The 57,671-nt window shown below is 65.5% G+C and carries 53 protein-coding genes and 2 riboswitches (2 of these 55 running past the window's edge); of the genes, 37 read left to right on the top strand and 16 right to left on the bottom strand.

The window, feature by feature from the left end:
- The 11 genes from OM977_RS17355 to OM977_RS17305 all read left to right on the top strand — a co-directional run.
- On the top strand, positions 1-106 hold the 3' portion of the coding sequence (locus OM977_RS17355) for a hypothetical protein (RefSeq protein ID WP_264355129.1). It extends 434 nt beyond the left edge of the window; the window shows 106 of its 540 coding nt (coding positions 435-540); its start codon lies beyond the left edge, outside the window; the stop codon is at positions 104-106.
- A 158-nt stretch (positions 107-264) separates the two neighbouring features.
- Positions 265-792 carry an RNA polymerase sigma factor gene (locus OM977_RS17350; RefSeq protein WP_264355128.1) on the top strand — a complete coding sequence of 176 codons (528 nt, stop codon included), beginning with the start codon at positions 265-267 and terminating at the stop codon, positions 790-792.
- A gap of 221 nt (positions 793-1,013) precedes the next feature.
- Positions 1,014-1,901, top strand: coding sequence for a CU044_5270 family protein (locus OM977_RS17345; RefSeq protein WP_264355127.1), 888 nt, complete (start codon positions 1,014-1,016; stop codon positions 1,899-1,901).
- An 84-nt stretch (positions 1,902-1,985) separates the two neighbouring features.
- Positions 1,986-3,062 (top strand): LacI family DNA-binding transcriptional regulator, encoded by a 1,077-nt coding sequence (locus OM977_RS17340; protein WP_264355126.1) that lies wholly within the window; start codon positions 1,986-1,988, stop codon positions 3,060-3,062.
- A gap of 290 nt (positions 3,063-3,352) precedes the next feature.
- Positions 3,353-4,795, top strand: coding sequence for an argininosuccinate lyase (argH, locus tag OM977_RS17335; protein WP_264355125.1), 1,443 nt, complete (start codon positions 3,353-3,355; stop codon positions 4,793-4,795).
- Between the two features lie 65 nt (positions 4,796-4,860).
- A complete protein-coding gene (locus OM977_RS17330; RefSeq protein ID WP_264355124.1) occupies positions 4,861-5,781 on the top strand; it encodes an amino acid ABC transporter permease in 921 nt (306 codons plus the stop codon).
- Positions 5,778-6,545, top strand: coding sequence for an amino acid ABC transporter ATP-binding protein (locus OM977_RS17325; protein WP_270103044.1), 768 nt, complete (start codon positions 5,778-5,780; stop codon positions 6,543-6,545). The genes OM977_RS17330 and OM977_RS17325 overlap by 4 nt, the downstream gene beginning before the upstream one ends.
- Positions 6,546-6,607: 62 nt before the next feature.
- A complete protein-coding gene (locus tag OM977_RS17320) occupies positions 6,608-7,483 on the top strand; it encodes an ABC transporter substrate-binding protein (protein WP_264355123.1) in 876 nt (291 codons plus the stop codon).
- An 11-nt stretch (positions 7,484-7,494) separates the two neighbouring features.
- Positions 7,495-8,337 carry a polysaccharide deacetylase family protein gene (locus tag OM977_RS17315; protein WP_264355122.1) on the top strand — a complete coding sequence of 281 codons (843 nt, stop codon included), beginning with the start codon at positions 7,495-7,497 and terminating at the stop codon, positions 8,335-8,337.
- Entirely contained in the window at positions 8,334-9,227 is an 894-nt protein-coding gene (locus tag OM977_RS17310) for a polysaccharide deacetylase family protein (protein ID WP_264355121.1), read from the top strand. The genes OM977_RS17315 and OM977_RS17310 overlap by 4 nt, the downstream gene beginning before the upstream one ends.
- 27 nt (positions 9,228-9,254) lie before the next feature.
- Entirely contained in the window at positions 9,255-10,661 is a 1,407-nt protein-coding gene (locus OM977_RS17305) for an MmgE/PrpD family protein (RefSeq protein ID WP_264355120.1), read from the top strand.
- Positions 10,662-10,665: 4 nt separating this feature from the next.
- Here OM977_RS17305 and OM977_RS17300 read toward each other — a convergent pair whose 3' ends face one another.
- On the bottom strand, positions 10,666-12,168 hold the full coding sequence (locus tag OM977_RS17300; protein WP_264355119.1) for an MFS transporter: 1,503 nt from the start codon (positions 12,166-12,168) through the stop codon (positions 10,666-10,668).
- Between the two features lie 694 nt (positions 12,169-12,862).
- Between OM977_RS17300 and OM977_RS17295 the strand changes: the two genes are divergently transcribed.
- The 3 genes from OM977_RS17295 to OM977_RS17285 all read left to right on the top strand — a co-directional run bounded on the left by OM977_RS17295 (position 12,863) and on the right by OM977_RS17285 (position 15,574).
- A complete protein-coding gene (locus tag OM977_RS17295) occupies positions 12,863-14,740 on the top strand; it encodes a GGDEF domain-containing protein (RefSeq protein ID WP_264355118.1) in 1,878 nt (625 codons plus the stop codon).
- Between the two features lie 135 nt (positions 14,741-14,875).
- On the top strand, positions 14,876-15,016 hold the full coding sequence (locus tag OM977_RS17290; protein WP_264355117.1) for a hypothetical protein: 141 nt from the start codon (positions 14,876-14,878) through the stop codon (positions 15,014-15,016).
- Positions 15,017-15,253: 237 nt separating this feature from the next.
- A complete protein-coding gene (locus OM977_RS17285; protein WP_264355116.1) occupies positions 15,254-15,574 on the top strand; it encodes a GYD domain-containing protein in 321 nt (106 codons plus the stop codon).
- A 42-nt stretch (positions 15,575-15,616) separates the two neighbouring features.
- Here the strand turns inward: OM977_RS17285 and OM977_RS17280 are convergent, their stop codons facing one another.
- Positions 15,617-16,417 (bottom strand): IclR family transcriptional regulator, encoded by an 801-nt coding sequence (locus OM977_RS17280; RefSeq protein ID WP_264355115.1) that lies wholly within the window; start codon positions 16,415-16,417, stop codon positions 15,617-15,619.
- 121 nt (positions 16,418-16,538) lie between these two features.
- Here OM977_RS17280 and OM977_RS17275 point away from each other — a divergent pair, with 121 nt between their 5' ends.
- The 8 genes from OM977_RS17275 (at position 16,539) to OM977_RS17240 (ending at position 23,753) form a co-directional block, all read left to right on the top strand.
- The gene (locus OM977_RS17275; RefSeq protein WP_264355114.1) at positions 16,539-17,042 is read left to right on the top strand and encodes a tripartite tricarboxylate transporter TctB family protein; all 504 of its coding nucleotides are present in this window, start codon (positions 16,539-16,541) and stop codon (positions 17,040-17,042) included.
- A 2-nt stretch (positions 17,043-17,044) separates the two neighbouring features.
- Positions 17,045-18,547, top strand: a complete 1,503-nt coding sequence (locus OM977_RS17270; RefSeq protein WP_264355113.1) for a tripartite tricarboxylate transporter permease — start codon at positions 17,045-17,047, stop codon at positions 18,545-18,547.
- A 55-nt stretch (positions 18,548-18,602) separates the two neighbouring features.
- Positions 18,603-19,604 carry a tripartite tricarboxylate transporter substrate binding protein gene (locus tag OM977_RS17265; protein ID WP_264355112.1) on the top strand — a complete coding sequence of 334 codons (1,002 nt, stop codon included), beginning with the start codon at positions 18,603-18,605 and terminating at the stop codon, positions 19,602-19,604.
- 35 nt (positions 19,605-19,639) lie between these two features.
- Positions 19,640-20,269 (top strand): methyltransferase, encoded by a 630-nt coding sequence (locus OM977_RS17260; RefSeq protein ID WP_264355111.1) that lies wholly within the window; start codon positions 19,640-19,642, stop codon positions 20,267-20,269.
- Positions 20,270-20,286: 17 nt separating this feature from the next.
- Positions 20,287-21,078 carry an NAD(P)-dependent oxidoreductase gene (locus OM977_RS17255; RefSeq protein WP_264355110.1) on the top strand — a complete coding sequence of 264 codons (792 nt, stop codon included), beginning with the start codon at positions 20,287-20,289 and terminating at the stop codon, positions 21,076-21,078.
- 81 nt (positions 21,079-21,159) lie between these two features.
- Positions 21,160-22,497 carry a TRAP transporter large permease subunit gene (locus OM977_RS17250; RefSeq protein ID WP_264355109.1) on the top strand — a complete coding sequence of 446 codons (1,338 nt, stop codon included), beginning with the start codon at positions 21,160-21,162 and terminating at the stop codon, positions 22,495-22,497.
- A gap of 12 nt (positions 22,498-22,509) precedes the next feature.
- A complete protein-coding gene (locus tag OM977_RS17245; protein WP_264355108.1) occupies positions 22,510-22,767 on the top strand; it encodes a hypothetical protein in 258 nt (85 codons plus the stop codon).
- A complete protein-coding gene (locus OM977_RS17240) occupies positions 22,764-23,753 on the top strand; it encodes a cyclase family protein (protein WP_264355107.1) in 990 nt (329 codons plus the stop codon). The genes OM977_RS17245 and OM977_RS17240 overlap by 4 nt, the downstream gene beginning before the upstream one ends.
- Before the next feature lie 246 nt (positions 23,754-23,999).
- Here the strand turns inward: OM977_RS17240 and OM977_RS17235 are convergent, their stop codons facing one another.
- Entirely contained in the window at positions 24,000-24,488 is a 489-nt protein-coding gene (locus OM977_RS17235) for a hypothetical protein (protein ID WP_264355106.1), read from the bottom strand.
- Positions 24,489-24,556: 68 nt separating this feature from the next.
- Complete coding sequence (locus tag OM977_RS17230; RefSeq protein WP_264355105.1) at positions 24,557-25,477, bottom strand: NmrA family NAD(P)-binding protein; 921 nt, start codon at positions 25,475-25,477, stop codon at positions 24,557-24,559.
- Positions 25,478-25,813: 336 nt separating this feature from the next.
- On the opposite strand from OM977_RS17230, the gene OM977_RS17225 reads away from it, so the two are divergent.
- Positions 25,814-26,599 (top strand): alpha/beta fold hydrolase, encoded by a 786-nt coding sequence (locus OM977_RS17225; protein WP_264355104.1) that lies wholly within the window; start codon positions 25,814-25,816, stop codon positions 26,597-26,599.
- Positions 26,600-26,628: 29 nt separating this feature from the next.
- On the opposite strand, the gene OM977_RS17220 is transcribed toward OM977_RS17225, so the two are convergent.
- From OM977_RS17220 to OM977_RS17190, 7 genes are all read right to left on the bottom strand, one after another.
- A complete protein-coding gene (locus OM977_RS17220) occupies positions 26,629-28,038 on the bottom strand; it encodes an aldehyde dehydrogenase family protein (protein ID WP_264355103.1) in 1,410 nt (469 codons plus the stop codon).
- A 198-nt stretch (positions 28,039-28,236) separates the two neighbouring features.
- Positions 28,237-29,040 (bottom strand): HpcH/HpaI aldolase family protein, encoded by an 804-nt coding sequence (locus tag OM977_RS17215; protein WP_264355102.1) that lies wholly within the window; start codon positions 29,038-29,040, stop codon positions 28,237-28,239.
- The gene (gene hpaH / locus OM977_RS17210; protein WP_264355101.1) at positions 29,025-29,810 is read right to left on the bottom strand and encodes a 2-oxo-hept-4-ene-1,7-dioate hydratase; all 786 of its coding nucleotides are present in this window, start codon (positions 29,808-29,810) and stop codon (positions 29,025-29,027) included. The genes OM977_RS17215 and hpaH overlap by 16 nt, the downstream gene beginning before the upstream one ends.
- 2 nt (positions 29,811-29,812) lie before the next feature.
- Positions 29,813-30,907: a 3,4-dihydroxyphenylacetate 2,3-dioxygenase gene (hpaD, locus tag OM977_RS17205; RefSeq protein WP_264355100.1), complete on the bottom strand. Its 1,095-nt coding sequence runs from the start codon at positions 30,905-30,907 to the stop codon at positions 29,813-29,815.
- A gap of 49 nt (positions 30,908-30,956) precedes the next feature.
- The gene (gene hpaE, locus OM977_RS17200; protein ID WP_264355099.1) at positions 30,957-32,471 is read right to left on the bottom strand and encodes a 5-carboxymethyl-2-hydroxymuconate semialdehyde dehydrogenase; all 1,515 of its coding nucleotides are present in this window, start codon (positions 32,469-32,471) and stop codon (positions 30,957-30,959) included.
- A 46-nt stretch (positions 32,472-32,517) separates the two neighbouring features.
- Entirely contained in the window at positions 32,518-33,180 is a 663-nt protein-coding gene (locus OM977_RS17195; protein WP_264355098.1) for a GntR family transcriptional regulator, read from the bottom strand.
- On the bottom strand, positions 33,173-34,639 hold the full coding sequence (locus OM977_RS17190) for a fumarylacetoacetate hydrolase family protein (RefSeq protein WP_264357462.1): 1,467 nt from the start codon (positions 34,637-34,639) through the stop codon (positions 33,173-33,175). The genes OM977_RS17195 and OM977_RS17190 overlap by 8 nt, the downstream gene beginning before the upstream one ends.
- A 229-nt stretch (positions 34,640-34,868) precedes the next feature.
- Between OM977_RS17190 and OM977_RS17185 the strand changes: the two genes are divergently transcribed.
- Entirely contained in the window at positions 34,869-36,836 is a 1,968-nt protein-coding gene (locus tag OM977_RS17185) for an FAD-binding monooxygenase (RefSeq protein ID WP_264355097.1), read from the top strand.
- On the opposite strand, the gene OM977_RS17180 is transcribed toward OM977_RS17185, so the two are convergent.
- Positions 36,826-37,683, bottom strand: coding sequence for a prephenate dehydratase (locus tag OM977_RS17180; protein WP_264355096.1), 858 nt, complete (start codon positions 37,681-37,683; stop codon positions 36,826-36,828). The two genes, OM977_RS17185 and OM977_RS17180, sit on opposite strands and share 11 nt — an antisense overlap.
- Positions 37,684-37,904: 221 nt before the next feature.
- Between OM977_RS17180 and OM977_RS17175 the strand changes: the two genes are divergently transcribed.
- Entirely contained in the window at positions 37,905-39,383 is a 1,479-nt protein-coding gene (locus OM977_RS17175; protein ID WP_264355095.1) for an APC family permease, read from the top strand.
- Positions 39,384-39,522: 139 nt separating this feature from the next.
- Here OM977_RS17175 and OM977_RS17170 read toward each other — a convergent pair whose 3' ends face one another.
- The 3 genes from OM977_RS17170 to OM977_RS17160 all read right to left on the bottom strand — a co-directional run bounded on the left by OM977_RS17170 (position 39,523) and on the right by OM977_RS17160 (position 42,368).
- Positions 39,523-40,482 (bottom strand): helix-turn-helix domain-containing protein, encoded by a 960-nt coding sequence (locus OM977_RS17170; protein ID WP_264355094.1) that lies wholly within the window; start codon positions 40,480-40,482, stop codon positions 39,523-39,525.
- Positions 40,483-40,613: 131 nt separating this feature from the next.
- Positions 40,614-41,711 carry an alanine racemase gene (locus OM977_RS17165; RefSeq protein WP_264355093.1) on the bottom strand — a complete coding sequence of 366 codons (1,098 nt, stop codon included), beginning with the start codon at positions 41,709-41,711 and terminating at the stop codon, positions 40,614-40,616.
- A gap of 66 nt (positions 41,712-41,777) precedes the next feature.
- Positions 41,778-42,368: a TetR/AcrR family transcriptional regulator gene (locus tag OM977_RS17160; RefSeq protein WP_264355092.1), complete on the bottom strand. Its 591-nt coding sequence runs from the start codon at positions 42,366-42,368 to the stop codon at positions 41,778-41,780.
- A gap of 123 nt (positions 42,369-42,491) precedes the next feature.
- On the opposite strand from OM977_RS17160, the gene OM977_RS17155 reads away from it, so the two are divergent.
- The 3 genes from OM977_RS17155 to OM977_RS17145 are packed head-to-tail and all read left to right on the top strand — an operon-like array spanning position 42,492 to position 45,333.
- Positions 42,492-44,465 carry a primary-amine oxidase gene (locus OM977_RS17155; RefSeq protein ID WP_264355091.1) on the top strand — a complete coding sequence of 658 codons (1,974 nt, stop codon included), beginning with the start codon at positions 42,492-42,494 and terminating at the stop codon, positions 44,463-44,465.
- Between the two features lie 9 nt (positions 44,466-44,474).
- Positions 44,475-44,912: a hypothetical protein gene (locus OM977_RS17150; RefSeq protein ID WP_264355090.1), complete on the top strand. Its 438-nt coding sequence runs from the start codon at positions 44,475-44,477 to the stop codon at positions 44,910-44,912.
- A 49-nt stretch (positions 44,913-44,961) separates the two neighbouring features.
- Positions 44,962-45,333: a VOC family protein gene (locus tag OM977_RS17145; protein WP_264355089.1), complete on the top strand. Its 372-nt coding sequence runs from the start codon at positions 44,962-44,964 to the stop codon at positions 45,331-45,333.
- 18 nt (positions 45,334-45,351) lie between these two features.
- On the opposite strand, the gene OM977_RS17140 is transcribed toward OM977_RS17145, so the two are convergent.
- Positions 45,352-45,924, bottom strand: coding sequence for an MOSC domain-containing protein (locus OM977_RS17140; RefSeq protein ID WP_264355088.1), 573 nt, complete (start codon positions 45,922-45,924; stop codon positions 45,352-45,354).
- A 113-nt stretch (positions 45,925-46,037) separates the two neighbouring features.
- A riboswitch (glycine riboswitch) is annotated at positions 46,038-46,135 on the top strand.
- 1 nt (position 46,136) lies between these two features.
- Positions 46,137-46,243: riboswitch (glycine riboswitch) on the top strand.
- Positions 46,244-46,294: 51 nt separating this feature from the next.
- Between OM977_RS17140 and gcvP the strand changes: the two genes are divergently transcribed.
- The 9 genes from gcvP to purU form a co-directional block, all read left to right on the top strand.
- Positions 46,295-49,162, top strand: a complete 2,868-nt coding sequence (gene gcvP, locus OM977_RS17135) for an aminomethyl-transferring glycine dehydrogenase (RefSeq protein WP_264355087.1) — start codon at positions 46,295-46,297, stop codon at positions 49,160-49,162.
- 10 nt (positions 49,163-49,172) lie between these two features.
- Positions 49,173-50,309 carry a glycine cleavage system aminomethyltransferase GcvT gene (gene gcvT / locus OM977_RS17130; protein ID WP_264355086.1) on the top strand — a complete coding sequence of 379 codons (1,137 nt, stop codon included), beginning with the start codon at positions 49,173-49,175 and terminating at the stop codon, positions 50,307-50,309.
- A 237-nt stretch (positions 50,310-50,546) separates the two neighbouring features.
- Positions 50,547-50,930 carry a glycine cleavage system protein GcvH gene (gene gcvH / locus OM977_RS17125; RefSeq protein ID WP_264355085.1) on the top strand — a complete coding sequence of 128 codons (384 nt, stop codon included), beginning with the start codon at positions 50,547-50,549 and terminating at the stop codon, positions 50,928-50,930.
- A complete protein-coding gene (glyA, locus tag OM977_RS17120; RefSeq protein WP_270103042.1) occupies positions 50,927-52,264 on the top strand; it encodes a serine hydroxymethyltransferase in 1,338 nt (445 codons plus the stop codon). The genes gcvH and glyA overlap by 4 nt, the downstream gene beginning before the upstream one ends.
- 115 nt (positions 52,265-52,379) lie before the next feature.
- Entirely contained in the window at positions 52,380-53,777 is a 1,398-nt protein-coding gene (locus OM977_RS17115; protein WP_264355084.1) for an L-serine ammonia-lyase, read from the top strand.
- A gap of 14 nt (positions 53,778-53,791) precedes the next feature.
- Positions 53,792-54,799: a lipoyl synthase gene (gene lipA, locus OM977_RS17110; protein WP_264355083.1), complete on the top strand. Its 1,008-nt coding sequence runs from the start codon at positions 53,792-53,794 to the stop codon at positions 54,797-54,799.
- Positions 54,800-54,831: 32 nt separating this feature from the next.
- Positions 54,832-55,683 (top strand): methylenetetrahydrofolate reductase, encoded by an 852-nt coding sequence (locus OM977_RS17105; RefSeq protein WP_264355082.1) that lies wholly within the window; start codon positions 54,832-54,834, stop codon positions 55,681-55,683.
- Positions 55,673-57,139: a D-serine/D-alanine/glycine transporter gene (gene cycA, locus OM977_RS17100; RefSeq protein ID WP_264355081.1), complete on the top strand. Its 1,467-nt coding sequence runs from the start codon at positions 55,673-55,675 to the stop codon at positions 57,137-57,139. The genes OM977_RS17105 and cycA overlap by 11 nt, the downstream gene beginning before the upstream one ends.
- On the top strand, positions 57,136-57,671 hold the 5' portion of the coding sequence (gene purU, locus OM977_RS17095; protein ID WP_264355080.1) for a formyltetrahydrofolate deformylase. Its footprint extends 370 nt past the window's final position; 536 of the gene's 906 nt are visible here — the first part of the coding sequence; the start codon lies at positions 57,136-57,138; its stop codon lies off the right edge, out of view. The genes cycA and purU overlap by 4 nt, the downstream gene beginning before the upstream one ends.

The following is a 57,671-nucleotide window of genomic DNA, read 5'->3' as shown; positions in this document are numbered from 1 at the left end:
GAAGACCAAGCTGGACCCGGCTGTGGCAGATGCAACTCTGACTCAGGCCGAGGCCGACGGCGTCACGAAGGCCGTCGAACAGGGGGTGATCGGCGGCGGCCGTTAGCCCCGCTGCGACGTCATCGTCAAATGTGGTCCGAAGAATTCCCCGGGAAAGCCCCGGGGGATTTTTTGTCGGCGTGTTGGAAGCGAACGATCAGTTGGCACCAGATCCAATTTGAGGCGCTTGGTTACACTTTGTGGGCTGCCGGACATTAACAGGGCATGAGCTTACAAACCGTCGGGACGGAACGAGGGGACTTGGACAGGGAGAAACGCTTCTTGGCCACCCATGCCGCCGGCCACGACCGCATCTACCGCTATTTCCGCCGTCGAACGGAAAACGCCGCTACCGCTGAAGATCTGTGTGCCGAAGTCTTCAGGATCACGTGGGAGAAGACAGCGCACAACGAGAGCCTTTCGGTCATGGTTCTCTTCGGGATAGCGAAGAACGTGCTCCGGAACCATGACCGGTCAGCTGTCCGGTCCGCCAGTCTCCTGGGTGCTCTTCGCCTCGAGCGTAACCACGATAGCTCCGACGATGAATCCCCGATCCGAGATGCATTGAGTCAACTCGGCCCCGAGGACCGCGAAGTACTGCTCCTGACCTACTGGGACGGCTTTAGCTCCAATGAGGTTTCGGACCTGCTCAACACGAGCGCCACGGCAGTCAGGATGCGGCTGCACCGGGCACGCAAAGCACTTAGCCGTCTCCTACGTACAGATGCACAGCCAGAGGGAGCAGAACGATGACCAAAAGTAACGTGCCAGGTAGCATCGAATACCAGCTTGCATCTGCCGATCCCGGGCACTCCGTCAGTGAATCTGAATTGGCCAGGAGCCGGGCCAGATCGCTTTCATTCCTTAATTCAGACGCTGAGTCCGGGATCGGTTCCGTTTCCCATCTCAGCGCAATCACCCGGCCGGGCACCTCATTCAGGACCAGCCCCATCCGCATACGGCGCAGGATCGTGATGGCCTCGGCGGCTGCAGCGTTCCTCGTGGGCGTCATCGTGGCGGCCGATGTCATCCTGCCCGACCGTCCGGGAGCAACTGCCGAAGCCGCAGAGGTCCTGAACAAAGCAGCCGGGGCAGCCATCCGGACCTCCGACCCGGTGGTGGGGCCCGACCAGTATCTGAAGATCGACACGGCGTCCGTCTACGGCTCAAGCGCAGTAGGCGCCGATGGAAGCCAGTTGTCCTGGCTGGAGAAAACCGGTGGCCAGGTCTACGTGCCCGCGGACAGGGAAGGGGAGTGGGTCTGGAACCGCGAAGACCGCGTCCCCCTTGAGTCCTCCAGTGAAGCCGCCAAGGCCGCCGCCGCCCAGATACGGAAACTGCAGGCAGCATCACGACCGCCGGAAGGCCAGCCCCCGCTGGTGGGCATTCTGCGCGCCCCAAGGGGCGCTTTCTACGGGAACGAGCAAACAGTCATTAGGGGCACGCCCCTCAAGGAAGCCAGCAGTCTGCCAGGAGATCCGCGGGCTCTGCTGGACATCATCTACGAGCGGACGAAGGATTCCGGGAAGTCCCCCGAAATTGAAGCATTCGTGACGATCGCGGATGGCCTGCGGAGCGGTGTCATCACGGCCGATATGCGTGCTGCCCTGTACAAGGCCGCCGCTCTCATCACCGGCGTCACAGTTGTGGACAAGCAGGCAACAGTCGACGAACGGACGGGCATCGCCATCGGCATCCCGTCGCCGGATGGAGGATCCCGGCAGGAGATCATCATTGATCCCACGTCGGGGCTGGTGATTGGGGAACGGGCGGTCCTGCAGCGGGATTACCCGGATGCCCCTGCCGGAACTGTGGTGTCGTGGACGTCCGTGCGGACGTCGGTGGTGGACTCCGCGCCCTAAGCCGGCCGCGCGGAATTCGGGAAACCGGTGTCTCGGGTGGACTCATTGGTTATGGAGTATTGCCAAATGTTGTAGGTTTTGCTTATGGAGCCAAATTATACAAATCCCCGCCTGGCCGATGTGGCGAGGCTCGCGGGTGTCTCGCGGGCCACAGCTGCCCGCGCCCTGGGGGGATATGGCTCCGTCCGCCAGGACCTTGCGGCGATGGTGGAGGCGGCAGCGGAGACGTTGGGTTACCGTGGCAATGCGTTGGCCCGCAGTGTGAGTTCCGGGCGGTCCCACACCATTGGTGTGGTCATTAGCGACATTGAGAATCCACACTTCGCGCGTGCCGTCCGGGGGATTACGGATGCGGCCAAGAAGTCTGGCTTTGACGTGATCCTGGCTAACACCGACGAGAATCTGGAGGCCGAGCGAGATGCAGTGGAGGTCTTCCTGGCCAAGCGCGTTGACGGGCTGGTTGTAGCCTCGACGTCCCGAAGCGATTCTTCCCATCTGCTGGATGTTGTGAAGATGAAGAGGCCTTTGGTGCTTTTTGACCGGAGACCTGACAACATCCAGACGGACTGGGTGGGCACGGACTGCTACGCGGACGCAAAGAGCGTAGTGGAATACGTTGCCAGCCGTGGACATCGGAAGCTCGCCTTCATCTCGGCCACCACAAAGACGCCACTGGAGCTGGAACGTGGCTATCCGCTGCCAATTTCCACTATTGCAGACCGGGTTCGGGCCATCCGCGATGCCTCCGCCGAAACTGGGGTCGAGTACGAGTTCATAACCGGGGCCATGTCCCCGCAGCAGACGCGGGACGTGGTGTCGGAGCTGGTGAAGCGTCCAGACCGGCCCAGTGTCCTCATCATGTCCTACAGCAGGCTGGCCCTGCCTGCGTTCCAGGCCATCCGGGAGGCCGGACTGAGGATCCCTGAAGATGTATCGCTGGTTTGCCTTGACGACGCCGACTGGATGACTGTCAGCACGCCGGGTGTGTCGGTAGTCGCCATCCCCGCTTACGACTTGGGAGCGAGGGCGGCGGGTGTCCTGTTGGACCGCATCGCCGGCACCGGGCCCGAAGGCACGGACCACCTGCTGCCGACCGAGTTCATCGAACGATCCTCAGTGGCGGACCTCCGACCGGCCCAACCGCTGGCAGATTCGGCCTAATAGCCCACGGTCCCGCCGATTGGTGGCCTCCAACGCGCTGGCCCACATGGCGCCCGTCGACGCGTCATTTTCAGGTGAGGCGCGGGCAAGTCGTTGACGCACATCCCACTCTGACGTAACGTCGTCGCCAGTCAGATACCGGTATCTCTTTCGCTTTATAAATGAACTGATACCAGTCTCCCGGAAACAAACAATTTACATCGTAATCATTGACTCACGTTTACTCAGGGAATACTTTGGTTACATGCAGGTGACTCCGGTCACTTCTTTCACACCTTGAGGAGCAAACCATGACAGCGCAAACCAAACTGTGGGGCGGCCGGTTTGCCGGCGCATCCAGCCCGGAGCTTTCCCGATTCTCCCGGTCGGACCCCCGGTACTTTGCGATGGCACCCTACGACCTTCACGGTTCCCGCGCCCACGTCCGGGAGCTGAACAGGTCCGGTCTGATCTCGGACGCGGAACTCACGGAGTTCATCAACGTCCTGGACGACCTCAGCCGCGACTTCGCGGCAGGGGGGATTGAACCCAAGGAGCAGGACGAGGATGTCCACACGTTCCTGGAGCGCGTTCTCATTGAACGCATGGGCCCGGACGGTGGCAAAATCCGCGCAGGACGGTCCCGGAACGACCAGGCCGCCAACGATCTCCGCCTCTACATGAGGGACAAGGTCCGCACTCTCAGTGCCTTGGTGGTGGAACTGGCCCAGGCCCTCGCGGGACAGGCGGAGCAACACCTGCACACGCCGGTGCCGGGTTTCACCCATCTGCAGTCCGCCCAGCCAGTGGTTTTCGGCCACCAGCTCCTGGCTCACGCCCAGCCCCTGTTGCGGGACCTCCACCGGTTCCAGGACTGGGATAAGAGGGCCGCCGTTTCACCGCTCGGCGCTGCGGCGCTTGCGGGCTCAACGTTTGCTCTGAACCCGGAGGTGGCAGCGCGGGACCAAGGCTACGAAACCAGCGCCGAAAATTCTATCGACGCCGTTGGCAGCCGCGACGCCGCCATTGAGTTTCTATTTGTCTGCTCCCTGACCCTGATCGACATTTCACGCCTGTGTGAAGAGATCATCTCCTGGGCGTCCCAGCAGTTCCGGTGGATCCGAATGGATGATGCATACTGCACCGGAAGCTCCATCATGCCGCAGAAGAAAAATCCGGACATCGCGGAGCTAGCCCGTGGCAAGGCAGGCCGCGTCCTGGGGGACCTCGTGGGTCTCATGGCAGCGGTAAAGTCCCTGCCGCTCGCCTACAACCGGGACCTGGCCGAAGACAAGAACGCTGTCATCGACGCCGTCGAAACGCTGGAGGTAGCACTACCCGCGCTCAGCGGGCTGGTGCGCACGTTCACAGTCAACGTCGCGGAAGTCACCCGGCAGTCCACCGCAGGTTTCACCCTGGCCACCGAAGTGGCTGACTGGCTTGCCCGGCAGGGCATTCCCTTCAGTGAGGCGCACGACATTTCCGGCGCGCTGGTGCAGTACTGCGAATCGCATGGTCTGGACTACGGAGACCTCACGGACGACCAGCTGGCCTCAGTGGATTCGCGCCTGACTCCCGCTGTCCGCGAAGTCCTGACTATCGAGGCGGCGCTGGAGGCCCACAGCGGGTTTGGCGGGACGGCGCCGGCGCGCGTCGAAGAGCAGTTGACGCGTCTCCGCGTCCGGCTGGACCAGGTGCTGAGCTGGTCCGGGCACTACCAGGGCCTGCGGGTGCAAGCCGCCGCGGCCTCCTAGGAGCCGGCCGTGACATTGAGCGGCTGGGTCCGGCCGCACCAATATCTCCCAGATCAGGAAACCCAATGAATACTCAAACTGAGTCAGGCAAAATGCAGGACGCGTCAACGCTGGACCTCAAGATCGTGCCGCGCCGGCACGTTGCGCGCTGGATCAGCGCCGGACTTGTGGTGGTCTTCCTGGTCTGGCTGGGAGTGTCCTTCTCCCGCGCCCAGCTCGATTGGCCTACCGTCACCGAGTACCTGACTGTACCCGTCCTCATCCAAGGCATCGGCGTCGCCATTGTCCTGACGGTCGTGGCCATGGTGATCGGGCTGGTCCTTGGTGTGGTTACAGCGGTCATGCGGCTATCCAAGAATCCGGTGACCTCCGGGGTGGCGTGGCTCTACATATGGGTGTTCCGCGGAACCCCGGTGTACCTGCAGCTGCTGATGTGGTTCAACCTGGCGCTGATCTTTCCGGTCGTAGGGATTCCCGGTGTCTTCCAAGGCCGCATGATCGACATCCTCTCGCCGTTCGTCGCGGCCTCCATCGGCCTTGGCCTGAACCAGGGCGCCTACACCTCTGAGGTGGTCCGCGGCGGAATCCTGTCCGTGGACGAAGGGCAGACGGAGGCGGCGCAGGCGGTGGGGATGACCCGGCTGCAGGCCATGCGGCGGATCGTGCTGCCGCAAGCGATGCGGGTGATCATCCCTCCGGTGGGGAACGAAGTAATTGGCATGCTGAAAACAACGTCCCTCGCTTCGGCCATCGGAGTCAGCGAGATCCTCTCCGAAGCCCAGCACATCTACTACGTCAACAACCGCATCATGGAGCTGCTCATCGTCTGTGCGATCTGGTATCTCGGGGCGGTGTCGATCCTTAGCATCGGCCAGTACTACCTGGAACGGTCCTTCGCCAAGGGCTCCTCGAGCCGGCAGCTCCCGCTGACGCCGATCCAGCGCATCTCGCGGATTTTCGGCACTTACAGAAAGGCAACCCCGTGAACGCTACAGCATTGGTCCGTGCCGAGAATGTCCACAAAAGCTTTGGGCTGAATGAGGTCCTGAAGGGGATCAACCTTGAGGTCAACAGGGGCGAGGTCGTTTGCCTGCTCGGCGCGTCCGGCTCCGGGAAAAGCACCTTCCTGCGCTGCATCAACCACCTGGAAACCCTGTCCAACGGACGAATCTGGGTCGGTGACAAAGTCGTAGGGTACCGGCAGGACGGCAACCGTCTGTTTGAGCTGTCCGACAAGGAAGCGGCCCGGCAGCGGCGTTCCATCGGCATGGTGTTCCAGCGGTTCAATCTGTTTCCCCACATGACCGTCCTTGAGAACATCATTGAAGGTCCCGTGCTCGTGAAAAAGGAGAAACCCGCCGAAGCCAAGCGGCTAGCCTCCGAAATGCTTGCCCGCGTGGGTCTGGAAGGACGCGAGGACTCCTATCCCCGCCAGCTCTCCGGCGGCCAGCAACAGCGCGTGGCCATTGCCAGGGCTCTCGCCATGCAGCCGGAACTCATCCTCTTCGACGAGCCCACCTCCGCCCTTGACCCCGAGCTCGTCGGCGAAGTCCTCGATGTCATGAAGGACTTGGCCCGGTCTGGCCTCACCATGATCGTTGTCACCCATGAAATCGGGTTCGCCAAGGAAGTCGCGGACCGTGTGGCGTTCATGCACGACGGCGAGATCGTCGAAATCGGCACGCCCCAGGACGTCCTTGGGAATCCCCGCCACGAGCGGACCCAGGCCTTCCTCTCCCGCGTCTTCTAGTTCTAGTCCCCAAGCCCGGCCATCCCTCCCCTCACCCCTCTCAACGAATCCTGGAGCATCCCATGAAGCACCTCAACACCACCGCGCGCATCGGCGCAATCGCCGCCGTCGTCACGCTTGGCCTCACCGGCTGCGTCGGCGGAACCGGCACCGCGACGCCCTCCTCAAGTACGGACACCGCGGGCCTGCCCCAGGCCATCAAGGACGCCGGATCCATCCGGATCGGGCTGTCTCCCGACTTTCCGCCCATGGAATACCGCGACGGCGACAAACTCGCCGGCCTGGACATTGAACTGCAGCAGAAGCTGGGCGAGGTGCTGGGGGTGAAAATCGAAGTGGTCGAATCGCCCTTCGACCAGCTGATCAACTCAGTGCAGACCGGCCGCGTAGACCTGGTCATGTCCGGCATCTCGGACACCCTGGAGCGGCAGAAGACGGTTGATTTTGTGGACTACTTCAAGTCCCAGGGCCGGCTTTACACATCCGGGGCCAGGGCCGGCGAGTTCACCAAGCAGTCTGATGCCTGCGGAAAGAGCCTGGCAGTGAGCGGCAAGACAGACTACTTCGAGCAGGTCAAGGCGCTCAGCAAGACGGTCTGCACCGATCAAGGCCTGCCCGAGATCAGCATCCTGGCCACCGACTCGGGAGCCGCCGCGCGCCTGCAGATCGACCAGGGCCGGGCAGACCTGGCGGCCCAGGGCGCGGAAAACCTCGCCTACTTCGCGAAAACGGAACCCGGAAAGTACCAGCCCGTCCTTGACGCCCTTCCGGCCAAGCCTTTTGGTGTCCTGATGAAGAAGGGCGACACCCAGCTCGCGAACGCCGTCAAGGACGCCTTCGACAAAATCATTGCCAGCGGTGACTACCAGAAAATCCTCGACGGCCACGGACTGGGCTACGGCAGCACCAAGCCGGAGATCAACGGCGTCAAGTCTTGACCACTGAATCAATGACGGAAGCCAGGGCGACGGCGTGGCCGGAAGGTAAGCAAAGCGCCGTCGCCCTGGCTTTTGACCTTGACGGTCCCACCGGCGATGCGATGCTCACAGGATCCATCTGGGACCGTCCTGAGTACTTTGCCCAAGGCGCGTACGGACCATGGCGGGCCTTGGACCGGATCCTGGCGCTGCTGGACCGCCGCCAGGTCCGCGCCACCTTCTTCACGCCCGCCTGGGTGGTGGAGACCTGGCCCGACAAGTGCCGGACCATCGTCGACCGCGGCCACGAGGTGGGCCACCACGGCTACAAGCACGAGAAGTACTGGGATCTCTCCGCAGACCAGCAAGGGGACGTCATCGACACGAGCCAACGTATTTTCCGCAACACGCTGGGGGCCGCCGCCGTGGGCTTCCGTACACCGTCCGGGGACTGGCGGCCGGAAACCCCGGCGTTGCTGGCCGAACGGGGCTTCGAATACTCCAGCTCCATGCGCGGGGATGACCGCCCCTACTTCCACCCCGGCGGAAGGCTCGTGGAAATCCCTGCGCGCTCCGACATGGACGACTACGCCTCGCTGGCCTACACCACCAATCCGGACTGGCCCTCCGGCGGTGACCGGATCGCCAGCTACGAGCTGACGCTGGACAACTGGGTGCGCGAATTTGACGGCTACCACCGCGAAGGGCTGTGCCTGACCACCATCTTCCATCCCAAGGTGATAGGAAAACCGGGCCGTGCGGTCCTTCTGGACCGTTGGATCGACCACATGCAGGAAGATGGCGCCGTCTGGTTCGCAACGTGCCAGGAGGTCAGCACGTGGTGGCGGACCAACAACAGGAAAGAAGAGCAGTGAGCCGCGACAATGGAGCCCCCCGCTGGCCCCACGGAAAGCAATGCGCCTTCGTGCTGACCGTCGGATTTGAGGCGGAACTGGCCATCCTGGCCGAAGCACCCGACGCCGGCGACCGCGCCAAGAGTCTTTCGGTGGGTCAGTACGGCGGCACGAGGGGAGTGGACAGGCTGCTCGCCGAACTGGGCCGCACGGGTACCCGTGCCAGCTGGTTCGTTCCGGCCAGCAACCTTGCCCGGTACCCGAGGCAGATGGAAGCGGTTGCCGCGCAGGGCCATGAGCTCGCCAACATGGGGTGGGCCCTGGAAAACCTGTCCGTCCTGAGCCTGGATCAACAGCTGGAAACAGTCGGGAAATCGCAGGACGCGTTCGAAGCCATGCTGGGCGTGACGCCCACCGGGTTCCGGGCAGGCCGGGGTTCGTACGCCCGTGGACTGCCCGCCGGCCTGGCGGACGCCGGGTTCACCTGGTCATCCTCATGGCACGGAGACGACCTCCCGCACTTCCACGCAGGACAAGGATGCCGGCTCGTAGAGCTGAGCCGCCATCACGAACTGGACGACTACCCATACTTCGTCTTCAATCTGGATCCCCCCATCCCCAAGGGCAGCCCGCGGATCGCCTCCACCCGGGAGGTGCTGCGGAACTGGATCCTGGAGTTCGAGGCGTACCGGGAAGAGGGCCTCTGTTTCGTCCTCACCGTCCACCCGGAAATCATCGCCACGCCTGGCCGCATAGGTCTCCTGCGGGCATTCATGGACCATGTCTCTGGCCAAGAGGACGTTTGGCAGGCCACCGGTGGGGAAGTGGCGGAATGGTGGAGCAGGCGGAACACGCCGAACCACCCGGATCACCCCGCCGAAGTTTTCCACCGGCTGACCGCCCCGTCCTGAAAAACACCGAAAGCAAGATAGGCACCTATGGAAACCATCCAGGCGACAGCCTCGCAATCGTTCGCCAGCTTCTTCGCCAAGCTCACCCTGACCGATGTCTCCGCGGCCGCCCAACACCGCGTCAAGCTCCACATCCTCGACACCCTGGGAGCGGGCATCGCCGGATCAGCCTCAATCGAGGCGGACGTCAGCAGGGCAGCGCTCGGCCCCGCCCATGGTGAAGCACCCGCGGGCGGTGGTGCACCGCTGTGGGGGACGCCGAAATCCGTCCCGCCCTTGCAGGCCGCCTTCGTCAACGGCGTCGCGGCCCACGCCTTCGAGCTCGACGATTCAGGCGGTTGCGATCACTCCGGTGCGGTAGCCCTGCCAGCCGCTCTGGCCGCCTGCGCCCTTGCAACGGCGCCCGTGTCCGGCGAACGCCTCATGCTCGCGGTCATCGCAGGCTACGAGCTGGGACGCCGGGTGCAGACCGCCCTCGGCGGGTATGACCGCGTCAACAACGCCGGCTGGCACTCCACCGGCGTCTGCGGAACTTTTGCTGCGGCGATGGCCGCAGGAACCATCCTGGAACTGGACCAGCAGCAACTTACCTCCGCGATCGGCCTGGCCGGATCGTTCACGGGCGGAACCTGGGCCTTCATGAGCGACGGGTCGATGTCCAAGCGCCTGCACGTCGGCCGTGCAGCCGAGGCCGGACTTAACTCGGCCGTGCTGGCCCGCGCGGGCTTTACCGGTCCAAGCGACATCTTTTCCGCACCCTGGGGCAGTTTCCTGTCCCTCTATGGCGGAAATGTGGCCGACGAGGCAGCGCTGTTTGCAGGACTGGGTGACACCTGGCTGGTGGAGCGCGCTTCCATCAAGCCCTACGCATCCTGCCGGAGCACACATTCGGCCATCGACGCAGTGCTTCACCTCAAGCAGGAGCAGGGGCTCGACCCCGGGAGCACAGAGCGCATCACGGTCCACACGAGCTCCCTCATTCTGGACATGTGTGGCGGCCGCGACACCTCATCGCTGGTGGCCGCACAGCTAAGCATGCCTTTTGCCCTGGCCACGGCCATGCTGCGGAACGGCGTAGGCCTCAAGGACGTCGCGCTCCAGGGCAGGACGGAACCGGCCATATTGTCGCTGATGGAGCGCATCCATATAGAGGTTGACGCTTCGCAGCACGGAGGCTCTGCAGAGCCGCACCTGGAAATCCTCGCCAACGGCAAGATTTACCGCCGCCAAGCAGTGGCGGCGCGGGGTGCGGTGACCAACCGGCTCTCCGACGGCGAAACCCTGGCCAAGTTCTCCGAACTCGCAGGTACCCGGCTGGGCACAGACAGGGCCGAACTCCTTGCTCACAAGATCATGACGCTGGAAGCCTGCCCCGACATCCGGCAAATCCACAGCCTCGTCCTGACCAGCGAGGAGCCACTGCCGATACGTTGAGCCGTCAGGACGAGGAGGCGGTGTTCGCCGAGCCCGCCTCCTGTGCAGCCGTCTGCGCGTACGACGCCGAGACCCGCCGATAGACCGGGGTCAGGAAGGCCAGCAGTGCGGCCGCGATCATGATGACCCCCGCGATCAGGAACACCAGGGCGATGCCGCGGGAGGTCCCCTCGCCCAGCAGCGGCGCCAGTTGCGCGGAGCCCTCGGGGGACCGCGCGTAGGGGATGATCCAGAACTGGGCAACAGGCGAGATGAGGAACGCGGTAATCGGCGCTGCCGCGGACTCGAACGCCATGGCGAAGCCGAACACCCGGCCCTGCCGATGCAGCGGCACCACCTGTTGGATGACCGTCTGCTCGGCGGCCTCCACGAAAGGCACTAGGACCAGGTAGAGCCAGATGCCGGCGATGTACAGCCAGGCCCATTCCCGCAGCGTGAACACTGCCCCGAGGACCCCCATCACGATCACCGCAAGGAGCATTGTGCGCAGCGGGTTGGACCCGAGTCCGAACTTGCCAATCAGCGCACCGCCCACGACGAACCCGGTGGCGCCGAGTGCGAAGTAGGTCCCCCACAGCTCCACGGGGAACATCTCCAGGCCGTAGGGATCCATCAGCGCCATGTAGACGCCACCGATGAAGTTGTTGAATGTAGAGAACAGGATCAGCGCGAAGAGTCCGGAAATGGCCAGTACGGCGGCTAGGGAGCCGCGCAGGTCGAATCCGCCGTGCGCGTCGGTGGCGGCTGCGCGCACCTCCTCGGGCATGCGCAGCGTGAGCAGGTGCGCGAATGCCAGTGCCGTGAGCACCAATGCGACGACGATCGTCCAGCCCATGCCCAGCAGCCCGACTGACAGCCCGGAGAGCACCGAGGTGACGATGAACATCAGACCCTGCACCATGCCCACCAGCCCGTTGGCGTTGGCCCGCCGATCCGGCTCAATGAGGATGGTGACTGTGGTGGAGAGGGCGATGTTGCGCATGTTCTCCACTACGGCGCCGATCAGGATGATCAAGGTGAAGACCCAGAACCACGGCTGTGTCAGGTCCAGCAGCGAGGCGGCGGGTGTCAGCAGGAACATGACCCCGGACAGCACGAACATCACCAGGGTGAAGCCGGCGGCGAAGCGCATCACCGCCAGCTTGCGGTAGCGGTCCACGAAAGTGCCGAAGCTGATGCTGGAAAGGGCGATCAACAGCATGTAGGCGCCGCCGACTACCCCGGTGGCGATCACGTTGCGCGTCCCCAGGTACACCCAGAACGTCAGGGCGAACCACAGGTAGCTGGTGGTGATGTTGGCGAGGGCGGTGTTCACCAGGATTCCGGCGAAGGTGCGGGACCGCTGTGCCGGACTGCGCAAGGACGTGTCGACGGCGCCGGGATCGGCCAGGTGCGGGGCGTCGCTGTCCTTGACCGGCGCGAAAGCAACGGACACGTCCTCGGGGAGGCCCGCACCGCCGTCGGGAGCCAAAGCGGCTCCGGGTGGGGCCGGTTCCTGCTCGGTCATGCGTCCCAGTGTACTGACAACCAACGGGCGCGGACACCGTCATTGCAGTGTCCGCGGCGCCGGCGTCGGCTGTGGTCGCTGACCCCTACTACAGCGTGGGAAGGGGTAGCGGCCCCTCGTACGTGTACTACACCACCTTTGCCGGTCAGTCGACGCCTGTGTATCAGAACAGCATGCCGAGCTTCCCGTCGAACCGTCAGTTTGCGGGGTTGCGGAACTCCTGGGGGTCAAACCGCTTTATCGTGACTGAATATCACGGCGTCGCAGGAGGGGTTGCGTACTGCGCCCGCCCCGGCCAGATCATTTGGCATGACAGCGGGACATCGAAATCCTGGGTGGCCTCCCATCCCTACCTTCACTCCTGCACCCCGGGCCAGAGCTTCCGCGTTTCCTAGCAGCTCGGCCGTTACGCAATAAAAGTGAGTCCGCACCATCAACACAGGGTGCGGACTCATTTTTGCTCTTCCGAGGGTCGCAGGGACGCAAGGTTTCGGCATGTTTTCCGCATGAAAGCCCCGGCCGGGCCCTGTGCGGCTATGTTTGGGGGTATCCGTCGCCGGAGCTGGCGGGCTGGCTGGGGGCTATTGGGGGCGCTATGGATTATCACCGGATTTTTGCGGGCACGCATACGGGTGATGCAGGTGGGCTGGCCACGGGCGGGGCACGTGCAGCGAGGAGGCGGAGTTTCCGGTCGGTGGGTTTGCCGTTCCTGGTCCGGTGGGTACTCGCGGTGTCCTCGGCGGTACTGCTCGCCGGCCTCGTGGAGTTCGGCGTGGCGCAGCAGCAGATCGTTGATCGCGGGCTCCAGGACTCCTTGCGGAACTATGGGGCCCTGTCGGAGCAACTCGAAGAAGCCCTGGCGGCGAATTCTGACCCGGCGATTCGGGATGCGGCGATTGCTGCCGAACTGGACCACATCAAACACGGTTACGGCACTGTGTATGCGGGTTTGTTCGCCGCGGACGGTCGACTGTTTGCGGAGGCGGGGAAGGAACCCGGCCGGACCAGGGCCGATCCGGAGCGGCTCGCCGAGGTGGCGTCCACCGGCACGGCGGCTGTCGAGACCGAAGAACTCGCGGACCACGACGCATCCGTCGATGCATACGAGTTCTTCATTCCGGTGTCGGCACCGGGCGCGACGCTGATCCTGAACATCGACCAGCACCCTGACATCATCTCGGAGCTGGTCGCCGACCAGCGGCAGCGTGGCCTGCTGGGACTGCTCGTTGCGGTACTCTGTGCCATCCCGCTGTCCTACATGCTGGGTGGCCGGACGCTGCATCTCCGTCAGCTGCGGGCGCAGCGGGAGGCTGACGAGGACGCGCTGACCGGGCTGGCCAGCCGGCGCCCTTTCCGGCCGGCTTTGGAATCGGCCCTGACGCGCGGGGCAGCCACGCCCGTGACGCTGGCTCTGCTCGATCTGGACAACTTCAAGCGGATCAACGACCGTCTCGGCCACAGTTACGGCGACCGCGTCCTCACTGGTTTCGCGGACTCCTTTGCGGAACTGCGCGCCTCGGACACTGCGTTCCGGCTGGGCGGGGATGAGTTCGCCGTCATACTGCCCGGTCTCGATGAGTACGGGGCAGCCGAGGCCCTGGAGCGGGTCCGGACCGCCTTGCTCGGCAGGTTCACCGGCGTGACCTTCAGCGCTGGCATCGCTTCGAGCACCGTGGCGGATCCTGCGGCGCTGCAGGAACTCTGGGAGCGCGCCGACGCTGCCCTCTATGAGGCCAAGCGGCGGGGACGCCGCCAAAGCGTCACCTTCGGGTCCATGGCGGCGGGACACACCGTCAGTGCCGAGAAGATCGAGGCCCTGACGGCGCTTGTTGCCGACAACAGCCCCATCACGGTGGCGTTCCAGCCGATCTGGGACCTGCGCCGCGGTGTCGTGCTGGCCCACGAGGCGCTGCTGCGGTTGCCGACAGATTCCCCAATCTCGGGACCCCAAGAGGCTTTCGAGCTCGCCGAACGCCTCGGTCTGGCAGCAGCGCTGGACGCCCGGGCACGGCGGGAGGTCCTCACAGCAGTGAAGGCCCGGCGGTGGGACGGTCTGCTATTCATGAACATCCATCCGGACGCTCTGACCCACCTTGACATCGACGCTCTCACCGCCGAGCTGGCCGCCGCCGGTCTGGAACCCGAAGACGTCGTTCTGGAGGTGACCGAACAGGCTGGCCTGGACCACGCCGAACCGATCCGCACTCTCACCCGGGCACACGAGCGGGGCTTCCGGCTGGCCCTTGACGACATGGGCAGGAGCAACGCCGGGCTGCGCGCGCTGACCCTTGTCCGGTTCGACATCATCAAGATCGACGGGGAGGTCATCGCCCGGCTCGGCAAAGACCCCCTCATCGGCGGCCACCGTGGCTGCGGCCATGACCTTTGTCGGGCAGAGCGGGGGGTGGGTTGTCGCCGAAGGCATCGAGGAACACCAGATGCTCTCAACCCTGCTGCAGCCCGGACACAGCGGCACCGCACGGCAGCCCGTACTGGCCGGACAGGGCTATCTGCTGGGCCGGCCGGCGCCGCAGCCGGTCGGACTCAACACCCACCTCCCCGTCCTGGATGAGCACCCGTCCCGAAGCGGGGCAGACGACCTGGACGCCGAGAGTGCCATCCACGGGACTCCCTGACCCGAGAGACTCGCGGATGATGACCCCGCGGCACTCTCTCGACCAGCGAAAGCCCCGAGTTCATCGGCCGCGTGATCAACGCGCTGTTCCACGATCTGGACCTGATGGCGCGGACCGGACAGGTGCTTGTCGCAGCCGCGGTCGCGAAGGAATTCGGTGTACTGGACATAGACGGAAGCTCGCCGCCGGCGCTGACACTGGAGAACATCTAGGACGCTCGATTGTTTGCACGCCTCATGAGCCACTCCCCGCCAACTCTGCCGGAGGGCGACCCGAAACCGGGACCGCCGACCATTGTCAGTTTCGCCGACCGTTGTCAGTTTCCGGGGAGAGGCCTACACTCAGCCCACAACCCCTCTCGGGGAAATCTCCGGAACCCTTCACTCATCCGATGTACTGGGCGTGCGGATAGGTTCGCGTTCTGGGCCAGAGCAGAGCAGGAGCCAGCCATGACCAAGTATTTTTTCCAGGCGAACTATGTGGGCGAGGGGATGAAGGGCCTCCTGCAGGAGGGTGGGTCCAAGCGCCGGGACGCAGTCGTCAAGGCCTTGGAGTCCGTCGGGGGATCACTGGAATGCATCTACTACGCGTTCGGCGAGACGGACGTCCTGGGAGTCTTTGACATCCCCGATCAGCCCAGCGCTGTCGCCCTTTCCCTGATGATCAATTCCAGCGGCGCCGTAGATCTGCGCCTCACACCGCTCATGACGCCGGAAGATATCGACGCCGCGGTGGGCAAGGCACCTTCCTACCGGGCGCCCGGCCAGTAACGGGGCCCACCAACACCGCCAGGCGGCGGGGCGCGGGCCCTTCTAGTAAACAGACCCCTCCAGCAGTTCCGAGAGCCGGGCGGCGGCCCGCCGGAGTTCGGGAACTCCGGCTTTCAGGCCGGCCTCGGTGGCCGTCTCGACGGGACTGGTCAGGGCAAGGGATTCGCTGGGACGGCCGACCCTGTTCGGCACGGCGACGGCGACCGAGAGGACCCCAGTGGCCCGCTCATCTGCTGAATAGGCGTAGTCGACTCCCGGCTCGGGCAGGCGCGCGCGCAGCCCGTCGGCCGTAAACGTACCTTCTTCGTGCCCGGCCGCAACCGCTGCCGCCGCTACCTGCTGGAGTTCTGCCTCCGAAACCGTTGCCAGCAGGATTTTCCCGGCCGCCCCGACTGTGAGGGGAAGGCGCTTTCCCAGAGGCAGGTCGTAGCGGAGGGGCGATTCGCCGTCGACGCGCGCCACCAGGATTCTTTCAAAGCCAAGCCGTGTGTACAGGGACGCGGTGAGTCCCGTCTGGGAAGCCACCTGTTGCAGGATGGGGCGCGCGGCAACGACGAGGGGATCGTTCTCCAAGTAGCTCCGCGCTGCCGGCAGGACCGCGGGCCCGATCCGGTAGGACTTGTCCGTCTGGCTGACCATGCCGAAATCCTGAAGGACCCGCAAGATCCGGAGTGTGGTCGGCAGGCTCATGCCACACGTCCTGGCCAGATCACTGAGGCGCTGAGGCCGGTCCGCGCGCTGCAGTTCGGCAAAGACCTCCATTGCCCTGGACAACGAGCGCATGTTCCCGGTCTTTGGGCCATCCTCGGCAGAGCTGGCTGAGTGCGTGGAAGTCACCGTCATTTTTCCATTCTATGTAAGTTCCTTGCGCTTGACAGGCTTTGTGTCTCCTGTCACTATTTCTTCAGACGCAATGTTCTTTCATTCTATGAAATGAACATCCACGGAACGTAAGAAGGAAACGATGACAACGGAGTCACTACTGACTAAACCCGAGCGCGCTGCCCGCGTCGCTCCGTCTGTACTGGTGGGCATTGGCGCGTTCGTTGCGGTGGGCGTTTACGTCCTTGTGAGTTCGACCGGACTTGGACTATGGACGTCGCTGGGCCCCGGGCCCGGACTTTTTCCCTTCGCCATGGGCTGCGTGCTCGCCTCGATGTCCATCGTCTGGCTGCTCCAGGAAATGCGGCACCCCAGCGAGACCACCGAAGGCGCCGACCGCGGTCTGGTCCTCGCCGTGGTCGTCAGCCTCGCCATTCTCGCCGCGGTCATGGACCTCCTCGGCTTTCAGCTGAGCATGTTCCTGTTCCTCATGTACCACCTGAAAGTGCGCGGCCGAAGGACCTGGATTTCCTCGCTGATCACCGCGCTCGCCGGAAGCATCGGCGCCTTCTACGCCTTCAACTACGGCCTGAACGTGGCGCTGCCCGTCTCGGCTCTCCCTCCGCTGAACCTGATCGGACTCTAGACGTGGACACACTCAACGAACTGCTGGGCGGCTTTGCCGCCGCCATGACGTGGCAAAACCTGATCTTTGCCTTTTGCGGCTGCCTGCTGGGAACAATCATCGGCGTACTGCCAGGCATTGGACCTGTCGCAGGCGTGGCTCTGCTCATCCCACTTACGCTCAACCTCGATGCCACGGGCTCCATCATCATGCTCTGTGCCATCTTTTACGGCACCCAATACGGCGGCACGATCACGAGCGTCCTGCTCAACACGCCGGGGGAAGCGGCCTCGGCCATCACCACCATCGACGGCTACGCCATGACCAAGATGGGCAAGGCCGGGGCCGCGCTGACCATTGCCGCCGTCGGATCCTTCGTTGGCGGAACCATTGCGACCCTCGGACTGGTTGCGGCCGCCAAACCACTTGGCGAACTGGGCCTGCTTATCGGACCTCCAGAATTCTTCGCCCTGATGGTCGTCGGCATCTCCCTGCTTGTGGCCCTCGCCGGCAAGTCAATGGTCAAAGCCCTGATCTCCGGGGCCCTCGGGCTGCTGATCTCCATGGTTGGCATCGACCCGGTCGCCGGAGCCCCGCGCTTCACCTTCGGAATGGACCGACTCCTGGACGGCGTCAGTTTCGTGGCCGTCATCGTCGGCGTCTTCGGGCTTTCGGAAATCCTTTCCTACCGCAAAGACTCGCACACCCCCGTTGTGCACGCACCGGGTCTCCGGTCCCTCCTTCCGTCGCGGATGGACTTGCGCCGCAGCGCCCCCGCCATGGCCCGCGGCACCGGCATCGGCTTCGGCCTGGGCCTGATCCCGGGAATGACCGGCTCCGTCGCCTCCCTGCTCTCCTACGGTGCGGAAAAGAAGTTCTCCCGCCACCGCCACGAACTCGGCAAGGGTGCCGTTGAAGGTGTCGCCGGCCCCGAAACAGCCAACAACGCTCACGCCAACGCCGCACTGATCCCGTTGTTCACCTTGGGCATCCCCGCCTCCCCGACCATCGCCGTGCTGATGGGAGCCTTCCTCCAGCAGGGGCTGACCCCCGGACCGGCCCTCTTTACCGACCACTCCGACATCGCCTGGGCAATCATCGCAAGCCTGTTCATCGGCAACCTGTTGTTGCTGCTCCTGAACGTTCCGCTGGTCGGTCTCTGGACGTCCATCCTCCGCGTACCGTCATCGATTCTGACCGCACTGATCCTGCTCTTTATGGTTATCGGCGCCTACACGATCAATTTCAGCGTCTTCGACGTTTTCGTGATGATCGGCTTCGGGCTCCTAGGCCTCGCCCTGCGGCACCTGGATATCCCGCTCGCCCCGATGGTGCTCACTCTCGTGCTCGGACCGTTGATGGAACGCTCGCTGCGTGAATCCCTGGAAATCTCCCAAGGCGACTTCGGCATCTTCGTCAACCGCCCCATTTCCATGGTTCTGATCGGTCTGGGTGTCCTGATCATCTGCAGTCCACTGCTCAAGCTCCGCAAGCCCAGAGCACTCATGGAAGACCCCGAAACCTAAACCAACCACCTATCCCCGACCGACCAACAGTTTCACCCTTCAAAGGAGAAGAACCTTGACCCGCACACGCATCGCCGCAGCCTTCGCCGCAGCAACCCTCATCGCCCTCACCGGTTGCGGCGCCAACGCCGGCACCGCCAACACAGCCGGGGACGACTTCCCGAAAAAAGGCAAGTCCATCGACATTGTCGTAGCTTTCTCCTCCGGCGGGGCCGTGGACACCGCAGCGCGGCTGGTCCAGCCGATCCTGGAGAAAGAACTCGGCACCAACGTCGAGGTCATCAACAAGCCCGGCGCCGGCGGACAGATCGGCTACACGCAGCTGACCAGCGCCAAGCCCGACGGCTACACCATCGGCGCCACCGGCTCGCCGTCAGTGGTCGTTTCGCCGCTGGATCCCAGCCGCGGCGCCAAATACACCCGCAGCAGCTTCCAGCCCCTCGGCCGGCAGGTCATCGACCCTGCCGTGATCGCCGTGCAGCCCGACAGCCCGTACAAGACACTCAAAGACCTCCTCGACGCCGCCAAGGCCGCTCCGAAGTCCATGACCGCCAGCACCACCGGGCTGCAGACCGGAGAACACTTCGCATTGGCCCAGATCCAGGAAACTACCGGCGCCGAGTTCGCGCCGGTGCACTTCTCCGAGGGCGCTTCCCAAGCCACCACAGCATTTCTCGGAAAGCACGTCGACATCCTCGTCGCCAACGTCAGCGACGTGAACGACCTGACGAAACAGGGCAAGGCCCGCGTCCTAGGAATCATGACTGCGGAACGTTCGCCGGCACTTCCGGACGTTCCCACCTTTAAGGAATCAGGCTACGAGGTGGAAGCCGGAACCGCCCGCGGCTACTCCGCACCGGCCGGTCTCCCCGAAGCCGTCGCCAAGAAGCTCGAAGCGGCCCTCCAGAAGGCCGTCGAGGACCCGGCCGTCGTCCAAAAAATGAAGGACCTCGGCCTGCAGACCAGCTACCTCTCCGGCAAAGACTACGAACAGTTCTGGGCCGGGCAGGAAGAGGACTTCAAAAAGGTCCTCCCACTGGTCCAGAAAAAAGACTGACCCTCCTCCCGCCAGACACTACGGAAGAATCCACCATGACAACTCCCGTCCTTGAGGACATTGACGCAGACTTCCCCCGCCCTGACCGGGATGTGATCGAACGCCTCGCCAAACTGCCCGCCGCCAACATCGGCGACGCCATGGACCGGCTCGGAGTCGCCGACTCAGCCATCCAGGCGATCTGGCCCGGCGCCCGGCTCGCCGGGCCCGCCTTCACCGTCTGGACCCGTCCCGGAGACAACCAGGGCATCCACCGCGCACTGCAGCTCGCGCGCCCGGGAGACATCATTGTGGTCTGCGGCGGCGGGGACGAATCCCGTGCACTGCTGGGTGAACTCATCGGGGAGCGGGCCATCAATCTGGGCCTGGCCGGGTTCGCACTGGACGGGGCAGCCCGCGACGCCGAAGCCCTCGGCGAGATTGGCATGCCCGTCTTCGCCCGCGCCATCACCCCCGCGGGACCCTACAAGAACGGGCCCTCCCGTCTGGGAACGCCCATCTCCTTCGGCGGCGTCCCAGTCCTGCCCGGTGACGTCATCATCGGTGACTCTGACGGCGTCGTCGTCATCCCCCGGGAGCAGGCCGCGAACGTGGCCGAAGCCGCCGAAGCGGTCTATGCCGACGAAACCGACCGCCGTGCAGCCATCATCGCTGACCGTCCCTAATCAGAAAGACACAAACCATGACAGCGTGCACCGTCATCGGCCTCGGCGAAGCAGGGGCCACCTACGCGGCGGCCCTCGTCGCCGCAGGCCACAGCGTCACAGGATTTGATCCCGTCGCCCCCTCCACCCCGGCAGGCGTCAACCGGGCGGCAACCGCGGCCGAAGCCTGCCTCGGCGCGGATGTGGTTCTGGTCCTCACCGGAGCGGCCGCCGCGCGGGGCGTCGCCCGGGAATGCCTGCCGGTACTGCCGCCAGGCAGCTGCTACGCCGACTTCACCTCCTCCTCACCGCACGTCATGCAGGAACTGGGACGGCTGTCCGGCTCAGCGCTCTTCGCCGACGTCGCAATTCTTGGACCCGTCCCCACCCAGGGAGCGAAGACCCCGCTGATGGTCAGCGGCCCGGGCGCCCAGGCCATCGCCTGCCTGCTGTCCCCGCTGGGCGCCGAGGTAGAAATCGCCGACGGGGAACCCGGGGCAGCCATGGCCCACAAACTCCTCCGCAGCGTCCTGATGAAAGGCATGGCCTCCGTGGTAGTCGAAGCCGTCACGGCCGGACGCGCCGCCGGACTGGAGGACTGGATCCGGGCCCAGATAGCCCGTCAGCTCGCCGGCGACGGCCAGGCCGTCATCGACAGGTTCCTCACCGGGACGGCCAAGCACGCCCTGCGCCGCTCCAAGGAGATGCAGGATACCGCCAGCTACCTGTCGGCGGACCTGGGAGTCCCCGCGGAAATGACCACTGCCTCAGCCGCAGCCCTTACGCGCATCGCCGCGGAAGCCGACCAGACGGCACCGGCCTTGCGCTGATCCCGGCATCAGGCAGAATCAGGAACAGGTAATAACGGTGAACCTTCCACCGGCAACGAAATCCCCGTCAGGAGCGGCAGCATGATCGGCATCTGGGCCCTTGGAGCCTACCTCGCCACCATTCTGCTCTGGACAACACTGATCAAGCGCAGCGTCGGGGAGGCCATGATCCTTGGCTTCCTTATGGTGCTTCCGTTCACCGGTGCCGCCGCTGTACAGACCGGATGGGCCGCGCTGTATTCCGCAGTAACGGACGAAATCGTGTACGCCACCATGGCCTTCGTCTTCATGGGATACCTGCTGGACAAAACCGGGGTGCTGGACAGGCTCATCGACCTGCTGAATTCCCTGATCGGTGGCGTCAGGGGCGGACCCGCCTGGGTCTCGACCCTGGCGTCCGCCGGCCTCGGCGGGGTTGTCCACAACCAGGCCGCCATCGCCGCGACCGTGGGCTCCGTAACCATCCCGTGGATGGAGAAATCCCGGCTCGACAAGCCCTCGGCGGCGACGCTCGTGGCGGGAAACGCTGGAATGGGCATCACGTTTCCGTTCAGCGCCTCGATGTTCGTCCTCGTCGGTTCCGCCACGGTGGGGCCGCTGTTAGAGGTCAACGAGCTCTTCCTGCCGCTGCTCATCGGGGGACTGTGGTGCTTTTTGCACCGGCTGATCGTCACCTGGCTGCTGATCCGCAAGAGCGGGATGGCGCCCCTGGATGCCGCGCACCGGCTGCCCGTCCGGGCGGCGTTCGGCCGCGGCTGGGCGACATTGCTGCTGTTCGTCGTGGTGGCCATCCCGCTGATCATCACTTCCGGTGCCGTAGCCACGGCACTGTCGGACTGGACCGGCGGGGACATCACCAAGTCCGTCAGCGTCATCGTCTGGATCCCGGTGGTCCTCATCATCACGGGGGCCCTCCTGGGCAGGAAACGGCTCCCGGACAGCGGGCGTGCCTGGTGGGGGCTGCTGCAGGAATCCGCTCCGAGGTTCGGCGTCGTCGGCGTCACCGTGGTATTTGCCTTCGCGGGGGCCAACTCACTCGCCGCCACCGGCCTCCCGAAACAGATGACAGAGTTGCTCAACCAGATGAACCTTCCCCTCTGGCTGTTGGCCATCCTGATCGGGCTGATCGTCATCGCCGTCGCTGCGCCGCTCTCAGCGACGGCCACGATGGCCGCCGTCGGAACCGTCGGCGTCGCCACGCTCGTTGCCGCCGGCGTCCCAGCGACCACCGCCGCCGTCGCCGTGCTGGTCTTCTCCTCCTGCGAAGCCGCCGTCCCGCCCGGAGGCGCACCGCTCTATGTCGCCTGCGGCATCGCGGACGTGGACCCCATCAAAACCTTCGCCCGCCTGCTCACCCATTACGCCCTGCCGCTGCTGGGCATCGGCGTGCTGATCATCGTCGGCGTCCTGCCCATCTAAAGGAACCAACCCATGCAGCAGATCAAACGAGCCATCGAGGTCATTTTCGTCCTGACCCTCGCAGCCCTCCTCCTGGGCGGGGTGATGTTCGTGACCGGCCAGGCCATCGCCCTGATCGCAGGCCAAGGCGAATGGCTGAATTTCTTTGACCAATCGGTCAAGACCCCGATGTGCTTTGCCGCGTCGGTGTGCGCGATCGCCGGATTCCTCCTGAGCTACAAGCATCCCCAGAAACAGGGCCAGGCCGCCCAGGAAGCGACCACGCGATGACAGAAAGCACGGACACAGCGACCTACCCCACCTTCGAGCGGCTTCTGGAACGGGAGGGCGGGCTCGCCGGGACCTCCTGGGGCCTGTTTCCGGAACCCGACCGCGGAACACCTTCCTTCATCGCCCAGGACGCCATCCTGAGGGCCAAAAACTGCATCAGGAGCGGCGCCGTCTTTGGTTTGGACTACCCGGCCGATGCCTTCGATCCCGGAATGTCGATCAGACGCACGGCCCCACGCCACACCATCTACTCCTCACACCCGGCCCACCGGGATGATTACGTGGACGGATACTACCTCCAGGGCTCCACCCAGATCGACGGGCTCAGGCACCGCCGGGCGGACGACGTCGGCTTCTACAACGGCACCCCCGATGCCCGGATCACGGAAGGCACACCGGACCTGGGCATCCAGGAATGGGCAGAAAAGCCCATCGTCAGCAGGGGAGTGCTGGTGGACCTCCACGGGTACCGCGCCGGCCAGGGCAATCCCGTAGACCACGCAAACGGGGAACCGCTCAGCCTCGCCCTGATCCAGGAAGCCATGGAGGCACAGTCCCTCAGCATCCGCCCGGGGGATGTCCTCATGCTCCACACCGGCTGGTGCGAGTGGTTCCTGGCCCTATCGTTGGAGAAAAAACAGCGGGCCAGAGATGGCCGGCGGGCCTCTGGCGTTGCCCAGTCACAGGAATTCGTCGCCTGGGCCTGGGACCACCAACTCGCACTCGTCGCAGCCGACAATTTCGCCTTCGAATGCCTGCCCCCTGTGCCCGACAGTCCGTTCCTTCACTCTGCCCCGAACGACCGCGGCATGATGCACCAGCAACTCCTCGCGAAACTCGGCATGCCCCTGGGCGAACTGTGGCGGCTTGGACCCCTCAGCCGGCACATGCAAACCACCGGCAATTGGGACGCATTCCTCAGCATCAAGCCGCTCAACATCACCGGAGGAACCGGGTCACCGGCCAATGCCACGGCGGTGGTTTGATGCCCGCGGCTCCAGCTGCCTCGCGAAGGAACTACGGTACCGACATCACCGGTGCCAACAACAGGACGACGGCGGGGACTTCCCGCCGTCGTCCGCAAAAACCGTGTGCTGTAGCGCTTAGGCCGTGGCCGCGGCGAGCTGGGGTGCAGCCGAGTCCGCGTGGCGGCTCTCCCCAAGTTGTGGGAGTCGCAACGACCGTTGTCTCCGATAGCCCATAGGACAAGTCCACGTCGCCAGCGTCCTGGGTTACTCTCCGATTTCCCGTTCCTTGACGGCCGCGCCCGTTGTGATTCCGCTCAGGGTGTCAAAGTAATCCAGCGTCTTGGGACTGACGTGGCGCACGGCCGCCAGGGCCTCCCGGAGAACGGCCCGCTGGGCCTGATCGCCAAGTTGGTCGCGGAGGTCACCCACTGTTTCGATGCCCTGGCTTTCGAAAACACGCGTGATGTCCTCTACCTGGGCAAGGCGGCCAGGCGACGGCCAGCTGATAACTTCAGAGAGTTCCCCGGTATCGAGGCGCCGCCGGAATCCGCTGGTGATGTCGGCATCCGGCCATGCCTCTAGCAGGGCGACAATGCGCGGCCGGACGGTTGCGTGGTAATTTTGCCGGCGCTGCAACGTCGCGTCGACAATGATGGCCCCGATATGGCCCCACTCGCGGCTGAGCTCGGCGGCGGGCTCCGTGCCGGGTGCGTTCGCCGGAAGGTTGTTGGCAGCATCGTTATCGGTAGTCATTCGTCAATACTTCCACGTGCGCGTGTGGCTGCGCCTACCGATCCGGCGGCCGCGGACGGTTTGCACGGTCAGCTTAGCTGGCGGTGCTCCGCCAGGACGTCCCGGGCGGTCATCCATTCCCGGCTGCCGTACCGGTCGTTGTTTGTGTAACGCAGATTCGCGTCTCCGCTGAACATGCTCGCGAAGTACTGCATGCCCTGCCACGGCGGGAACGGCTCGTTAGAGGCCGGCGCGAGGGCCCTGACGGCCCGACTCATAGTAGTCAGGGAACCAACGCTGCCCGCATAGAGGAGCCGGAATTGTGTGCCGGTCAGTTCGGTCATGGTGGCTGCCAGGGTCCTTGCCGTGACCTGGTCCCCGGCGATCTGGAGGACACGTGGCGCCCGCTCGTCGAGGGCGGCGGCGGCGGTGTAGGTGGCCGTGTCGTCTTTGGTGGTGAAGTCGAGCACCTGGTCGGGGTCGGACCAGTAGAGCACACGGCGCCGGGAGAACAGGATCATTGGCGCCTGCCCGGAGAGCATGTCGGTGAAGGCGCCGTTAAGGATCGACGTGGCCCGGATTTCGGTTGCGTCCAGTTCCTGTGCGAAGTCTCTCCGGAGCTGCAAGTTCCGGTTGCTCCGAGGCCGGATACCTCGGTAATCGACGGAAAAATCGGACGGGATGAAACGGGGAACGCCCACCGCGGCTGCCGCCGCCAACAAGCGCGACTGAGCACCGATGATTGCGCTGCCGACGCCGTTGATCGCGGAGACCACGCAATCAACACCGGTGCACGCCCTTCGAAGACCGTCCGCGTCGTCGTAATCAGCCTGGATCACCTCGGCACCCTGGGCGCGTAGCTGCGCAATCTGAGTTATGCCGGTCTTTTGGCGTGTCAAGACCCGGACGGTGGCACCCAGGGCGACCAGGTTCCGCAGAATCCGCCCGCCGAGATCGCCGGTGGCACCAGCAAGAAGGACGGTGCCCGGGGTGGGGGTCGTAGCGGTCATGGTTCACACCTCAAAGAGTGATCTGGGGGGAATGGCGATGGTCGTTTAGACACTACCAACGGCAGGGCAGACGCGATTCCGGGTTTGACCCACGGACGCCCCGATGGCCCAGCCGTCCCCTGTGGCCGCGATGAAGCCCGCGGGGCCGACGGCGGTTGGGGGGGAGGAACCCCGGTCTCAGAGGGCTCTCGCCGCCGCCGGCCCTGCCCAGTGTCGCCGGAGGACCTTATGAAAATGCTTGAAAGTACTTGGCGCCATCGCGCTCGAGCCATACCCGGTCTCCGGAGACTTTCAGAAGTGCCTGTCCGTCGCCTGGGCCCGGGGCTAAACTGCCGTGTGACCTTCGCCCACGGCTACGCGGACAACCACGGCCTTCGCATGTATTTCGAGGTCCACGGCGATGCGGTGCCAGGGAAGCCGCCGCTGCTTCTCATCCCTGGCGGCGGTTCCACCATCGGCACCAACTTCGGGGAGCTCAGCCCGCTGCTGGCTGAACAGCGCCAGGTGATTGCTGTTGAGGAGGAGGGCCACGGCCGCACCCGGCCGACCAGCCGCCCCCTGACCGCCGAGAACTCCGCCGGCGACATCCTCGCTGTCCTGGACCAGATCCACGCCGAGACCGTGGACGTGCTGGGCTTCAGCGCCGGCGGTCACACCGCGATCGCGCTGGCACTCGGGCATCCCGCCAGGGTCCGGCGCCTCATCGTCGCGTCCACCTTTGCGAGCCGCGATGCGGTACCGGACGAGTTCTGGGACGGCATGGCAAAGGCCACCCTCGATGACATGCCTGACATCTACAAGGACGCCGACCGACGGCTCAACCCGGAACCGGGCCACCTGGAGCGGCTCTTCGAGCTGGACCGCCGGCGCATCCTGGATTTCGCCGGATGGCCCGACGAGGAGCTGGGCACCATCACGGCCCCCACGCTGGTGGTGAGCGCCGACCGTGACGTTGTCAGCGCCGAATATGCTGCGCGGCTGGCCCGCGCCATCCCGGGCGCCCGGTTGCTGGTCGTTCCCGGCGGCCACGGCGACTACCTCGGCGAGCAGGCGGCCAGCGGCGGGGACCTGCGGACGCTGCATGTCACCCTCCCGTTCCTGCTGCGGTTCCTCGACGGGTAGCCGACCCGGCGCAGGGCGTTAGCCGTTCCTTACCCGTTGATCACCTGGGGCACGCCGAGGGCTTTGAGGCCTTCGACGCCGAATTCGAGGCCGTAGCCGGACTGCTTGGCGCCGCCGAAGGGGATGCGGGGATCCACTGCGCCGTGCTTGTTGATCCAGACGGTGCCGGCCTCGATCCTGGCCGCGACTGCGCGGGCTGCCGGAAGATCCGAGGACCAGACGGAGGCGCCGAGCCCGACCTCGAGGGCGTTGGCCTTGGCGATGGCGTCGTCCACGCTGCTGTAGCGGATGATCGGCAGGGCCGGGCCGAACTGCTCCTCGGCGACGAGGGGGTTGTCGTTGTCGATGTCCGCAACGAGCGTGGTGGGGTAGAAGTAGCCGGGCTGGTCAGTGTCCGGGTTTCCGCCGAGCAGGATCCGGGCGCCGCTGCGGCGGGCGGCGTCCACGAGGTTGGCCACGACGTCGTATTGCTGCTTGTTCTGCAGCGGGCCCAGGACGTTATTTTCGTCGAGTCCATTGCCCATCGGCATGGCGGCGGCGACGGCGGTGAGCTCGGTGCAGACGGCGTCGTAGATATCCTCGTGGACGTAGAGGCGTTTCAGGGCTGCGCAGGTCTGGCCGGTGTTCAGGAAGGCACCCCAGAAGAGGTCTTCGGCGATGGCTTTGGGGTCGGCGTCGGGCAGGACGATACCTGCGTCGTTGCCGCCCAATTCCAGGGTCAGCCGTTTGACGGTGTCCGCCGAGGATTTGATGATGGCCCTGCCAGCGGCAGTGGAGCCGGTGAACATGATCTTGCCGATGGCGGGGTGCTCGGTCAGCCGGGAGCCGACCTCCCGGCCGCAGGACACCGCGGCGAGGATGCCTTCGGGCAGCTCTTCGTTCAGTACCTTGACCAGGGCGAGGACGCTCAGCGGGGTGTTCCCGGAGGGCTTGACCACCACGGCGTTGCCCATCCGCAGCGCCGGGGCCAGCTGCCAGATGGCGATCATCATGGGCCAGTTCCAGGGCCCGATCGCGCCGACGACGCCGATGGGCTTGTAGTGCAGTTCGGCGTACGTTGCGCCATCGTCGACGATGGTTTCAGGTTCCAGGGCCAGGGTGGCGGTGGCGCGGAGCCACGCGACGCAGGCGCCCACCTCGAAGCGTGCGTTGGGGCCGTTGAGGGGTTTGCCCTGTTCGCGGGAGAGCAGCCGGGCGAGTTCTTCAGCGGAGCGTTCGACGGCGTCGGCTGCCTTGAGGAGCGCGGCGGACCGGGCCTCGTGGCCCAGGGCCGCCCAGGCCGGCTGGGCAGCCTGGGCGGCAGCGACAACTTCCTCGAGGTAACCGAGAGTGTGAACGGGGGCTTCGCCCACCGCCGCTCCGGTGGCGGGGTCAAGGATGGTCCGGGTCGGGCCGGAGACCGGAGAAATGGACGCCAGAAGCGCATCGTAAGTTTCCATGGTTTACTCCACATCGAGTAGGCAGTGCCCATGGCCGGGTGGCCTAACGGGTTTCTCCCAGTCTGGTTGACGCCCGGCCGGGTATCTTGTCTATTCGCGCAGGACCCTTGTCGTGGGGAGAACGACCGGAGGGCCGGACGCTCGGGAGTGGGCGGTGTCAGCCAGCGTAGGGGTATGCGATGCCGTCCTTAGGAAGAGTCAGTAGCTGGCGGGCGCGTCGCCGTCGGCTGGCTGGATGTACCGGGCGGCGAGTGCCTCGGAGCCGCGGGCCAGCAGGGCGACGTCGGCGCCCACCAGGATGAAATCGGCGCCGTTGCCCAGATAGTGGCGGGCGGTGTCGGGGTTGAAGGCGTTCACCCCGGCCGGTTTTCCGGCGGCCTTGGCTGCCGCCAGGCAGTGCACGACGGCGGCCCGCACCTCGGGGTGCTCCTGCTGCCCCAGCAGCCCCATCGAGGCGGCGAGGTCGGAGGGACCCAGGAAAATGGCGTCCACGCCGTCCACCTTCAGGATGTCTTCCACGGCCTCCACGGCCGCCGTGGATTCAATCTGCACGGTGACACTGATCGTGTCCCCGGCCCGGGCCAGGTAATCCGGGATGCGGTTCCAGCGGGCGGCCCGCGCCAATGCCGAGCCCACGCCTCGAACGCCCTGGGGCGGGTAGCGGGTGGCGGCCACCGCGGCTTCGGCCTCCGCCACGGAGTGGACCATGGGAACCAGCAGGTTCTGCACGCCCAGGTCCAGGTACTGCTTGATGACCACGGTGTCGTTTACGGGCGGCCGCACCAGGGTGTGAACCGGGTAGCCGTGGATTGCCTGGAGCTGCGCGAGGATGGATTCGAGCCCGTTGGGGCTGTGTTCGGCATCCACCAGGAGCCAGTCCAGTCCGGACCCGGCGCAAACTTCCGCCACCAGCGGGCTGCCGGAGCACAGCCACATTCCGGCGAGGGGCCGGCTCCCGGCGGCCAGGGCGTCGCGGAAGGTGTCTCCTATTCGAAGCGGCATGTGACACTCCCCAGCGGTCCGTAGTCGGCGTGGACGGTGTCGCCTTTGAAGACCCAGAGCGGGCGGGTGAAGGAGCCGGCCAGGATGATGTCGCCGGCCTTCAGGCTGTCCCCGTGGGCGGCGATCTTGTTGGCCAGCCAGTGCACCCCGGCGGCCGGGTGGTCCAGGACCCCCGCTGCTACCCCGGTCTCCTCCACGGTCTGGTTCTTGTACAGGATGGCGGCGACCCAGCGGAGGTCGACGGCGTCCGGCTTCACCGGCCTGCCGCCCACCACCATGGCACCCATGGCGGCATTGTCCGCGATGGTGTCCACGATGGTCCGGCCCTCCATCTCGATCCGGGAATCGAGGATTTCCAGGGCCGGAACCACGTAATCGGTGGCGTTGAGGACATCGAAGATGGTGCAGCCGGGGCCCTTGAGCCCGTCCTTGAGGACAAACGCCAGCTCCACCTCCACCCGCGGGTGGGTGTACTTGTCCCACTCCACCGAGCAGCCCGTTTCCAGCACCATGTCATCGAAGATGGCGCCGTAGTCCGGTTCCGTGATGCCGGTGGCGGCCTGCATGGCCTTGGACGTGAGGCCGATCTTTCGCCCCACCAAGGTCCGGCCGGCGTCCTCGTTGCGGCGCCGCCAGAGCTGCTGCACCGCGTAGGAGTCCTCTACCGTCATGTCCGGGTAGCGGGCCGTCAGGCGGGGGATGGGGGTGCGGCTTCGGCCGGCTTCCAGCAGTTCGTCCGCGATGGCCTCAATCGTCGTGGCATCCATCATGGCTACAGCTGCGCTCCCAGCTTGAAGCCGGTCTTTTCGCCGGCGTCCGCGCCGTCGCCGTCGGGCTTGCGGGTGTAGGAGAACCCGTCTGCGCCCACGGTGACGGCCATTTCGCTCTTCTCCTCGCGGACAATGACGGGCTGCGGGTTGCCGTCCAGGTCAAGGACCAGGGAGGCCTCGGTGTACCAGGACGGGACCACGGGGTTGCCCCACCAGTCGCGGCGCTGGTTGTCGTGGACGTCCCAGGTGATGGTGGGGTTGTCCGGGTCGCCGGTGTAGTAGTCCTGGGTGTAGATCTCGATCCGGTGGCCGTCCGGATCCAGGATGTAGAGGTAGAAGGCGTTGGAGACGCCGTGGCGGCCGGGCCCGCGTTCGATCCGGTCGCTGATGCGCAGGGCGCCCATCTTGTCGCAGATCTGGATGATGTTGTGCTTCTCGTGGGTAGCGAACGCGACGTGGTGCATGCGCGGGCCGTTGCCGCCGGTCAGGGCGGTGTCGTGGACCGTTTGCTTGCGGTGCATCCACGCGGCGTAGGTCACTCCGTCGGAGTCCTTGATGTCCTCGGAGACGCGGAAGCCGAGGTCCTCAAGGTACTTGCGGCCACGCGGTACGTCCGGGGTGACCTGGTTGAAGTGGTCCAGGCGTACCAGTTCGCCGGCGGAGTAGAGGTCATAGCGCTGGGTGAGGCGCTCCACGTGCTCCACCTCGTAGAAGAACTCGTAGGGGAAGCCCAGCGGGTCCTCCACCCGGACGGAGTCGCCGATGCCCTGGGTGAAGCCGTCCTTGCGGCGCTCGGTGCGGCAGCCCAGTTCCTTGTAGTAGGCCTCGGCGGCGTCCACCTCTGCGGGGGACTTGACCCGGTAGGCGAAGGCGGCGACGGCGGCGATGGGTCCCTTGCGCAGCACCAGGTTGTGGTGGATGAACTCCTCCAGGGGGCGCAGGTAGATGTTGTTTTCATCTTCCTCGGTGACGTGCAGGCCGAGGACGTCGACGTAGAACTCGCGGGACTTGGCGAGGTCGGTGACCACAATCTCCATGTATGCGCAGCGGACAATGTCCGGAGCCGGGACGGTGGGGGTGGGAACGAAGTTCGTCATGGTGTTCTCTCTTCTTTGAAAGGGGGTTCGGCGGGCGTTGCGGAAAGGCTCAGGCACCGAATTTGGGTGTGTGGACGGAACCAAGCGTGATGTGCACGGCCTGCTGGTCGGTGTAGAAATCGATGGAGCGGTAGCCGCCCTCATGGCCCAGGCCGGAGGCCTTGACGCCACCGAACGGAGTGCGGAGGTCGCGGACGTTGTGGCTGTTGAGCCACACCATGCCTGCCTCCACATTCTGGGAGAAGTTGTGCGCCCGGGTCAGGTTCTGAGTCCAGATGTAGGCCGCGAGCCCGTAGCGGGTGTTGTTCGCCAGGGCGAGGGCCTCGTCGTCGTTTTCGAACGGGGTGATGGCGACGACCGGACCGAAGATCTCCTCCTGGAAGATGCGCGCGTCAGGGGCGACGTCGGCAAAAACGGTGGGGGCGATGTAGTTTCCGTCCGGGAGGCCCTCCGGCCGGCCGCCGCCGGCCAGCAGCTTTCCTTCGGTTTTGCCGATCTCCACGTACTTCGCGACCTTTTCGTAGTGCTCCGGATGCACCAGGGCGCCGACCTCGGTCTTCGGGTCATGCGGGTCGCCGACGACAATGTTCTTCGCGCGGGCGGCGTATTTCTCGCAGAACTCCTCGTAGATGGCGCGTTCCACCAGGATCCGGGAGCCTGCAGTGCAGCGCTCGCCGTTGAGGGAAAAGACGCCGAAGAGGGCAGAATCGATCGCGGCGTCCAGGTCGGCGTCGGCGAAGACGACGCAGGGGGACTTGCCTCCGAGCTCCATGGAGAGGCCTTTAAGATTGGCGGCGGCGTTGCGGAAGATGGTCTGACCTGTGGTGGTTTCGCCGGTGAAGGAGATCAGCGGGACGTCCGGGTGCTTTACCAGGGCGTCACCGGCCTCCTCGCCGAGGCCGTTGACCAGGTTGAACACGCCGTCGGGCAGGCCGGCGTCCTTGAAGATCTGCGCCCACAGAGAGGCGGAGAGCGGGGTGAACTCGGCCGGTTTGAGGACCACGGTGTTGCCGGTGGCCAGGGCCGGGGCCAGCTTCCAAGATTCCAGCATGAACGGGGTGTTCCACGGCGTGATGAGGCCGGCAACGCCGATCGGCTTGCGGTTCACATAGTTGATCTGGGCTCCGGGGACCTTCATGGCGTCGTCAAACTGGGCCACGATGAGATCCGCGAAGAAGCGGAAGTTCTCCGCCGCGCGCAGCGCCTGGCCCTTGGCCTGGGTGATCGGCAGTCCGGTGTCGAAGGTTTCCAGCTCGGCGAGGCGGCTTTCCTGCGCTTCGACTGCGTCGGCGATCCTGTTCAGGATGCGGGCCCGTTCGCGGGGCTTCATCTTCGGCCACGGGCCATTGACGAACGCTTCGCGGGCGGCTGCGACGGCGAGGTCGATGTCCTCTTTCTGTCCTGCCGCGGCGGTGGCGTAGTTCTGGTTCGAGACCGGGTCCAGGACATCGAAAGTCTTGCCGCCCACCGAATCAACGAACTGGCCGTTGATGTAGTGCTGGATGTGGGTGGGCAGGTCCTGTGGCACGTAGTGGGTGCTGGTTTCTGCGGAAGTGAACGTCATTGTTGTTTCCTTACTGCTGGATCTGTCGGCTTGCTGTGGGAGTGATTCAGATGTTCTTGGCCTGGCTGAGGTAGGCGTCAAGGGTGGCGGAGCGGTGCAGCCGGGCGGCCTTTTCGATCTGGTCCGGGTCCGCTCCCGCTTCGATGAGCTTCAGGAGGGCCTCGTGCTCGTCCACCGATTCGTGGGCACGCCCCGGGACAAAGCGGAACGTGGACGACCGCAGGGCAGCCAGCCGATTCCAGCCGCGGTGGACGAGGTCAAGAATGTGCGGGTTGGGGCAGTGTTCGAAGAGCACGCTGTGGAAGTCCTGATTCAGTTGCGTGAACCGGACGGGATTGAAGTGCTTCAGGCACTCACGCATCTCCTCGTTCACGGCACGTGCCCGGGCGATATCCGCCCCGGAGATCAGCGGAGCGGACAAGGCTGTGGCCGCGCCCTCAACGATGCTTAGGGTCTGCATGGTGTACAGGTACTCGGTGGGGTCGATCCCGGAGACGGTGGCGCCGACGTTCCGTTCGAACGTCACCAGGCCTTCGGCTTCCAGCCTGCGGATGGCTTCCCGTACCGGGACCACGCTGAATCCAAGGTCCTTGGCGATGGTACCCAGCACCAGCCGGTAGCCGGGGGTGAAGGTGCCTTCCACTATCTTGGCCTTCACGGCCGCGTAGGCCTGCTCCGACTTGCTGCCGGTCATCACATTCTCAGTCATGGGACCGCCCTGCTTCCCATTCCTCATACTTGGCGCGCCAGGTTGCGTTCAAAGGGTAGAGGCCGTCCACACTGTGGCCCTGCTCCACCATTTCGGCGATGAACGTTTCCTCACGCTCCTGCATGATGGAGTCGTCAGCCACCTCTTCGGCCAGCGCCGGCGGGATCACCAGGATGCCGTCCGAGTCGGCCACGATGATGTCACCGGGCTGCACGGTGGTGCCGCCGCAGGCGATGGTGATGTCGGTGTCCCAAGGGATGTGGCGGCGGCCCAGGACTGCGGGGTGCGGGTTGGCGTAGTAGGTGGGCAGTTCCAGTGCGGCCACGGCGGAGAAATCGCGGACGCCGCCGTCTGTGATGATGGCTGCCGCGCCGCGGACCTGGGCGCGCAGGGCCAGAATGTCGCCGATGGTGCCGGTGCCCTTCTCGCCGCGCGCCTCCATCACCAGGATTTCGCCTGCATTGACGGAGTCGATGGCCCGCTTCTGGGCGTTGTACCCGCCGCCGTGGGTCTTGAAGAGGTCCTCCCGGTTGGGCACGTAGCGGAGCGTCCGGGCGAGGCCCACCACCCGCTTTTCCGGGCGGGTGGAGGTGAGTCCGTCGATGCTCACGTTGTTCAGCCCGCGCTTGCGCAGTTGGGATGAGAGGGTGGCGGTGCAGACGCTTTCAAGCTTCGCCTTCAGCGCGGGGGAAAGGGCCGATTCGGCGGGGGCGATCCCGGCCGCTTTCCGAGAACCGTAGGCTTCCTCCCGCTGGAGGTCATCGGTCCTGGGCTGGGCGCCAAAGTCGGCGAACGGCGTCGAGCCTTCCTCCACCCGGGTGAGCAGGCGGCCCGAGGAGAGGCCGGCATCAGCGGTGCTGACTTCGACCTCGACGACGTCGCCCGGCTTGGCCACCGAGGCGCCGGCCGGGGTGCCGGTGAGGATTATGTCGCCTTCTTCGAGGGTGAGCAGCTGGGACAGGTCGGCAACGAGCCGGGCGAACGGGAAGAGCAGGTCCCCGGTGGTGTCGTCCTGGACCAGTTCGCCGTTGTGCCAGGTGCGGATGCGCAGGTTGGCGGGGTCGACGGCGTCCGCCGGGAGAAGGCCGGGCCCTACCGGGGTGAAGCCGTCGCCGCCCTTGGAGCGGAGGTTGGAGCCCTTGTCCGCGTAGCGGAGGTCATAGACGCCGAGGTCGTTGCTGGCGGTCACCGCGGCGACGTGGCTCCAGGCGTCATCGATCCCTACGCTCCGGGCGGCCTTTCCGATGATGAGGGCGATCTCGCCTTCGTAGCCGAGCAGTTCGCAGCCTGCCGGGCGTTCCACGGCGTTGCCGGTCAGCGCCAGTGAGCTCGAGGGTTTGAGGAAGTAGGAGGGCTGCGCCGGTGTCCGGCCGCGCTGGGCGGCCCGGCTCGGGTAGTTGATGTGCACCGCAATCACCTTGCGTGCTGCCGCCAGGGTGTCCTCGTTGACCTGCTCCAAAGCCGTCTCCTCATCAGGTACGAAATCGTATACGATCACCCTCCACTACCTGCCGCCATCCGTCAACCCTTTTTTTGCCCGCCGGAGAAGTCGCCAACTTGCCACTTGTCGTCCGCGTCACATCTGCCCTACAGTTGAAGCCGCGATTCAAATTCAATTATCGAACGTTGAGTTCTTATATAGAACACCCCGCCTCGATAGCAGCCACACAACGAAGTGAGGGAAGCCCGTGCAGTTCCACCACCACGGCTACGTATCCGGAGACCCGCGGGTCCAGTCGGTTGCCGGCGTCGGTATCGATCGGCCCGCAGAACTACCAGAGGAAGTCGACGTCCTCATCGTCGGGACGGGGCCGGCCGGCATGCTCACCGCCGCGCAGCTCTCCCAGTTCCCGGGAATCACCACCCGGATCGTGGAGCGCCGGCCCGGAAGGCTCGCGATCGGACAGGCCGACGGCATCCAGGCCAGGAGCGTCGAAACCTTCCAGGCCTTCGGGTTCGCCGAGCGGATCATCGCCGAGGCTTACAGGATCACCGAGATGGCATTCTGGAAGCCGGACCCCACAGACCCCTCGCGGATCATCCGCACCGCCCGCGCAGCCGACGATCCGGCCGGCATCAGCGAATTCCCGCACCTCATCGTCAACCAGGCGCGCGTGCTGGACTACTTCGCCGAGTTCATGGCCAACTCACCCACGCGGATGGTGCCCGATTACGGCTTTGAGTTCGTCAGCCTCGATGTCACCGGCGAGGGAGAGTTCCCCGTCGACGTGCGGCTTCTTTCCACGGCCGGCCCCAACGTGGGCCAGGAACGCATTGTCCGGGCAAAGTACGTCGTCGGCGCCGACGGAGCGCGCAGCAAGGTGCGCGAGTCGATCGGCTGCACGCTGGCCGGAGATCAGGCCAACCATGCCTGGGGCGTGATGGACGTCCTCGCCGTCACGGACTTCCCCGACATCCGAACGAAGTGCGCCATCCAGTCCGGTGAGGGCGGAAGTATTCTGCTGATCCCGCGTGAAGGCGGCCACCTCTTCCGCATGTACGTTGACTTGGGTGAGGTGAATCCGAACGATAAAGGCGCCGTGCGAGGCACCACCATCGAGCAGATCATCGCCAGGGCGAACGACATTCTGCATCCCTACACACTCGACGTCCGGAACGTCGCGTGGCACAGCGTGTACGAGGTGGGCCACCGGCTCACGGACCGGTTCGACGACGTCCTCCCGCAGGAGCTCGGCACCCGGACGCCGCGCGTCTTCATCACCGGCGACGCCTGCCACACGCACAGCGCCAAGGCCGGCCAGGGCATGAACGTCTCTATGCAGGATGGCTTCAACCTGGGGTGGAAGCTCGGGCACGTGCTTGAAGGCCGAAGCCCGGAGAGCCTGCTGTCCACCTACTCAGCCGAGCGCCAGGTCATCGCGAAGAACCTCATTGACTTCGACAAGGAGTGGTCCTCCCTCATGGCGAAGAAGCCGGAGGAATTTGAGAACCCTTCCGAGCTGGAAGACTTTTATGTAAGCACCGCGGAATTTCCGGCAGGCTTCATGACCCAGTACGCACCATCCATGCTCGTGGGTGAGCCGGTGCATCAGGACTTGGCCACCGGGTTCACCATTGGCAAGCGATTCAAGTCCGCGCCAGTCGTGCGGGTTTGCGATACAAACCCGCTGCACCTCGGGCACCAAGCCAAGGCGGACGGCCGGTGGCGGATCTACGTCTTTGCCGACGCGGCAACGCCCCGAAAGGGACAGCAGAGCATGGGACAGCAGAACACCGGACAGAAGGGAGCAGCGGTGCCCGGAGCGGCGTCACCCGTCGCGGACTTCGCCGAGTGGATCGCGAACTCGCCGGACTCTCCTCTCGCCGCAACGCCGCCGGGCGCCGACCGCGACGCCTGGTTCGACGTGAAGGTGATCTACCAGCAGGATCACACGAGCATCGACATCGGCGCCGTGCCCGCTGTGTTCAAGCCGCAGGTGGGCCCGTTCCGCCTCACCTACCTGGAGAACGTCTACGCCGCCGATCCGGCCGCCGACATCTTCGAGCTGCGCGGGCTCAGCCGCGACGGCGTCGTGGTGGTGGTGCGCCCGGACCAGTACGTCGCCAACGTCCTGCCGCTGACTGCCACGGCGGAGCTCGGGGCGTTCTTCGCGCATATCCTGCCTGCGAGGAGGGATGCGGCGGTCAGCCGATGACTGACTGGGCCGTCCTGTAGTCAGCGGCTGCATAAACGCCCAGGACGCGCACCTCGGTGGTGAAGAACGCCAACTCCTCCAGGGCGAGGCGTAGCGGCAGGTCTTCCGGGTGCCCTTCCACATCGGCCATGAACATGGTGGCGGCGAACTCGTTGCCTACCATGTAGCTCTCCAGACGGGTCATGTTCACACCGTTGGTGGCGAACCCGCCCAATGCCTTGTAGAGCGCGGAGGGGACGTTCCGGACGCGGAACACAAAGCTGGTCACTGCCGGTCCGGGCAACTCATCCCGGGCCGGCAGTTCCTTTTCGCGCGCCAGAACCACAAACCGGGTGGTGTTGGAGGGGTCGTCCTCAACCCTCGACGCCAGCACTTCCAGGCCGTAGATCTGGGCGGCCAGCGGGGGAGCGAGGGACAGCTTGCGGGGATCGTTCCATTCGCTCACCTCACGGGCAGATCCGGCGGTGTCCCCCGCGATGACGGGGCGCAGCCCCGCCTCCCGGATCAGGCGCCGGCACTGGCCGAGGGCATGGATGTGGCTGTGGACCTCAGCGGCGTCCTCAATAGTGCTGCCGGGGATGCCCAGTAGGTCGAAGTGGATGGGCAGGAAGAACTCTCCCACGATCTGCAGGCGGGACTGGGGGAGCAGAATGTGGATGTCCGCCACCCGGCCGGCGATCGAGTTCTCGATCGGAATCATGGCCAGGTCGGCCTCGCCGCTGGCTACCAGTTCGAAGGCGTCCTCGAAGCTGGCACACGGAACGCTCTCCAGCTGGGGGAACATCTGCATGCACGCAATATTGGAGTTGGCGCCGGGCTCACCCTGGTACGCAATTTTCTGGGCCATGTTCCGTATGGTTTCACGCCGCGTGCCCAGCCACCCAACTGGGTCGCTGATGGCGCCGGGACGCTGATCCCGAGCCGGCAATTGATCTGCCATGCGCTTAGGCACAACAACTGATCGCTGCAGGACAAAGCGCTTCGGGCGCCCCCTGACATGCTGGATTTCACAGTGCGCGACTTGAAGACCGCACCTTCCCCCAAACTCATGACCGTTAGAAGGATCCAATGAGTATTTCGAATTCTGAGTTCCGGACGACTGAGGCAGCGCCGCCCGCCAAGGAGCACTCCACCGCCCTTCGCACCGGCAGCATCGGCGTCATGGGCATCCTGTTCTTTGTCCTTTCCGCCCAGGCGCCGCTGACCGGAATCGCCGGCGCTTCCCCGTTGGCTGCGGCGCTCGGCAACGGCGCCGGCGCCCCGGGCGCCTATCTGATTGTCGGCGTCGTCATTGTCATTTTTGCCGTCGGCTTCGTCGCGATGAGCCGGAAGATCCAGGCCAATGGTGCCTTCTACGCCTACGTGACCGCAGCCTTTGGCAGGAAAGCCGGCGCCGGTGCGGCCTGGCTGGCCCTGCTCGCCTACAGCACGGTGCAGGCTGCCATGTATGGACTGTACGGCGCCGCGTTCTCCGGCCTGCTGGCCTCCATTGGCCTAAGTATCCCGTGGTGGCTGCTGGCCCTGGTCACTATGGCCGGAGTGCAGGTGCTGGGTTCGCTCAACATTGAGCTCGGCGCCCGGGTCCTGGCCCTCCTGGTGGGCCTCGAAGTAGCGGTCCTGCTCCTGTTCGGCTTCACGGTCCTGTTTCGCGGCGGCGGGCCTGAAGGCCTCAGCATCGCAGCTTCCTTCTCGCCGGAGGCTATTGCCAGCGGCGCCCCGGGCGTGGCCATCATGTTCGCCGTGGCCTCCATGTTCGGCTTCGAATCCACCGCAATCTATTCGGCCGAGGCCAAGGACGCCCATCGCACGGTGGCGCGGGCAACGTACTTGTCCGTGGGCGTCATCGCCGTCTTCTTCTCCTTCATCTCCTGGATGCTGGTCAGCTACTACGGACCCGCCCAGGTGATGGGCGCGGCCGGCGCGGCCCTCGAGTCAGGGGACGCAACTACCTTCGTGCTGGCACCCATGGTGGAGCTCTTCGGCCCGTGGGCGGGGATCACCACCGGCATCCTGCTGGTGACCTCCCTGCTGGCCGGCATCATCGCATTCCATAACGGCATCAACCGGTACCTGCACTCGCTGGCGCTCCGCGGCTCCCTGCCCGCCATCGTGGCCCGGACCAACCGGCACCGCGCGCCCGCTGTTGCGGCCTGGATCCAGACGCTCACCGCCGTCGTACTGGTGGCCCCCTTCGCGCTGCTGGCGCTCGATCCCGTCCTGACTCTGTTCTCCTGGTTCAGCGGGCTTGCCGTTGCAGCACTGCTAGTGCTGTACATCCTCTGCTCGGCGGCCGTCGTCGGCTTCTTCCGCAGGGACCGCGTGGCGGGCCAGCTCTGGCAGACCCTTCTTGCGCCGGCGCTTGCCGCCCTGCTGCTGGCGTGGGTCCTGTCTCTGGTCACCAGCAACTTCACCGCCCTGATCGGAGGCAGCATCGAGACGGCCATCGCGCTGCTTTCGGCAGTCCCGGTGATGTTCGCCGCGGGCGTGCTGGTGGAATCGCGGATCGAACGCCGTCAAAGGGCCAACAATCTGGGGCACATCGTCTAGCCCGCAGCCTTCGGGTGGGCGGTAGAAGAGACCGGGATGGCCCGGCGCGGAGCAGGGCTTCCGCGCCGGGCCATCTGCCGTCGCTGTTTAAAAGAGGGCGCTGCGGATGAAAGAGGGCGCTGCGGACGCCGGCCGGCGCTCAGGCGCCCCGGCGCCAGGTGCTGGGGGACAGGCCGAAGGCTTCGCGGAAGGTCCGGCTGAAGTGCGCCGCGTCCAGGAATCCCCAGCGGGCAGCTACGGCGCCCACGGATTTTCCGGCATGCAGCGGATCCCGAAGGTCGCGGCGGGCGCCGTCAAGCCGCTGGCCCCTGATCCAGTTGGCCACGGTGGCCCCTGACTCATGGAAGACGTTGTGCAGATGCCTTGTGGAGATGAAGTGCGCCGCTGCAATGCTCGCCGGTGACAACAGGGGATCAGACAGGTTGGCCTCGATATATTCGCGTACTGCGACGGCCAGGAGCGCCTGGGGCTTCATCTGGTCCGGAGCGATGTCCATTTCAGCGTGCAGCATCGTGGACACCAGGTCCAGGGCGTTTGCGGCCAGCCGCGAACCGCTGGGACCGCTCAGGACCTCAAGGTTCTCAGACAGCTGGCGGATGAACTGTCCCACAATACCGCTGAGGCCGGTGCTGCCGGCCAGGGTCACCGCGGCAAGCTGGCCCACGTAATCAGTGGGCAGTGTGAGGGTGTCGCAGGGGAACATCAGCACCATCATCCGGGCCTGTTCCTCGAAAGCCAGGGTGTACGGCCGGTTGGTGTCATAAATCGCCAGGTCACCAGGCCGCAGAAGGGCCTCGCGGTTGTCCTGGATCAGGATCCCCGTGCCCTCCAGCTGGAGATTGAGCTTGAAGTAGCGTTCGCCGGAGTTGGCAATCAGGTCCGGCGTGCGGTGGACCTCGTGGGACGTGGCAGTGACTTCCACGATGGACATGCGGTCGAGCACGCGCCGCCGCATCTGCCCCCGGAAGCCGTCCACGTCTGCTGTCCGGGCCGCAAGCGGCACGAACGACTCCGCCACCAGGTGCTTCCAGTGGTCGAACGTCGGCGCAACGCTGGAGGTGAGGTTCTGGCTGGCGGGCTGGGCTGGAGCTGCTGGCATGGATGTTCCTGACGACGGATGGCCACGTGACGTTGGTTCCCCGGGTGGACTGTGTCCTGGAACACAGTCCCATCAGGATATCGCCGAGGCCAGCTTTTTTCAACAGGTGGCGAAAAAAGACGTCCGGAGCCCTACTTGTTCTTGCCGCGGGCGGCCACGGCCCAGCGGTCCACGAGTGCGCCGCGGCGGATCACGGCGACATCGTCGACCAGGTTGATGGCCAGGCACACGTGGTTCGGGATGACGCGAAGGCGGTCTCCGAGGCCGGGCAGGGCGCCGCTGTCCTGCCACTCGACTGTGGCATGGTGTTCCGACAGGGCGGTGATCCGGGCGGTCGGGTGGTCCATCAGCCGCCCGAACCCACTTGCCCACGCGGGCCGGTCACTGCCCAGGATCTTACTGCCGGCGTCGATGATAAAGCGTGCCGGGGTACCGGGCGCAGTGACATGGTGGCTGACCACGGTGGCCGCGACCGTGAGCGCAATGTCCTCCACGGCGCAACGGCCCAGCTCGAGCTGCTGGGCGTCGCCGAAGACATAAACGCCCGGGCGGACTTCAGTGGCTGCTGACCCGTCGGTCAGGAGCGCCGTCGGTGTGGACCCTCCGCTGCGGCGCACGGCTTCGAACCCGGCGGCCGCCAGGGATTCCGCGGCCTGTCGCAGCGCCTGCTGCTCCTGCGCTGCGGCCGACGCCGGCATGCCGGGGGCATAGCTGTGGCCCGGAAAAGTGAAGACCCCCGCCACGTGCAGCCCCGCCCGGGAGGCCGCCGCGGCCACCACGGACGCGGCCTCCGGGCTGACCCCGCTTCGATGGTGGCCGCTGTCAATCTCGACCAGGACGCTGACGTTCGCAGCCGCACTCCCCAGGCCGTTTCCAAGCATCGATGCTCCCGCTGCGGAGTCCACTCCCACTGCGATTTTCACGGTTGCCGCCAGGCGCCGGAGCCGCTCTGCTTTCTGCGGCGAACTCCACAGTGGGTAAGCGATGAAGAGGTCATCCACTCCCGCGGCCGCGAACACCTCGGCTTCGCCGATGGTTGCCACGGTCAGTCCTGCTGCGCCGGCTGCCATCTGGCGGGCGGCAATCTCCGCGATCTTGTGCGTCTTGGCATGGGGCCGCAGCGCGAGGCCCTTCTCCCGGACGGCAGCCGCCATCCGCGTGATGTTCCGCTCGAGGATGTCGAGGTCGATCAGAATGTCCGGGGTGTCGACTTCGCGGGGAATGGTCATTGCAGCGGTCTCCTGGGTGGCGTCCCGGCCTTGCTGTCCGGGTTGGCTGGGCATTTGCAAACGCGGCTACCCGGCCAGTAGGGCCAGGAATCCCTCGAGCTGGTCGGCCAAGGCGGGATCGGTCTTGCCGTCCCGTGCCAGGGCTGCCGCTATTTGGGCGCCCAGCAGCATGTTCAGCAGCTGGCTGGCAAGGACTGCGTCGGCGACGGCGGTACCGATGTCACCGGCGTTCCGCGCCTCGGCGAGGTAACGCCGGATGGTGGCAAGCCACTCCTCCATGGACTGCTGGTGGATCTGCGCTTTCTGCGGATCGTTGACCGCCTTCTGCCAGAACGGGATGACGATCCGCGCTTCGTTAACCCGCTCCTCATCCAGGGGAAGCACCTCCAGGCAGAAGGCCCGCAGTGCGGCAAGCCCGTACTTGTTCGCCGTCACCTCCGCTATCCGCTTGTTGGTCCGGTTGAACACGTGTCCAAAAGCGAATTCCAAAAGTGTGTCTTTGGTGGGGAAATATGGTTTGAGGGCCCCGTTGGCAAAGCCCGCCTCGGTGGCGATCTCCCGCATGGTGGCGCCTTCGAGGCCGTGACGGGCGATGATGCGCCAGGCGGCATCGACCAGTTCCAGGCGCCGCTCGTCATGGTCAACTATCTTCGGCACCGCGGCTACTCCCAGGAAATATTTCGCTCAGACTCTTGTGAGCCATCTTACGGACACTTATTATCTACAACTATAGAAAATAAAACCCGGTGACCGAAAAATGGTCCGATCAAAGGTTTCTTCATGACGCTTGCACCAGCAGACACAGCAACGGCATTCGCCCTGGCAACAGGCTCCGAGATCGCCGAGGTCCGCGCCATCCTGGACGCCCGCGGGCACTTCGGGCCCCAGCACCGCATCGCCTACCTGGGCCTCCTCGACCCGGCGCGGGCAGACGGGGAAGCGCGGGCAGCCGGGAAAGCCGGCGGGGCAGCGGCCGACAGGCGCTTCCGGGTGTTCATCCATGACGTCGCCGGCGGCGCTCCCCGGGACGTGATCGTCTCAACCACGCGGCGGGAGGTGGAATCCGTCGTCGAGCTCGATACCGCCGTGAGCGGTGAGCTCCCTGTCCTCGAGGAGGAGTTCGAAGTTGTGGAAACCTTGCTGGCCACTGATGAGCGCTGGCTGGCCGCCCTGGCGGTACGGGACCTCGACGTCAGCAAAGTACGAGTGGCACCCCTCTCAGCCGGCGTCTTCGAGTACCCGGAAGAAAAAGGCCGCCGCATCCTTCGCGGCCTGGCGTTCGTGCAGGAATTTCCGGAGGACAGCGCCTGGGCGCACCCGGTGGACGGCCTCGTTGCCTACGTGGATGTGGTCGGCAAGAAAGTGACGCAGGTCCTGGACCTCGGAGCCGTGGCTGTCCCGGCCGAGCACGGCAATTACACCGATCCGGAACTCACCGGGCCGTTGCGGACAACGCAGAAGCCTATCAGCATCACCCAGCCCGAGGGCCCCAGCTTCACCGTCACCGGCGGCAACCACGTGGAATGGGAGAAGTGGAGCGTCGACGTCGGGTTCGACGTCCGCGAAGGAGTTGTGCTGCACAACCTCGCATTCCGCGACGGCGACAGGCTCCGCCCCATCATCAACCGGGCATCCATCGCCGAAATGGTGGTTCCCTACGGCGACCCGTCGCCCATCCGGTCCTGGCAGAACTACTTCGACACCGGCGAATACCTGGTCGGCCAGTACGCCAACTCCCTCGAGCTGGGATGCGACTGCCTCGGCGACATCACCTACCTCAGCCCCGTCATCAGTGACGCGCTCGGCAATCCGCGCGAAATCCGCAACGGCATCTGCATGCACGAGGAGGACTCGGGCATCCTGGCGAAGCACAGCGACCTCTGGTCCGGCATCGGCTACACCCGCCGGAACCGCCGCCTCGTCATCTCGTTCTTCACCACCATCGGCAACTACGACTACGGCTTCTACTGGTACCTCTACCTCGACGGCACCATCGAATTCGAGGCCAAGGCGACCGGCGTAGTCTTCACCAGCGCCTTCCCCGACGGCGGCTCGGACAACATCTCTCAGCTCGCCCCCGGCCTCGGCGCTCCCTTCCACCAGCACCTCTTCAGCGCACGGCTGGACATGGCGGTTGACGGATTCACCAACCGGGTGGAAGAAGTGGACGTCGTCCGTCAGGCCATGGGCAAGGGCAATGAACGCGGCAACGCATTCTCCCGCAAGCGCACCGTGCTCGCCCGTGAGTCCGAAGGCGTCCGGGAAGCTGATGCCCGCTCAGGCAGGGTCTGGATCATCTCCAACCCCGAATCCCTGAACCGTCTGGGTGAACCCGTGGGCTACAAGCTCCACGCGGAAAACCAGCCCACGCTGCTCGCGGACCCGGGATCCTCCATCGCCGCACGCGCCGCCTTCGCCACCAAGGACCTCTGGGTCACCCGCTACGCCGACGACGAGCGCTACCCGACGGGCGACTTCGTAAACCAGCATCCAGGCGGAGCCGGCCTGCCGGCCTACGTAGCCCAGGACCGCGACATCGACGGGCAGGACATCGTGGTGTGGCACACCTTCGGGCTGACGCACTTCCCGCGTATGGAGGACTGGCCCATAATGCCCGTGGACTCCGTGGGCTTCAAACTGCGGCCTGAAGGCTTCTTCGACCGGAGCCCGGTCCTGGATGTTCCGCCGGGTCGGGATGCCAGCTGCGGGCAGGGCGGCTCGTCGCATCAGGCCGCCGGCCACTGCCACGGCTAGGCACTTGGCATGACACTGGCCGCGGGACGGGTCCGTCAGGGGCCCGTCCTGCACCCCCGCCTCTGTGCCGTTCTTACGGCCGCATCGTGCCTCACACACCTGTGGCTCGCAGTCGAAAATCACCACGGCGCCTGGCTGAACGCGGTGATGTTGGCGCTGGCCGCCGTGTGTGTTCCCTGCACCGTGCACATCTGGCGGCACAGCAGGATCACGGCCCTTCGACAGGTCATGGCTTCTGCGCTGTTGATGGTGGCGGTCCATGGCTTCCTGCTGCTGGGGAGCGGCGCGTCCGGCCACGGCCACCAGGCCGGCGTCGCAGGCACCGGCGACCCCTCGGCCACCACCGATCTGCTGGCCGTAGTAGCTCTGGAAATAACGACGGCGCTGCTCGCCGCCACGCTCGTGGCGCGGCTGAGGGTCAACCAGCAGCGCCTTCCCTCGACGTAGCCGCGCGTATCATCGGTAACATCCGTCCCTCAAGAGAGTGGAGTAACCCATGCAGCTCGGCGCTTTTTCGATCAGCCTCGCGGTGAAGGACATCGCGGCTTCTGCCGCGTTCTACGAGAACCTTGGCTTCAGCAGTTTCGGGGGCGACCCGAACCAGAACTGGTTGATCCTGAAGAACGGCGAGACCGTCATCGGCCTCTTCCAGGGAATGTTTGAGAAGAACATGCTCACGTTCAACCCGGGCTGGAACCAGAACGCGGAGGCGGTGGACGCGTTCACCGATATACGCGAACTCCAGCGGGAACTCAAAGCCAAGGGCATGGAGTTCCTGTCCGAGGCTGACGAGGGAACGACGGGGCCGGCGAGCTTCATCGTCCTGGATCCGGACGGCAACCCGGTGCTCGTCGATCAGCACGTCTGATCTGCGGACCGGACCGGGCTAGGGCAACCGGGACGGGCGCAGCAAGGTCGCGTCGCCTGCGCGCTCTGGGTCCAGCTGCACGGGACTGATCAGGACGGCGGGTCCGCGGTGCAGGACGCCGTCGGACAACACCTGGCAGCGCATTCCGCCCCGCCCCCGCATGGCCTTGTGGGCACCCGGGGCGAGCATCTCGTCCATCCAGGCACAAGGGTGAGCAGGCCGCCCGGCCTTGAGCCGCACCAGGTCGCCGCGGGATTCCAGCGCGAAAGCGTGTCCGAGCAGCGGAGCCAGCTGGGCTCCCCGGAGGACCACGTTGCGCCGGGTCAGGAGCGGGTCGAACGGCTCGACGCCCAGCTCTAAGGCCATCGCTTCGAGGGCCTCGGCCGCGATCAAGGTGACTGCTGCATCCATGTGCGCGGCCTTGCCGAAGAACCGGTCACCGACGACGCCCTTGCCGGCCACCAGCTCTGCCTGCCCGGCGTCGGTGGTGGGGACATCGGCTGCACCCTCGCGCGCGCGGCCGAAGTAAGCGTGCGCCGGCGACACGAGCAGATGCAGGACCTCAACGTCGTACCTGTAGCTAGCCGTCATACTTCAAAGCTATCGTCTGGGGGTAAACAACGACACATGTGAACCGGCTCCTTGCATCCCGTCCGCCCAAGAGGTAGCGTGTGAGCCGTGTCACCCACCAGTGGCACGGCTTATGATCTGCGGCGGGAGAGTCCTGCCGGTACGTTCAGCAGGCGCCGTAGGAGCAAATCCTCCCCAGGAATCTCTCAGGCCCACGTACCGCCGCGGCAAGGCAACTCTGGAAAGCAGTCCGGGAAACCGGGCTCACCGACGGTGCAAGTGGCGCGCTGCTAACAGCAGGCAAAACGGAAACTCTCAGGTCCAATACAGAGCGGGGAGGAACCCGAATCATCGTGGCACTTTGGCGCCACCTGAATTATGGAGTTCCTCAATGACGGTTCAATCGTCCCCGTCCACGTTCGCAGACCGCCACATCGGCGCGCGCCGCCAAACCGACATCGACGCCATGCTCAAGGTCATCGGCTACGACAGCCTTGACGGCCTCGTCGACAACGCCGTGCCCGCTTCGATCCGCCAGGAAAAGCCGCTCAACCTGGACAGCGCACTGAGCGAGGTCGAGGTCCTGGCCGAACTGCGCACGCTGGCCGCGAAGAACAAGACCGCGGTCCAGATGATCGGCCAGGGCTATTACGACACGGTCACCCCGCCGGTGATCCGCCGCAACATCCTCGAAGCCCCCGCTTGGTACACCGCCTACACGCCCTACCAGCCCGAAATCTCCCAGGGCCGGCTCGAGGCGCTGCTGAACTTCCAGACCATGGTCCAGGACCTCACCGCGCTCCCGGTAGCCAACGCGTCCCTGCTCGACGAAGCCACCGCCGTCGCCGAGGCCGTGCTCCTGATGCGCAGGGCCAATAAGTCCGCAGGACAGAACGCAGCGGCCCAGCACGGAAAGACCGTCCTCGACGCCGACTGCCTCCCGCAGACCATCGCCATCGTTCGGGGCCGCGCCGAAGCCCTCGGCTTCGAGGTGGAGGTCGCGGACCTCTCGAAGGGACTGCCCGACGGCGTCATCAACGGCGTCGTCCTGCAGCAGCCCGGCGTCTCCGGCCGCGTGTTCGACCACACCGCCGTGATCGCCGATGCCAAGGAACGCGGCGCCCTCGTCACCGTCGCCGCAGACCTCCTTGCGCTCACGCTGATTACCCCTCCGGGCGAGCAGGGTGCTGACATCGCCGTCGGATCCACGCAGCGACTGGGCGTGCCGCTGTTCTTCGGCGGCCCGCACGCGGCCTACATGGCGGTCCGGAACGGCATGGAACGCACGCTCCCCGGCCGTATCGTCGGTGTCTCCAAGGACAATGCCGGCGTCCCGGCCTACCGGCTGGCGCTGCAGACCCGCGAGCAGCACATCCGCCGGGAGAAGGCCACGTCCAACATCTGCACCGCGCAGGCGCTGCTGGCCATCGTCTCCTCGTTCTACGCCGTCTACCACGGCCCCGACGGACTGAAAGCCATCGCCGAGACCGTCCACAACCGCGCCCGCGGACTCGCCGCCACGCTGAAGATCGCGGGCCGGGAACTGGTGAGCGACTCCTTCTTCGATACAGTCACGGTCCGCGTTCCCGGCAAAGCCTCCAAGGTCATCACCGCCGCGGAGGCCCGGGGCATCAACCTGCGCCTCATCGATGCGGACACAGTTGGCGTGTCAGTCGATGAGACTACGACGGCGGAGGTCATCTCCGCGGTAGTCGTCGCCTTTGGTGCCGGTCCGGTTGTGGAGGCCAAGGGTTTCGAGCTGCCCGAATCGGTGCTGCGTACTTCCGAATTCCTGCAGCACCCGGTCTTCAACTCCCACCGCTCCGAGACCCAGCTGCTCCGCTACATCCGGAAGCTCTCGGACCGGGACCTGGCCCTGGACCGCACCATGATCCCGCTCGGCTCCTGCACCATGAAGCTGAACGCCACCGCCGAGATGGAGGCCATCTCCTGGCCGGAGTTCGCCTCCATCCACCCCTTCGCCCCGGAATCCCAGACCGCCGGCTGGCGCGAACTGATCAGCGGCCTCGAAGCTGACCTTGCCGAGATCACCGGCTACGACCAGGTGTCCATCCAGCCCAACGCAGGCTCGCAGGGCGAGCTCGCCGGGCTGCTGGCGATCCGCGGCTACCATCATTCCCGCGGTGACCAGCAGCGCAACGTCTGCCTGATCCCGGCCTCCGCCCACGGAACCAACGCCGCCTCCGCCGTTCTGGCTGGTATGAAGGTGGTCGTCGTGGCCACCGCCTCCGACGGCACCATCGACCACGCGGACCTCACCGCCAAGATCGAACTGCACAGGGACGCCCTGTCCTGCATCATGATCACCTACCCGTCCACCCACGGTGTCTACGACGCCGACGTCCGCGAGGTCTGCGACGCGATCCACGCCGCCGGCGGCCAGGTCTACGTCGACGGCGCCAACCTCAACGCCCTCGTCGGGCTGGCCCAGCCGGGACAGTTCGGCGGCGACGTCTCGCACCTGAACCTGCACAAGACCTTCTGCATCCCGCACGGCGGCGGCGGACCGGGCGTCGGTCCGGTCGCGGCCAAGGCCCACCTGGCACCCTTCATGCCGGGCGATGCCAACAACGCGGACCCCGCGAACGGCGCCGACGGCACCCCGATCTCCGCCTCCCGCTACGGTTCGGCCGGCGTGCTGCCGATCTCCTGGGCCTATGTGAAGCTCATGGGCGGCCAAGGCCTGACCGAGGCCACGAGGTCCGCGCTGCTGGCCGCGAACTATGTCGCCTCGCGCCTGGATGAGCACTTCCCGGTGCTTTACACCGGCGAGAGCGGACTTGTGGCGCACGAATGCATTCTGGACCTGCGCGAACTGACCGCCAGGACCGGCGTGACCGCCGAGGACGTGGCCAAGCGCCTGATCGACTTCGGCTTCCATGCCCCCACGCTGTCCTTCCCGGTGGCCGGCACCCTGATGGTGGAACCCACCGAGTCCGAGGACCTCGCCGAGATCGACCGCTTCATCGAGGCGATGATCACCATCCGAGCCGAAATCGAGCAGGTGGCCCACGGTGACTTCACCGTCGAGCAAAGCCCGCTGCGCAACGCACCACACACGGCTGCCGCCGTCGTCTCCTCTGACTGGGACCGGGCGTACCCGCGCGAGCAGGCCGCGTTTCCCGTCCACACGCTCCGGCAGGACAAGTACTTCCCGCCCGTCGGCCGCATCGACGGCGCGGCAGGGGACCGGAACCTGGTCTGCTCCTGCCCGCCCCTCTCCGAGTTTGAAAACTAAGGATCCCCTGATGACTGAGAACTACACGGCCCTCTACGAAGAGCACAAGAAGGCCGGCGCCTCCTTCACCGACTTCGGCGGCTGGCAGATGCCCCTGAAGTACAACTCCGAGCTGTCCGAACACCACGCCGTGCGCAACGCCGCAGGCCTGTTCGACCTCTCCCACATGGGCGAAGTCTGGGTCACCGGCCCGGACGCCGCCGCGTTCCTGGACTACGCCCTCGCCGGCAAGCTGTCGGCCGTGGCCGTGGGCAAGGCCAAGTACTCGCTATTCTGCCAGGAAGACGGCGGCATCATCGATGACCTGATCTCCTACCGCCGCGAGGAGCAGAAGTACCTGGTGGTCCCCAACGCCGGCAACGCCGCGGTGGTCGCCGCAGCACTGGCGGAACGGGCCGGGTCCGGCAAAGAGGGAGGATTCGATGTCACGGTGGAGGACGTTTCCGACGCGACTTCGCTGATCGCCGTCCAGGGGCCGAACGCAGCGGTCATCCTGCTGACGCTGGTCCCGGCCGAGCAGCACGAGCTGGTCACCGAGCTCAAGTACTACGCCGCGGTTGAGGTTCAGATCAACGGACAAGACCTGCTGCTGGCCCGCACCGGCTACACCGGCGAGGACGGCTTCGAGATCTACCTTCCCAACGAGGACGCAGCCGGCCTGTGGGAGGCATTGCTGGAAACCGGTGCCGGCCACGGCCTCATCCCCGCCGGTTTGGCCTGCCGCGACTCGCTGCGCCTCGAAGCCGGTATGCCGCTTTATGGCAATGAGCTCTCCCGCGAAGGGAACCCCTACGCAGCAGGCTTGGGCCCGGTTGTCTCGCTCGCTAAGGAGTCAGACTTCATCGGCAAGGCAGCCCTGAGCGAACTTAAGGCAGCGGGCGCCGGCGCCACCACCGGGCGCAAGCTCGTTGGCCTCAAGGGCCTCGGGCGCCGGGCCGGCCGCGGCCACTACCCGGTGCTCAAGGACGGCAACGCGGTTGGCGAGGTCACATCCGGCCAGCCGAGCCCCACCCTGGGTTACCCCATCGCGATGGCCTACGTCGACGTCGAGCACGCAACTCCCGGCACCGCCCTGGACATCGACCTGCGCGGCAAGGCAGAGCCGTTCGAAGTCGTCGCACTGCCGTTCTACAAGCGCGAAAAGTAGCCGTTGCTAACGGCCCCGTCGGGGCCGGCCCCTCTGGACGCTCTCTCACCTTCCGCAGGGTTTGAGCCGACGCTCTCTCACCTTCCGCGCGTTTGGGCCGTCGTTCTCTCACCTTCCGCGCGTTTGGGCCGTCGTTCTCTCACCTTCCGCAGGGTTTGGGCCGACGCTCTCTCACCTTCCGCAGGGTTTGAGCCGACGCTCTATCACTTTTCACACACCAGATTGAAGGAAATACACATGGCAAAAGTTGTTGCTGAACTGAAGTACTCCGCCGAGCACGAGTGGGTTGCTGTTGACGGATCGGGGCCTACCGGCGTCGGGATCTCCGCTGTGGCTGCCGACGCCCTGGGCGACATTGTGTACGTGGACCTGCCCGAGGTGGGCTCGGTGGTGACCGCGGGGGAGACGTGCGGGGAGGTGGAGTCGACCAAGTCGGTCTCGGACCTGTATGCCCCGGTCACCGGCGAGGTCGTGGAGATCAATGATGAAGTTGTTTCGGATCCCGCCCTGATCAACAGCGACCCCTATGGTGCCGGCTGGCTGTTCAAGGTCGCTGTGACCGAAGAAGGCCCGCTGATGTCCGCTGAAGAGTACGCAGCAGCCAACGGTGGCGAACTGTGAACGCCGCCGCAGGCAGCACAACAGTCGCAACGGCAACGTTCGAGCAGGTCATTTCGCCGAGCCTGGATGCGGACCTGTCGGCGCTGGATCCGGAGATCGCGGCGAAGATCGATGATGAGCTGACCCGCCAGCGCGAGGGCCTGGAGATGATCGCCTCGGAGAACCACACGGCCAGGGCCGTGATGCAGGCGCAGGGTTCCGTGCTGACGAACAAGTACGCCGAGGGCTACCCGGGCAAGCGCTACTACGGCGGCTGCGAGCACGTCGACGTCGTCGAGCAGCTCGCGATCGACCGGGTCAAGGCCCTGTTCGGCGCCGGGTACGCGAACGTGCAGCCGCACTCCGGCGCGCAGGCCAACGCCTCGGTGATGCACGCCCTGATCAAGCCCGGGGACACGATCATGGGCCTGAACCTGGCCCACGGCGGGCACCTCACCCACGGCATGAAGATTAACTTCTCCGGCCGGCTCTACAACGTGATCCCGTACCAGGTCCGGGAGGATGACCACCGGATCGACATGGCCGAGGTGGAGCGCCTGGCCCGGGAACACCAGCCCCGGCTGATCGTGGCCGGCTGGTCCGCGTACGCCCGGCAGCTGGACTTCGCCGAGTTCCGCCGGATCGCCGACTCCGTGGGCGCCTACCTGATGGTGGACATGGCCCACTTCGCCGGCCTGGTCGCGGCCGGGCTGCACCCCTCCCCGGTGCCGCACGCGCACGTGACCACGTCCACGACGCACAAGACCCTCGCCGGTCCGCGCGGCGGGATCATCCTGAGCAACGACGCGGACATCGCCAAGAAGATCAACTCGGCCGTGTTCCCCGGCCAGCAGGGCGGCCCGCTGGAGCACGTCATCGCGGGCAAGGCCGTGGCGTTCAAAATCGCCGCGTCCCCGGAGTTCAGGGAACGGCAGGAACGCGTCCTCGCCGGGGCCCGGATCCTCGCCGAGCGGCTCATCCAGCCGGACGTGACCGCGAAGGGGATCAACGTGATCTCCGGCGGCACCGACGTGCACCTGGTCCTGGTGGACCTGCGTGAGTGCGAACTCAACGGCCAGCAGGCCGAGGACCGGCTCGCGGAAATCGACATCACCGTCAACCGCAACGCCGTGCCGTTCGATCCGCGCCCGCCGATGGTCACCTCGGGGCTGCGGATCGGCACCCCGGCACTGGCGACCCGAGGTTTCGGCGAGGCAGCGTTTGCCGAAGTCGCGGAGATCATCGCGGAGGCCCTGACCGCCGACGCCGGCGCGGACCTCTCCGGCCTGCGCTCCCGGGTGGAGGCCCTCGCGGCCGCCCACCCGCTCTACCCCTCAGTCGCGAACCTCGCCTGACGCTGTTTGGGCTTACCGCACCGGTCCCGGTTTATTGGGGGCCGGGACCGGTGCGGTAGGCCCCGCCTTTAGCCATTGACCATCATTCTCACTTTTTCAGCGGAAGGCACCCACCATGGCTGTTGGAGTCTTTGACCTTTTTTCCATCGGAATAGGACCATCCAGTTCGCACACCGTGGGCCCCATGCGGGCCGCCGCAGTCTTCGCCGAAGAGCTCAAGGCCTCCGGAATCCTTGACCGGGTGGCGTCGCTGCGCGTGGACCTCTACGGCTCCCTCGCCGCCACCGGGCACGGCCACGGCACCATGACCGCGATCCTGCTTGGCCTGGAGGGCTTCCACCCTGAGCTGATCCTGCCCGAGGAAGTGGAGGCACGGCTCGCCGCGATCGCCGAAACCGGAACGCTGCAGCTGGCCGGCGCCGTCCCCCTGCCGTACGGCGTGAAGGACATGGTGCTGCGCCCGCTCACCATCCTGCCCCGGCACACCAACGGCATGACATTCACCGTCTTCGCCGCCGACGGCGAAGTCCTGCGCAGTGCCACGTTCTTCTCCGTAGGCGGTGGCTTCATCGTCCGCGAGGGCGAGGAGGACGCCGCGCTCAAGGAACTCGACGAGTCCAAGCAGGAGCTTCCGTTCCCCTTCCGCACCGCCGCCGAGCTGCTGGAACACTGTCAGAAAACCTCGCTGAGCGTTAGCGAGGTGATGCGGATCAATGAAGAAGACAGCTACACCGAGGAGGAGATCCGGGAAGGCCTGCTGCACATCTACTCCGTCATGGAGGGCTGCGTCCAGGTCAGCCTCAAGCGCGAAGGCCTGCTCCCGGGCGGGCTGAAGGTCCGGCGCCGGGCCCCCGACTGGCACGAGCGCCTGATGAAGGAGGACAAGGACCGGGACCCGAAGTACTGGCAGGAATGGGTGAACCTGATTGCCCTGGCCGTGAACGAGGAGAACGCCTCCGGCGGCCGGGTGGTCACCGCGCCCACCAACGGCGCCGCCGGCATCATTCCCGCCGTGCTGTATTACGCCCTGCACTTCGCCCCCGGGATGGACAAGGCCACCCAGGCGGACCGCGACGACGTCGTGGTTAAGTTCCTGCTGACCGCGGCCGCCGTCGGGGTGCTCTACAAGGAACAGGCCTCGATCTCCGGAGCCGAGGTCGGCTGCCAGGGCGAGGTGGGCTCGGCGTCGTCGATGGCCGCCGCCGGCCTGGCCGAAGTTCTGGGCGGCACCCCGCAGCAGGTGGAGAACGCCGCGGAAATTGCGATGGAGCACAACCTGGGACTGACCTGCGACCCGATCGGCGGGCTCGTGCAGATCCCCTGCATCGAACGCAACGCGATCGCCGCAGCGAAGGCGATCAACGCCGCCAAGATGGCGCTCTGGGGCGACGGAACCCACCGGGTGTCCCTGGACGAGGTCATCGTGACCATGCGCGAGACCGGCAAGGACATGAGCTCCAAATACAAGGAAACGGCCATGGGCGGCCTCGCCGTCAACGTCGTCGAATGCTGAAGGAAAGAGAACAAATGACACTGGCACCAGAAGGCCGGAAGATGCTGCGTATCGAGCAGCGAAATGCGGCCACACCGGTGGAACGTAAGCCGGAATGGATCAAGGCCAAGGTCCAGATGGGCCCGGAGTTCGTGCAGCTCAAGAACCTGGTCAAGAAGGAGGGCCTCCACACTGTCTGTGAAGAGGCCGGCTGCCCCAACATCTTCGAGTGCTGGGAAGACAAGGAAGCGACCTTCCTGATCGGCGGGTCCGAATGCACCCGCCGCTGCGACTTCTGCCAGATCGATACGGGCAAGCCCTCCCCGGTGGACATGTTCGAACCCACCAAGGTGGCCCGCTCCGTCCAGGCGATGCAGCTGCGCTACGCCACGGTCACCGGAGTGGCCCGCGACGACCTCGCCGACGAGGGCGTCTGGCTCTACGCCGAAACGGTCCGCAAGATCCATGAGCTCAACCCGGGCACCGGCGTCGAACTCCTGATCCCGGACTTCTCCGGCAAGCCGGAGCACATCGCGGCGATCTGCGACTCCAAGCCCGAGGTGTTCGCCCACAACGTCGAGACCGTCCCGCGGATCTTCAAGCGCATCCGGCCGGCGTTCCGCTACGACCGCTCCCTGGACGTGATCACGCAGGGCCGCAAGCTGGGCATGGTGACCAAGTCCAACCTGATCCTGGGCATGGGCGAAACGCGGGAGGAAATCTCCGAGGCGCTGCGGGACCTGCATGAGGCCGGCTGCGACCTGATCACGATTACGCAGTACCTGCGCCCGAGCGAGCGGCACCTGCCGGTGGACCGCTGGGTCAAGCCGCAGGAGTTCGTTGACCTGCAGCACGAAGCCGACGAGATCGGCTTCCTCGGCGTCATGAGCGGTCCGCTGGTGCGGTCTTCCTACCGCGCCGGCCGGCTGTGGGCCACCGCGATGCGCAAGAAGGGCTGGGAAATCCCCGCCGAGCTCGCGCACATCGAAAGCTCCGGCAGCACCCGCCAGGAAGCCAGCTCACTGCTCGCCGCCACTGCCTGACCAGACCCAAACCCTGATGCTAGAGAGGACCAATGATGTTCCCCATCAGAATTGAAATCATCCCTTCCGAGGGAATCGTTGAGCAGGTGGTGGCGCTGGTGCCGAAGACCACAACGCTCAGCGTGACGTGCCTGCCGCAACACGGCATCGAGCGGACCATGCGCACCGCCGTGCAACTGAGCTTGCTCGGATACACGGTGGCCCCGCATCTCGCGGCGCGGAGCCTGCACAGCCGTGCCGATCTCACCGGGATCCTCCGCGACTGCGATGTTGCGGGCATCGGTGAAGTGTTCGTGATCGGCGGAGACCGGAAGCAGCCAGCCGGTCCCTACGAATACGCCCTTCCGCTCCTGGAAGACATCGCACAATACTCCGGTGGCGCCATGCGGGCAGGCGTCGCGGGCTACCCGGAGGGGCACCCCTCCGTGAACCCCGTGGAAATGCTGGACGCCCTGCTGGCCAAGCAGCACCTGGCTACGCAGGTGGTCACGCAGATGTGCTTCTCCGCATCGAAAATCCTCGATTATGCGGCGCTCCTGCACCGCGAAGGCGTCCTTCTGCCCGTCTGGGCCGGGGTGGCGGGACCTGTCCCGCGGAACCGGCTAGTCTCACTGGCCACGCAGATCGGCGTCGGAAGTTCCCTGAAATTCCTGAGCCGGAAGGGGCCGCTGGCCCGCAAACTCCTCAGCGGGGACCGCTACTCGCCCCAGAGCCTGGTGTCCGGGCTGGAAAGCCAGCCAGGGCACATCGCGGGCATCCATCTCTACAGCTTCAACAGCTTCGATTCGGTTCCCGGCAATTCCCTTCCCGCCGGGACAGAACAGGCGTCCACCTCCGCAGCACTCCAGCCCGCATTGATTCGAGGAGCAGCACGTGACAACTAAATCCCTAACTTCCCACCAGGAGCCGCAGCTTGAGCGGCAGCTCAGCAACCGGCACATCCAGCTGATCGCCATTGGCGGCGCGATCGGAACGGGCCTGTTCATGGGGTCGGGCAAAACCATCTCCGCGGCCGGGCCCTCCGTCATCTTCGTCTACATGATCATTGGCTTCATGCTGTTCTTCGTGATGCGGGCCATGGGCGAATTGCTGCTGAGCAACCTGAACTACAAATCGTTCAGCGACTTCGCCGCGGATCTCCTGGGTCCCTGGGCTGGCTTCTTCACCGGCTGGACCTACTGGTTCTGTTGGGTGATCACGGGAATCGCGGACGTCATCGCCATCGCCGGCTACTCCAAGGAACTCTGGCCCGGGCTCCCGCTATGGATCCCAGGGCTGGCCACCGTGGCCATCCTCCTGCTCCTGAACCTCACCACCGTGAAGGCCTTCGGTGAGACGGAGTTCTGGTTCGCGCTGATCAAGATCATCGCCATTGCGGCACTGATCGTGGTGGGCATGTTCATGATCTTCACCGGGTTCCAGTCCGACGCCGGCCCTGCCACCTTCACGAACCTCTGGAGCCACGGCGGCTTCTTCCCGAACGAGTTCATGGGATTTGTGGCGGGCTTCCAGATCGCCGTGTTCGCCTTCGTGGGCATTGAACTGGTTGGCACCACGGCCGCCGAGGCCAAGGACCCGGAGAAAAACCTGCCCAAGGCCATCAACTCCATCCCCATCCGCGTGCTGCTCTTCTACGTGGGCGCCCTCATTATCCTCATGTCCGTCACCCCCTGGACCCAGTTCCAGGCCGGCCACAGCCCGTTCATCGCAATGTTCTCCCTGGCGGGCCTGGGCGCCGCAGCCACCGTGGTGAACCTGGTGGTACTCAGCTCGGCCATGTCATCGGCCAACTCCGGCATCTACTCCACGTCACGCATGGTGTACGGGCTGGCCCAGGAGGGCGACGCGCCGACCGTCTTCGGCGCCCTGTCACGACGCAAGGTTCCGCAAAACGCCCTGTTCCTGTCCTGCGTCCTCCTGCTCTCCGGCGTGGTGCTGATGTACGCGGGCCAGGACATCGGCAAGGCGTTCGACATGGTGACCACCGTGTCCGCCGTCTGCTTCGTGTTCGTGTGGTCCATCATCCTTGCCAGCTACCTGGCCTTCCGCAGGCGCCGCCCGCACCTGCACGAGACCTCCAAATACCGGATGCCCGGTGGCAAGCCCATGGTCTGGCTGGTCTTCGCGTTCTTCGCCTTCGTCCTGTGGGCGCTGACCACACAGCCGGACACTCTGGCGGCGCTCCTGGTCACACCGGCCTGGTTCATCCTGCTCGGCGCCGCCTGGCTGGTGCTGCGCCGACGCCCTGCACACCTGGCCCGTTACGCGGCGTTCCAGGCCGATCTCGCCCAGGAAGAGGAATCTTCCACCGCTCAAGAGTTCGAAAAGGTGCAGAAATGAGCGAAGCACAGACCCTGAAGAGCCCTGACACCACGCCGCAGGACGCTGCAGACGTGGTTGAGCATGTTCTGACCGTCGACTGTGCCGAGTCACCTGGCATCGTCCGGGATATCTCAGGATTCCTGTTCGACCACGGCTGCGACATCCTGGACATCAAGCAGTACGGGGACAAGGGGCACGGGCACTTCTTTATGCGCGTCCACTTCTCCTCGGTGCAGAAGTCCAGCACCGAAGGCCTGCGCCGGGACTTCACGCCTGTGGCGGAAAAGTGGCAGATGAGCTGGCAGTTGGAGCCGCATGGCCGCAAGCGCCGCGTCCTGGTGATGGTGTCCAAGATGGGCCACTGCCTCAACGACCTGCTGTTCCGGGCACGCACCGGCGACATCCCGGTGCAGATCGTCGCGGTGGTGTCCAACCACCGCGAACAGGAGGGCCTGGTCCAGTGGCACGGCATCCCGTTCTTCCACCTGCCGGTCTCGAAGGACACCAAGCCGGAGGCCGAGGCCAGGCTCCTGGAGATTGTGGACGCACT

Origin of the sequence: Pseudarthrobacter sp. MM222, from assembly GCF_947090775.1 — a bacterium.
In the GTDB taxonomy this organism is placed as follows: Bacteria; Actinomycetota; Actinomycetes; order Actinomycetales; family Micrococcaceae; genus Arthrobacter.
Note: the sequence above shows the minus strand (reverse complement) of the source record. Positions and strands in the feature narration are given on the sequence as shown.

Coding starts and splice junctions, on each gene's coding strand:
- OM977_RS17230 (WP_264355105.1), bottom strand. CDS start 25,477: ATGACCGCTACGACCCCCACCCCGGGCACCGTCCTTCTTGCTGGTGCC.
- OM977_RS17315 (WP_264355122.1), top strand. CDS start 7,495: ATGACGGAAGCCAGGGCGACGGCGTGGCCGGAAGGTAAGCAAAGCGCC.
- OM977_RS17180 (WP_264355096.1), bottom strand. CDS start 37,683: ATGGCCCAGAAAATTGCGTACCAGGGTGAGCCCGGCGCCAACTCCAAT.
- OM977_RS17345 (WP_264355127.1), top strand. CDS start 1,014: ATGGCCTCGGCGGCTGCAGCGTTCCTCGTGGGCGTCATCGTGGCGGCC.
- gcvH (WP_264355085.1), top strand. CDS start 50,547: ATGGCAAAAGTTGTTGCTGAACTGAAGTACTCCGCCGAGCACGAGTGG.
- hpaH (WP_264355101.1), bottom strand. CDS start 29,810: ATGATGGATGCCACGACGATTGAGGCCATCGCGGACGAACTGCTGGAA.
- OM977_RS17280 (WP_264355115.1), bottom strand. CDS start 16,417: ATGACGGTGACTTCCACGCACTCAGCCAGCTCTGCCGAGGATGGCCCA.
- OM977_RS17240 (WP_264355107.1), top strand. CDS start 22,764: ATGACAGAAAGCACGGACACAGCGACCTACCCCACCTTCGAGCGGCTT.
- OM977_RS17150 (WP_264355090.1), top strand. CDS start 44,475: ATGACACTGGCCGCGGGACGGGTCCGTCAGGGGCCCGTCCTGCACCCC.
- OM977_RS17220 (WP_264355103.1), bottom strand. CDS start 28,038: ATGGAAACTTACGATGCGCTTCTGGCGTCCATTTCTCCGGTCTCCGGC.
- OM977_RS17215 (WP_264355102.1), bottom strand. CDS start 29,040: ATGCCGCTTCGAATAGGAGACACCTTCCGCGACGCCCTGGCCGCCGGG.
- OM977_RS17330 (WP_264355124.1), top strand. CDS start 4,861: ATGAATACTCAAACTGAGTCAGGCAAAATGCAGGACGCGTCAACGCTG.
- OM977_RS17260 (WP_264355111.1), top strand. CDS start 19,640: ATGACAACTCCCGTCCTTGAGGACATTGACGCAGACTTCCCCCGCCCT.
- OM977_RS17285 (WP_264355116.1), top strand. CDS start 15,254: ATGACCAAGTATTTTTTCCAGGCGAACTATGTGGGCGAGGGGATGAAG.
- OM977_RS17235 (WP_264355106.1), bottom strand. CDS start 24,488: ATGACTACCGATAACGATGCTGCCAACAACCTTCCGGCGAACGCACCC.
- OM977_RS17340 (WP_264355126.1), top strand. CDS start 1,986: ATGGAGCCAAATTATACAAATCCCCGCCTGGCCGATGTGGCGAGGCTC.
- OM977_RS17115 (WP_264355084.1), top strand. CDS start 52,380: ATGGCTGTTGGAGTCTTTGACCTTTTTTCCATCGGAATAGGACCATCC.
- OM977_RS17245 (WP_264355108.1), top strand. CDS start 22,510: ATGCAGCAGATCAAACGAGCCATCGAGGTCATTTTCGTCCTGACCCTC.
- OM977_RS17140 (WP_264355088.1), bottom strand. CDS start 45,924: ATGACGGCTAGCTACAGGTACGACGTTGAGGTCCTGCATCTGCTCGTG.
- hpaE (WP_264355099.1), bottom strand. CDS start 32,471: ATGACGTTCACTTCCGCAGAAACCAGCACCCACTACGTGCCACAGGAC.
- OM977_RS17305 (WP_264355120.1), top strand. CDS start 9,255: ATGGAAACCATCCAGGCGACAGCCTCGCAATCGTTCGCCAGCTTCTTC.
- OM977_RS17170 (WP_264355094.1), bottom strand. CDS start 40,482: ATGCCAGCAGCTCCAGCCCAGCCCGCCAGCCAGAACCTCACCTCCAGC.
- OM977_RS17300 (WP_264355119.1), bottom strand. CDS start 12,168: ATGACCGAGCAGGAACCGGCCCCACCCGGAGCCGCTTTGGCTCCCGAC.
- OM977_RS17195 (WP_264355098.1), bottom strand. CDS start 33,180: ATGACTGAGAATGTGATGACCGGCAGCAAGTCGGAGCAGGCCTACGCG.
- lipA (WP_264355083.1), top strand. CDS start 53,792: ATGACACTGGCACCAGAAGGCCGGAAGATGCTGCGTATCGAGCAGCGA.
- OM977_RS17255 (WP_264355110.1), top strand. CDS start 20,287: ATGACAGCGTGCACCGTCATCGGCCTCGGCGAAGCAGGGGCCACCTAC.
- OM977_RS17175 (WP_264355095.1), top strand. CDS start 37,905: ATGAGTATTTCGAATTCTGAGTTCCGGACGACTGAGGCAGCGCCGCCC.
- argH (WP_264355125.1), top strand. CDS start 3,353: ATGACAGCGCAAACCAAACTGTGGGGCGGCCGGTTTGCCGGCGCATCC.
- OM977_RS17165 (WP_264355093.1), bottom strand. CDS start 41,711: ATGACCATTCCCCGCGAAGTCGACACCCCGGACATTCTGATCGACCTC.
- OM977_RS17275 (WP_264355114.1), top strand. CDS start 16,539: ATGACAACGGAGTCACTACTGACTAAACCCGAGCGCGCTGCCCGCGTC.
- OM977_RS17145 (WP_264355089.1), top strand. CDS start 44,962: ATGCAGCTCGGCGCTTTTTCGATCAGCCTCGCGGTGAAGGACATCGCG.
- OM977_RS17320 (WP_264355123.1), top strand. CDS start 6,608: ATGAAGCACCTCAACACCACCGCGCGCATCGGCGCAATCGCCGCCGTC.
- gcvT (WP_264355086.1), top strand. CDS start 49,173: ATGACTGAGAACTACACGGCCCTCTACGAAGAGCACAAGAAGGCCGGC.
- OM977_RS17155 (WP_264355091.1), top strand. CDS start 42,492: ATGACGCTTGCACCAGCAGACACAGCAACGGCATTCGCCCTGGCAACA.
- OM977_RS17105 (WP_264355082.1), top strand. CDS start 54,832: ATGATGTTCCCCATCAGAATTGAAATCATCCCTTCCGAGGGAATCGTT.
- gcvP (WP_264355087.1), top strand. CDS start 46,295: ATGACGGTTCAATCGTCCCCGTCCACGTTCGCAGACCGCCACATCGGC.
- OM977_RS17250 (WP_264355109.1), top strand. CDS start 21,160: ATGATCGGCATCTGGGCCCTTGGAGCCTACCTCGCCACCATTCTGCTC.
- OM977_RS17350 (WP_264355128.1), top strand. CDS start 265: ATGAGCTTACAAACCGTCGGGACGGAACGAGGGGACTTGGACAGGGAG.
- hpaD (WP_264355100.1), bottom strand. CDS start 30,907: ATGACGAACTTCGTTCCCACCCCCACCGTCCCGGCTCCGGACATTGTC.